The sequence below is a fragment of the Ligilactobacillus sp. WC1T17 genome (assembly GCA_900110005.1).
Taxonomy (GTDB): domain Bacteria; phylum Bacillota; class Bacilli; order Lactobacillales; family Lactobacillaceae; genus Ligilactobacillus; species Ligilactobacillus ruminis_A.
This window is the reverse complement of record FOCC01000005.1, coordinates 57,672-115,342: the sequence shown is the minus strand read 5'-3', so window position 1 is coordinate 115,342 and position 57,671 is coordinate 57,672. Positions and strand designations below refer to the sequence as shown.

At 39.9% G+C, this 57,671-nt stretch carries 51 protein-coding genes, 1 riboswitch and 1 other annotated feature (1 of these 53 only partly in view); of the genes, 42 read left to right on the top strand and 9 right to left on the bottom strand.

Going from position 1 to position 57,671, the window contains the following annotated elements:
• From BMX26_RS04555 to BMX26_RS04550, 3 genes are all read left to right on the top strand, one after another.
• Positions 1 to 1,266: the 3' portion of a putative polysaccharide biosynthesis protein gene (locus tag BMX26_RS04555; protein WP_075530278.1), read on the top strand. It extends 360 nt beyond the left edge of the window; 1,266 of the gene's 1,626 nt are visible here — the last part of the coding sequence; the start codon falls outside the window, past its left edge; it ends in the stop codon at positions 1,264 to 1,266.
• Positions 1,267 to 1,435: 169 nt separating this feature from the next.
• On the top strand, positions 1,436 to 1,585 hold the full coding sequence (locus BMX26_RS09600) for a hypothetical protein (RefSeq protein WP_180366054.1): 150 nt from the start codon (positions 1,436 to 1,438) through the stop codon (positions 1,583 to 1,585).
• A 247-nt stretch (positions 1,586 to 1,832) separates the two neighbouring features.
• Entirely contained in the window at positions 1,833 to 2,024 is a 192-nt protein-coding gene (locus tag BMX26_RS04550; protein ID WP_143454859.1) for a hypothetical protein, read from the top strand.
• A gap of 124 nt (positions 2,025 to 2,148) precedes the next feature.
• On the opposite strand, the gene BMX26_RS04545 is transcribed toward BMX26_RS04550, so the two are convergent.
• On the bottom strand, positions 2,149 to 4,518 hold the full coding sequence (locus tag BMX26_RS04545; protein WP_075530276.1) for a phosphoketolase: 2,370 nt from the start codon (positions 4,516 to 4,518) through the stop codon (positions 2,149 to 2,151).
• Positions 4,519 to 4,644: 126 nt separating this feature from the next.
• A complete protein-coding gene (locus tag BMX26_RS04540; RefSeq protein ID WP_075530275.1) occupies positions 4,645 to 5,370 on the bottom strand; it encodes a GntR family transcriptional regulator in 726 nt (241 codons plus the stop codon).
• A 222-nt stretch (positions 5,371 to 5,592) separates the two neighbouring features.
• Between BMX26_RS04540 and galE the strand changes: the two genes are divergently transcribed.
• The 5 genes from galE (at position 5,593) to BMX26_RS04515 (ending at position 10,869) form a co-directional block, all read left to right on the top strand.
• The gene (gene galE, locus BMX26_RS04535) at positions 5,593 to 6,588 is read left to right on the top strand and encodes a UDP-glucose 4-epimerase GalE (RefSeq protein WP_075530274.1); all 996 of its coding nucleotides are present in this window, start codon (positions 5,593 to 5,595) and stop codon (positions 6,586 to 6,588) included.
• Between the two features lie 152 nt (positions 6,589 to 6,740).
• Positions 6,741 to 7,778, top strand: coding sequence for an aldose epimerase family protein (locus BMX26_RS04530; protein ID WP_075530273.1), 1,038 nt, complete (start codon positions 6,741 to 6,743; stop codon positions 7,776 to 7,778).
• A gap of 83 nt (positions 7,779 to 7,861) precedes the next feature.
• On the top strand, positions 7,862 to 8,908 hold the full coding sequence (locus BMX26_RS04525) for an AI-2E family transporter (RefSeq protein ID WP_075530272.1): 1,047 nt from the start codon (positions 7,862 to 7,864) through the stop codon (positions 8,906 to 8,908).
• Position 8,909: 1 nt separating this feature from the next.
• The gene (locus BMX26_RS04520; RefSeq protein WP_075530271.1) at positions 8,910 to 10,106 is read left to right on the top strand and encodes a MalY/PatB family protein; all 1,197 of its coding nucleotides are present in this window, start codon (positions 8,910 to 8,912) and stop codon (positions 10,104 to 10,106) included.
• 76 nt (positions 10,107 to 10,182) lie between these two features.
• Complete coding sequence (locus BMX26_RS04515; RefSeq protein ID WP_075530270.1) at positions 10,183 to 10,869, top strand: 2,3-diphosphoglycerate-dependent phosphoglycerate mutase; 687 nt, start codon at positions 10,183 to 10,185, stop codon at positions 10,867 to 10,869.
• A gap of 82 nt (positions 10,870 to 10,951) precedes the next feature.
• On the opposite strand, the gene pepF is transcribed toward BMX26_RS04515, so the two are convergent.
• On the bottom strand, positions 10,952 to 12,757 hold the full coding sequence (pepF, locus tag BMX26_RS04510; RefSeq protein WP_075530269.1) for an oligoendopeptidase F: 1,806 nt from the start codon (positions 12,755 to 12,757) through the stop codon (positions 10,952 to 10,954).
• A gap of 140 nt (positions 12,758 to 12,897) precedes the next feature.
• A riboswitch (TPP riboswitch) is annotated at positions 12,898 to 12,987 on the top strand.
• 22 nt (positions 12,988 to 13,009) lie between these two features.
• Here pepF and BMX26_RS04505 point away from each other — a divergent pair.
• The 8 genes from BMX26_RS04505 (at position 13,010) to dltD (ending at position 20,094) form a co-directional block, all read left to right on the top strand.
• Positions 13,010 to 13,576: an ECF transporter S component gene (locus tag BMX26_RS04505; protein WP_075530268.1), complete on the top strand. Its 567-nt coding sequence runs from the start codon at positions 13,010 to 13,012 to the stop codon at positions 13,574 to 13,576.
• The gene (locus BMX26_RS04500) at positions 13,569 to 14,942 is read left to right on the top strand and encodes an ATP-binding cassette domain-containing protein (protein ID WP_075530267.1); all 1,374 of its coding nucleotides are present in this window, start codon (positions 13,569 to 13,571) and stop codon (positions 14,940 to 14,942) included. The genes BMX26_RS04505 and BMX26_RS04500 overlap by 8 nt, the downstream gene beginning before the upstream one ends.
• Positions 14,939 to 15,595 (top strand): hypothetical protein, encoded by a 657-nt coding sequence (locus BMX26_RS04495; RefSeq protein WP_075530266.1) that lies wholly within the window; start codon positions 14,939 to 14,941, stop codon positions 15,593 to 15,595. Before BMX26_RS04500 ends, BMX26_RS04495 begins: the two co-directional genes overlap by 4 nt.
• 135 nt (positions 15,596 to 15,730) lie before the next feature.
• Entirely contained in the window at positions 15,731 to 15,871 is a 141-nt protein-coding gene (locus BMX26_RS04490) for a teichoic acid D-Ala incorporation-associated protein DltX (protein ID WP_075530265.1), read from the top strand.
• 12 nt (positions 15,872 to 15,883) lie between these two features.
• Positions 15,884 to 17,407, top strand: a complete 1,524-nt coding sequence (gene dltA / locus BMX26_RS04485) for a D-alanine--poly(phosphoribitol) ligase subunit DltA (protein ID WP_075530264.1) — start codon at positions 15,884 to 15,886, stop codon at positions 17,405 to 17,407.
• Complete coding sequence (gene dltB / locus BMX26_RS04480) at positions 17,400 to 18,584, top strand: D-alanyl-lipoteichoic acid biosynthesis protein DltB (protein ID WP_075530263.1); 1,185 nt, start codon at positions 17,400 to 17,402, stop codon at positions 18,582 to 18,584. The genes dltA and dltB overlap by 8 nt, the downstream gene beginning before the upstream one ends.
• Positions 18,585 to 18,602: 18 nt before the next feature.
• A complete protein-coding gene (gene dltC / locus BMX26_RS04475; RefSeq protein WP_075530262.1) occupies positions 18,603 to 18,833 on the top strand; it encodes a D-alanine--poly(phosphoribitol) ligase subunit DltC in 231 nt (76 codons plus the stop codon).
• A 1-nt stretch (position 18,834) separates the two neighbouring features.
• Positions 18,835 to 20,094 carry a D-alanyl-lipoteichoic acid biosynthesis protein DltD gene (gene dltD / locus BMX26_RS04470; RefSeq protein ID WP_075530261.1) on the top strand — a complete coding sequence of 420 codons (1,260 nt, stop codon included), beginning with the start codon at positions 18,835 to 18,837 and terminating at the stop codon, positions 20,092 to 20,094.
• A gap of 83 nt (positions 20,095 to 20,177) precedes the next feature.
• On the opposite strand, the gene BMX26_RS04465 is transcribed toward dltD, so the two are convergent.
• Positions 20,178 to 21,092: an alpha/beta hydrolase gene (locus BMX26_RS04465; protein WP_075530260.1), complete on the bottom strand. Its 915-nt coding sequence runs from the start codon at positions 21,090 to 21,092 to the stop codon at positions 20,178 to 20,180.
• Positions 21,093 to 21,115: 23 nt separating this feature from the next.
• Positions 21,116 to 21,538: a cytidine deaminase gene (gene cdd / locus BMX26_RS04460; protein WP_075530259.1), complete on the bottom strand. Its 423-nt coding sequence runs from the start codon at positions 21,536 to 21,538 to the stop codon at positions 21,116 to 21,118.
• Positions 21,539 to 21,688: 150 nt separating this feature from the next.
• Here cdd and BMX26_RS04455 point away from each other — a divergent pair, with 150 nt between their 5' ends.
• The 3 genes from BMX26_RS04455 (at position 21,689) to BMX26_RS09485 (ending at position 23,909) form a co-directional block, all read left to right on the top strand.
• Positions 21,689 to 22,369 carry a glycerophosphodiester phosphodiesterase family protein gene (locus BMX26_RS04455; RefSeq protein WP_173647570.1) on the top strand — a complete coding sequence of 227 codons (681 nt, stop codon included), beginning with the start codon at positions 21,689 to 21,691 and terminating at the stop codon, positions 22,367 to 22,369.
• Entirely contained in the window at positions 22,362 to 23,126 is a 765-nt protein-coding gene (locus BMX26_RS04450) for a tyrosine-protein phosphatase (protein ID WP_075530258.1), read from the top strand. Before BMX26_RS04455 ends, BMX26_RS04450 begins: the two co-directional genes overlap by 8 nt.
• Positions 23,127 to 23,600: 474 nt before the next feature.
• Positions 23,601 to 23,909 (top strand): MFS transporter, encoded by a 309-nt coding sequence (locus BMX26_RS09485; protein ID WP_143454857.1) that lies wholly within the window; start codon positions 23,601 to 23,603, stop codon positions 23,907 to 23,909.
• Between the two features lie 27 nt (positions 23,910 to 23,936).
• On the opposite strand, the gene BMX26_RS04440 is transcribed toward BMX26_RS09485, so the two are convergent.
• Positions 23,937 to 24,347, bottom strand: a complete 411-nt coding sequence (locus BMX26_RS04440; RefSeq protein ID WP_075530256.1) for a peptide deformylase — start codon at positions 24,345 to 24,347, stop codon at positions 23,937 to 23,939.
• Between the two features lie 151 nt (positions 24,348 to 24,498).
• Here BMX26_RS04440 and BMX26_RS04435 point away from each other — a divergent pair, with 151 nt between their 5' ends.
• From BMX26_RS04435 to BMX26_RS04385, 11 genes are all read left to right on the top strand, one after another.
• Positions 24,499 to 24,963 carry a hypothetical protein gene (locus BMX26_RS04435; protein WP_075530255.1) on the top strand — a complete coding sequence of 155 codons (465 nt, stop codon included), beginning with the start codon at positions 24,499 to 24,501 and terminating at the stop codon, positions 24,961 to 24,963.
• A 118-nt stretch (positions 24,964 to 25,081) separates the two neighbouring features.
• Complete coding sequence (locus BMX26_RS04430; RefSeq protein WP_075530254.1) at positions 25,082 to 25,789, top strand: response regulator transcription factor; 708 nt, start codon at positions 25,082 to 25,084, stop codon at positions 25,787 to 25,789.
• The gene (locus BMX26_RS04425; protein WP_075530253.1) at positions 25,767 to 27,092 is read left to right on the top strand and encodes a sensor histidine kinase; all 1,326 of its coding nucleotides are present in this window, start codon (positions 25,767 to 25,769) and stop codon (positions 27,090 to 27,092) included. The genes BMX26_RS04430 and BMX26_RS04425 overlap by 23 nt, the downstream gene beginning before the upstream one ends.
• 398 nt (positions 27,093 to 27,490) lie before the next feature.
• Positions 27,491 to 28,024 (top strand): hypothetical protein, encoded by a 534-nt coding sequence (locus BMX26_RS04420; RefSeq protein WP_180366053.1) that lies wholly within the window; start codon positions 27,491 to 27,493, stop codon positions 28,022 to 28,024.
• A 174-nt stretch (positions 28,025 to 28,198) separates the two neighbouring features.
• Positions 28,199 to 29,581 carry an aldehyde dehydrogenase family protein gene (locus tag BMX26_RS04415; RefSeq protein ID WP_075530251.1) on the top strand — a complete coding sequence of 461 codons (1,383 nt, stop codon included), beginning with the start codon at positions 28,199 to 28,201 and terminating at the stop codon, positions 29,579 to 29,581.
• A 156-nt stretch (positions 29,582 to 29,737) separates the two neighbouring features.
• A complete protein-coding gene (locus BMX26_RS04410; RefSeq protein ID WP_075530250.1) occupies positions 29,738 to 30,928 on the top strand; it encodes a PLP-dependent aminotransferase family protein in 1,191 nt (396 codons plus the stop codon).
• A gap of 84 nt (positions 30,929 to 31,012) precedes the next feature.
• Complete coding sequence (locus BMX26_RS04405; RefSeq protein ID WP_075530249.1) at positions 31,013 to 31,969, top strand: ribose-phosphate diphosphokinase; 957 nt, start codon at positions 31,013 to 31,015, stop codon at positions 31,967 to 31,969.
• A 101-nt stretch (positions 31,970 to 32,070) separates the two neighbouring features.
• Positions 32,071 to 33,387, top strand: coding sequence for an aminopeptidase C (locus BMX26_RS04400; RefSeq protein ID WP_075530248.1), 1,317 nt, complete (start codon positions 32,071 to 32,073; stop codon positions 33,385 to 33,387).
• Between the two features lie 110 nt (positions 33,388 to 33,497).
• Positions 33,498 to 37,001 carry a PD-(D/E)XK nuclease family protein gene (locus tag BMX26_RS04395; protein WP_075530247.1) on the top strand — a complete coding sequence of 1,168 codons (3,504 nt, stop codon included), beginning with the start codon at positions 33,498 to 33,500 and terminating at the stop codon, positions 36,999 to 37,001.
• The gene (gene addA, locus BMX26_RS04390; protein ID WP_075530246.1) at positions 37,001 to 40,723 is read left to right on the top strand and encodes a helicase-exonuclease AddAB subunit AddA; all 3,723 of its coding nucleotides are present in this window, start codon (positions 37,001 to 37,003) and stop codon (positions 40,721 to 40,723) included. Before BMX26_RS04395 ends, addA begins: the two co-directional genes overlap by 1 nt.
• Positions 40,723 to 41,370, top strand: a complete 648-nt coding sequence (locus BMX26_RS04385; protein ID WP_075530245.1) for a class A sortase — start codon at positions 40,723 to 40,725, stop codon at positions 41,368 to 41,370. Before addA ends, BMX26_RS04385 begins: the two co-directional genes overlap by 1 nt.
• A 642-nt stretch (positions 41,371 to 42,012) precedes the next feature.
• Here BMX26_RS04385 and BMX26_RS09595 read toward each other — a convergent pair.
• Positions 42,013 to 42,153: a hypothetical protein gene (locus BMX26_RS09595; RefSeq protein WP_173647706.1), complete on the bottom strand. Its 141-nt coding sequence runs from the start codon at positions 42,151 to 42,153 to the stop codon at positions 42,013 to 42,015.
• Between the two features lie 146 nt (positions 42,154 to 42,299).
• Between BMX26_RS09595 and BMX26_RS04380 the strand changes: the two genes are divergently transcribed.
• Positions 42,300 to 43,844 (top strand): ABC-F family ATP-binding cassette domain-containing protein, encoded by a 1,545-nt coding sequence (locus tag BMX26_RS04380; RefSeq protein WP_075530244.1) that lies wholly within the window; start codon positions 42,300 to 42,302, stop codon positions 43,842 to 43,844.
• A gap of 77 nt (positions 43,845 to 43,921) precedes the next feature.
• Positions 43,922 to 44,656: a L,D-transpeptidase gene (locus BMX26_RS04375; RefSeq protein WP_075530243.1), complete on the top strand. Its 735-nt coding sequence runs from the start codon at positions 43,922 to 43,924 to the stop codon at positions 44,654 to 44,656.
• A 30-nt stretch (positions 44,657 to 44,686) separates the two neighbouring features.
• On the opposite strand, the gene BMX26_RS04370 is transcribed toward BMX26_RS04375, so the two are convergent.
• Positions 44,687 to 45,358 (bottom strand): L,D-transpeptidase, encoded by a 672-nt coding sequence (locus tag BMX26_RS04370; protein WP_075530242.1) that lies wholly within the window; start codon positions 45,356 to 45,358, stop codon positions 44,687 to 44,689.
• A 294-nt stretch (positions 45,359 to 45,652) separates the two neighbouring features.
• Between BMX26_RS04370 and BMX26_RS04365 the strand changes: the two genes are divergently transcribed.
• From BMX26_RS04365 to BMX26_RS04345, 5 genes are all read left to right on the top strand, one after another.
• On the top strand, positions 45,653 to 46,126 hold the full coding sequence (locus BMX26_RS04365) for a hypothetical protein (protein WP_075530241.1): 474 nt from the start codon (positions 45,653 to 45,655) through the stop codon (positions 46,124 to 46,126).
• Between the two features lie 6 nt (positions 46,127 to 46,132).
• Positions 46,133 to 46,933, top strand: coding sequence for a putative ABC transporter permease (locus BMX26_RS04360; RefSeq protein ID WP_075530240.1), 801 nt, complete (start codon positions 46,133 to 46,135; stop codon positions 46,931 to 46,933).
• Positions 46,934 to 47,060: 127 nt separating this feature from the next.
• Positions 47,061 to 47,292, top strand: a binding site (T-box leader).
• A 37-nt stretch (positions 47,293 to 47,329) separates the two neighbouring features.
• A complete protein-coding gene (locus tag BMX26_RS04355) occupies positions 47,330 to 48,373 on the top strand; it encodes a methionine ABC transporter ATP-binding protein (RefSeq protein WP_075530239.1) in 1,044 nt (347 codons plus the stop codon).
• Complete coding sequence (locus tag BMX26_RS04350) at positions 48,366 to 49,052, top strand: methionine ABC transporter permease (RefSeq protein WP_075530238.1); 687 nt, start codon at positions 48,366 to 48,368, stop codon at positions 49,050 to 49,052. Before BMX26_RS04355 ends, BMX26_RS04350 begins: the two co-directional genes overlap by 8 nt.
• Positions 49,053 to 49,081: 29 nt before the next feature.
• Entirely contained in the window at positions 49,082 to 49,897 is an 816-nt protein-coding gene (locus tag BMX26_RS04345) for a MetQ/NlpA family ABC transporter substrate-binding protein (RefSeq protein WP_075530237.1), read from the top strand.
• Between the two features lie 911 nt (positions 49,898 to 50,808).
• Here BMX26_RS04345 and BMX26_RS04340 read toward each other — a convergent pair.
• Positions 50,809 to 51,057 carry a hypothetical protein gene (locus BMX26_RS04340; protein ID WP_143454856.1) on the bottom strand — a complete coding sequence of 83 codons (249 nt, stop codon included), beginning with the start codon at positions 51,055 to 51,057 and terminating at the stop codon, positions 50,809 to 50,811.
• Between the two features lie 333 nt (positions 51,058 to 51,390).
• Here BMX26_RS04340 and BMX26_RS04335 point away from each other — a divergent pair, with 333 nt between their 5' ends.
• The 5 genes from BMX26_RS04335 (at position 51,391) to BMX26_RS04315 (ending at position 57,241) form a co-directional block, all read left to right on the top strand.
• The gene (locus BMX26_RS04335) at positions 51,391 to 52,737 is read left to right on the top strand and encodes a hemolysin family protein (protein ID WP_075530235.1); all 1,347 of its coding nucleotides are present in this window, start codon (positions 51,391 to 51,393) and stop codon (positions 52,735 to 52,737) included.
• Between the two features lie 47 nt (positions 52,738 to 52,784).
• A complete protein-coding gene (locus BMX26_RS04330; RefSeq protein ID WP_075530234.1) occupies positions 52,785 to 53,585 on the top strand; it encodes a tyrosine-protein phosphatase in 801 nt (266 codons plus the stop codon).
• Positions 53,586 to 53,767: 182 nt separating this feature from the next.
• A complete protein-coding gene (gene guaB / locus BMX26_RS04325) occupies positions 53,768 to 55,255 on the top strand; it encodes an IMP dehydrogenase (protein ID WP_075530233.1) in 1,488 nt (495 codons plus the stop codon).
• Between the two features lie 94 nt (positions 55,256 to 55,349).
• Entirely contained in the window at positions 55,350 to 56,528 is a 1,179-nt protein-coding gene (locus BMX26_RS04320; RefSeq protein WP_075530232.1) for an MFS transporter, read from the top strand.
• Between the two features lie 14 nt (positions 56,529 to 56,542).
• Positions 56,543 to 57,241 carry a TVP38/TMEM64 family protein gene (locus BMX26_RS04315; RefSeq protein ID WP_075530231.1) on the top strand — a complete coding sequence of 233 codons (699 nt, stop codon included), beginning with the start codon at positions 56,543 to 56,545 and terminating at the stop codon, positions 57,239 to 57,241.
• Positions 57,242 to 57,671: the final 430 nt, after the last annotated feature.

Sequence of the window (57,671 nt, the reverse complement as noted above, 5' to 3'; positions counted from 1 at the left end):
GTGTCAACTAAGGTAGCAACAACCGCTATCCGGGTGATGGTGCCGACTTTGATTATTATTCCACCGATGAGTTTGATTCGTGGTTTTTATCAAGGTAATTCTGATATGCATCCTTTTGGGGTTTCCCAGTTGTGGGAGCAGTTTGCGCGAGTGATTTTTATTTTGTTGGCAACGTTTATGATTATGAATGTCTTTCACCAAGGCTATGTGAAGGCTGTCAATTATAGTACTTTTGCCACTTTCATCGGTGCGATTGCTTGTTATTTATACTTGTTCAGTTATACGCTGAAAAAAATGCCCTATTTTAGAACACTTTATCAAGAAAGTCTGCCTGCCGACAATTTAAAGGTGGCGCCGATTTTTATTAATATCGTCAAAGAAGCTTTGCCTTTTATCTTTGTAGGGTCAGCTGTTACCATCTTCCAATTTATCGACCAATTGACTTTTAAAAGTATCATGGTTGATTTAACCGGGATGGCTGAATTGACGGCGCAAAACTTGTATACCTATTTTTCAGCCAACCCTAATAAAATTACGACGGTGGTTATTTCTTTGACCATTGCCGTGTCGGAATCATCACTGCCGCTTTTGGCCACTTTGGCTAAGAAAAATGATCAGCGGCAAATCGGCGCGACGATTGCACAAAATATCGAGTTAATGCTGGTAGCTTTGTTACCAAGTGCCGGTATATTAGCTATTTTAGCTTGGGAAGTCAATGGGATTTTCTTTCCTTTTGATCAAACAGCGGCTCATTTGATGGCTTTTGCTTTGGTTTGCAGTGTTTTTATGGCCACCTTTACGGATTTCTTTACAGTCATCCAATCTTTAGGCAACCACCACTATGTGGTACATCAATTGATTTTAGGTATCATTTTAAAATTGGCCTTGCAAGTGCCTTTGACATACTTATTCGGTGCTTATGGGACCATTTTAGCGACGACTTTGACTTTTGCCAGCATGACGGTCATTTCATACGGCTATCTCAAACGGCATTATTTAAGCCGGATTAAAATGCGTAATGTGTGGAAAATTCTAGTTATCAATGCTTTAGTTTTAGGACCGGCTTGGCTGGTTAACACGGCAATTAAGCTGGTCTTTATCCCGCAAAGCAAAATTTCAGCCTTCATCTATGCAGCGCTGTTGGGCGGAAGTTTCATGTTACTATACCTGTTTTTGCTTAATAAGAGTGGTTTATTGAAAGCTATTTTTGGTTTTAATGTGAAGATTCCCGTACAAAAGCCAGCTCATGGCAAACATTTTGAATAAGAGTTAACAAAAAAGTCCAAGCCTGGTAAGGGGGTTGGACTTTTTTTAAAGCTGTTATTTTATTTTGAATGGTCTAGCTTTTTGAGTTAGCGGCTTTCAGTAGTAAAAGCCATATTTTTCAAGCAGTAGCAAGTTATGATTATAATGATGTTGATGCTACTTTGGGGAATTGGGGAAGAAACTCAACCAAGAATTGGAAAAAGCAGGGGCTTTTGAGCATTTGGATGATACCAGCAAGAATCAGGCTGAAAACTTGCTTAACGAAATTTCTCACACTTTAGATGATGTGGTTATGAATACCAGCAATCTTAATCCCTAATACGCTGTCGCATGCAAACGCACGTCTGGCTTATTTTTCAGCGATTAAAGCAGGTAAAGAAATTGAGCAGACCTTTATTTCAAAAGACAATCAAGCAAAATTTGACCAAGTTTTTGAGCAATATAGTCAGTATCTTAATGTGGCCACAACTTTTTATCATGATGGCAGCCAAGTACTCGCTGTGGGAAAAAAGGACTATGATTTGCATTGAGCATTTTATTCACCTGATTTGCAGCAAAGAATGCAGGTGGCAAGTCAAGTTAAGCTGAAAGATAATCAGTCTGAAGCAGCGCAAGGCAGTTATCAAGCCAATCTAACTGCTTTTTTGGAAAAATGGGCTAAAGCTGCTGGCAGTGATAGTATTGAGCAGCTGTTTAAACAATTGAAGACGCTGCCAAAGGATTATTATGGGCAAACCGATGATATTTCGTTTTTGTAACAGCAAACGCACCGCAGTTTCCTGGATGAAATTGCAGACTACCGGAAAGATTTAAGCCGGTTAAAACAACAAACGGAAATTACCGCTTAAAAAAAAGCACAGCTATTAGCTGTGCTTTTTTAGCTTATTTTAAAGGCTGCCAGTGCCAGTTTTCAACTTCAGGCAGGTCACGGCCTTCGTCACGAATGAATTGCTTGTGTTTAGCAATGATGCTGTCCATTTGAGCGGCAATTTGCCCATATTTATCGTAATCTGGCAGATGCAAGACAATATCTTTGACCAGGTCAAAGCGGTCCATTTGATTTAAGACCCGCATGTCAAATGGAGTGGTAATATCACCATTTTCGCGGTAGCCATGAATCATGACGTTATGATTGTGACGGTCAAAGAAGAGGTCACGGATTAAGCCTTCATAGCCGTGGAAGGCAAATAAGATTGGCTTATCTTTGGTGAAGTAGGCATCGAATTCAGCGTCGCTTAAGCCGCGAGGATTAAGTTTTGGTGACCGAAGTTTCAAGATGTCTAAGACATTGATAAAGCGAATCTTCAAATCAGGCAATAAGTCATGCAAGATAGAGATAGCGGCTAAAGATTCAAGGTTTGGTTCAGTTCCGCAAGCCGCGATGACCACGTCAGGTTCGCTTTGATAATCGGTCGAAGCCCAATCAATAATCTTTAAGCCCTTATCGACTAATTCTTTAGCTTCACTAGCTGTGTAGAATTGGGGACGCGGATGCTTAGAAGATACAATCAAGTTGATTTTTTCACGGTCATTTAAGACTTTATCGAAGACAGCTAACAGGGAGTTGGCGTCAGCCGGCAAGTATTCGCGAATAAATTCAGGCTTTTTATCAGCTAAATGGCCTAAGATACCAGGATCTTGGTGGGTGTAGCCGTTATGGTCTTGTTGGAAGACAGTTGAAGTTGAAACAATATTCAGTGAAGGGATTTCACTGCGCCAAGGTTGTTCTTTGGCCTTTCTGAGCCACTTAAAGTGTTGGGTCAGCATTGAATCAACAACTCTTAAGAAGGCTTCATAAGAAGCAAAGAAGCCATGGCGACCTGTTAAAACATAACCTTCAAGGAAGCCTTCATCTTGGTGTTCAGATAACTGGGAATCAATGATGCGGCCTGAATGTGCCAAAAATTCATCATTTGGTTCTTTAATGGCTTGCATCCATTGACGTTTTGAGCTTTCAAAAATTGGTGCTAACCGGTTGGACATGGTTTCATCAGGTCCAAAAATGCGGAAGTTATGGTTCTTTTCATTTTGAGCCATGACGGCTTGCAAGTATTTGCCTAAAACGGTCATGTCTTGGGCTTCGACTTTGCCGTGTTCCGTGTTATCCAGGGCAAAATCTCTAAAGTCAGGCAAGATTAAATCTTTAATTAAGCTGCCGGGGTTAGTATGCGGATTAGCTGCCATACGTTTGGAGCCTTGAGGCAGGATAGCAGCAATATCAGCCTTTAATTTGCCATCTTGGTCGAATAATTCTTCAGGACGGTAGCTCTTTAACCAAGCTGTTAATTGGTCGGCATGTTCCATATGGTCTTGGTCTACGGGGATAGGAATTTGGTGGGCTCTAAATGAGCCTTCAATTGGCTTATTGTCCCACATCTTAGGACCGGTCCAGCCTTTAGGAGCCCGGAAGATAATCATTGGCCATGTTGGCAGCGAATCATCGTTATTTTGACGGGCAGTGGTTTGAATAGCTTTGATTTCTTCAATAGCTTGATCCATAGCTTGAGCCATTTGAGGATGCAGCAATTGGGGATTGTTGCCTTCAACTAGGATTGGATGCCAGCCTAAGCCTTCAAAATACTTCAGCAGTGTTTCATTTGGTTCCCTAGATAAAATGGTTGGGTTGGAAATCTTGAAGCCGTTTAAATCAAGAATTGGCAAGATAGCACCATCGTGAATCGGGTTGATGAATTTGTTTGATTGCCAAGAAGTCGCTAAAGGACCGGTTTCAGCTTCGCCATCACCAACGACGACGGCAGCGATTAAATCAGGATTATCCAAGATAGCACCTGTGGCGTGGGAAATAGAATAGCCTAATTCACCGCCTTCATGAATGGAACCCGGGGTTTCTGGTGCAGCGTGGGAAGCAACCCCGCCTGGGAAGGAGAAGCGTTTGAAGAGTTTCTTCATGCCGGCTTCATCTTGGCTGATTTCAGGGTAGATTTCCGAATAACTGCCGTCAAGATAAGAGTTGGAGACCATAACTTGACCACCGTGACCAGGTCCTTCAATGTAAAACATGTTTAAATCATACTTGTTAATGACCCGGTTTAAATGAGCGTAGATAAAGTTTTGACCGGCAATTGTGCCCCAGTGGCCGATGGGCTTAGCTTTAAGGTCGGAAGCTTTAAGGTCTCTTCTTAATAAGGGATTGTCTTTTAAATAAAGTTGACCTACCGAGATGTAATCGGCTGCCCGCCAGTAGGCATCAAGTTTTTGGAAATATTCTTTGGATGAATAATCTGTTGCCATAATAAAGCTCCTTTACGGTTGATTTGATATCTTTATTCTATCATTTTTTTATTTGGAGTCAATTAATAAAACAATTGGAACGTACCAATTCAAAAAGCTGGCCTAAAAAAACGCCTTAAAGGGCGCTTAATGATTGACTGTGACAAAAGTATTAAATTTCATATAGCGGTAATGGAACCGCATGCTGGAAAATTCAAACGGCGTGCCATTATCTAAAAAGAAGATGCCTTCCATCACCCCGACCGGTTCGGTACTAGATAAACCCAGCAACTCTTGGTCTTTTTTGGTTGAAGGTTCTGCAAAAATAGACATGAATGATTTCGTGACGGCTTGACCTTTTTGGGTTTGCATGTAGTTGAACAAAGAGCCTTCGATGATTTTTTGCGATAGTTCAGGCGCTAATTTAATTGGAATAAAGCCGGTTTCAATCATAAAGGGCTGGTCATCAAAGAGACGCAAGCGGACGATTTGGTAAACAAAATCATCGGGGCTTAAAAAGAGGTCCCTTTGTAATTCAGGGGTGGCTTTTTTGACCGTAAAATCCAAGACCCTGACTGCCGGTTTGTGGCCGTTCATGTTAAAATTATCGGTCACGCCTAAATTACTGCCGGCTTCGTAGTTGAAAACCGACTCATTTTTGAGATACAGCGGGTTAATAAAGGTGCCGGAACCGCGTTTTTTGAAGATGATGCCGTCGTGTGCCATCTTGCTTAAAGCTCTTTTAATAGATGAGCGGCTGACTTGATAACTTTGGGCCAAAGTTCGTTCATCAGGCAGTTTCATCTGCAAAAATTCACCGGCAAAGATTCTTTTTTTGAGGTCAGTGATAATTTCTTTATAAACGGGCGCCATCAAATGCCTCCTTTTTTAAAGTGTCTGTTTTCATTTAAGCACAACCGGCAAAGCAAGGCAAGCAAAGACTGATTGCTATTTGAAGCAATTTTAATTAAAATAAAAGGGAAACTGTTGTTTTAAAATAGCAAAAAATAAATATTTTTAGTAAATTTTAGTTACATTTATCCTTTTATGTAGTAAAATATAATTGAAAATATCAGATACTTTGGAGGAAAAAAGATGGCAGTATTAGTATTAGGCGGTGCCGGATACATTGGATCCCATACCGTTGATCGTTTAGTTGAACAAGGCCAAGATGTTGTTGTCGTTGACAGTTTAGTTACTGGCCACCGGCAAGCCGTTAGAAAAGAAGCTAAGTTTTATCAAGGCGATTTGTCCGATCAAGACTTTATGCGCAAAGTCTTCAAGGAAAACCCAGATGTTGATGCAGTAATTCACTTTGCAGCCTTTTCTTTGGTGGCTGAATCGATGAAGAATCCGTTGAAATATTTTGATAACAACACAGCCGGCATGGTTAAATTACTGGAAGTAATGCGCGAATTTGACGTGAAGTATATTGTCTTCTCATCAACGGCAGCTACTTATGGGATTCCTGAAACAATGCCTATCAAAGAAACTGATCCGCAAAACCCAATCAATCCTTACGGCGAAAGCAAGCTGATGATGGAAAAAATCATGCGCTGGGCTGATGAAGCCTACGGGATGAAGTTTGTAGCTTTGCGCTACTTCAACGTTGCCGGGGCTAAGCCAGACGGCTCTATCGGTGAAGATCACCATCCTGAAACCCACTTATTGCCAATCGTTTTGCAAGTGGCTCAAGGCCAACGCGAAAAATTGCAAATCTTTGGTAATGACTATAATACGCCAGATGGCACTAATGTCCGTGACTATGTTCACCCATTTGATTTAGCGGATGCACATATTTTAGCTGTTGACTACTTGCGTCAAGGCCATGAATCAAATGCCTTCAACCTTGGGTCTTCAACCGGCTTCTCCAACCTTGAAATCGTCAAGGCTGCCCGCGATGTTACAGGCAAGGAAATCCCAGCTGAAATGGCACCAAGACGTGGCGGCGATCCTGACTCTTTGATTGCCTGCTCTGATAAAGCTCGGGAAATCTTAGGCTGGAAACCACAATTTGATGATATTCATAAAATTATCGAAACAGCGTGGGCATGGCATTCATCTCATCCAAATGGATATAATGATCGTTAAGCTAAGCACACACTTAGCATAATTTAAGTCCTGCAATGTTGCAGGACTTTTTTAATTTAAAAATTTTAATTTATTTACTGCAAGCGCTTTTATTTTGCAACCGGATGCGTTAAAATAAAAGAGTAATCATAAAGGATAGTGGAGGAACAATCATGGAAATCGTAAAAAAAGTACTTGATAAATATGATGGGCATACAGTTACTAAAATTACTTTGAAAAATGACAATGGTGTTGAAATTTCCTGCTTAACGATGGGTGCTTTGTGGCAAGAATTTCTGGTGCCAGCAGGAGAAGGTAAGAAAAATCTTTTGCTGAGCTTCGATAATACTAAAGAATACTACAGTAATGCGCAAAATGTCTGCAAGTCAATCGGACGTGTGGCTGGCCGGATAGCTAATGCACATTACCAGCTGGACGGTAAACAGTTTAGTCTGCCAGCTAACGAAAATGGAAACACCTTGCATGGAGGCGACCATGGCTTTTCATCTTGGAACTGGAACTATTCAACATCGCAAAATAAAAATAGTGTCAGCGCCATTTTCCAAAAGAACATTACCCAAGAAATGGACGGCTTCCCTGGTAACATTATTGCAACCATCATTTACACTTTGACCAATAACAACAAAGTAACGATTGCTTACAGTGCTTTAGGCGATAATGAAGACAGTCTCTTTAATCCAACAATGCACGTTTATTTCAATCCAAGCGATCATAGCGATTTAAGTACTTTATCGTTGAAGATTAACAGTGAAGGCTACTTAGACTTGGATGATAAAAATATTCCAACCGGCCGCGTGTGCGACGTCACTGATACACCGTGCGATTTTCGTGATTTTACCAATCTTGCAAAGGCCGATCAGGCAAATCACGGCTTTGATACAGCTTTTGTGGTTAATGAACCGGGCCAAGGCACTAAACCGGTAGCGATTTTACGCGATGAAGAAAGCGGACGGGAAATTACAATTGATTCAGATCGTAATGGTTTGGTAATGTACACGATGCCGGGTATTGATGCGCCGATCCACTTTACTAGAGATCATGGCAAAGAAGCTCATCCTGGCGAAGGGGTTGCTTTGGAAGCGCAAATGCTGCCGGATGCTATCAACCAAGAAAACTTCGGTGATATTGTTTTACCTAAATATGGCAAGAAGACTTACCGCATTCAATATTCATACAATAAAATCAAATAAATTTTAGCTAAAAGGGGCGGTTAAAGATTTTAACCGCCCCTTTTTGGGTGTAAAATGAAAATATTAAATGTAAGGAGAAAATTATGAGTTTATGGGATAAATTTTTGCAAAATACGCGGTTAAGGCGGTTTGTGGTCTTATTAGGTATTATTGGAGTACTTTATTTGGCTAAAAGTATTATCAGTGTTATATTGCTGACTTTTATCTTTACTTTTTTGGTGACCAGGCTGATTAATTTTGTCCACAAGTATGTAAAAATTCCTTCGAAAGTCATTGTAGTGACAGTTTATTTAGCCATTATCGGGCTGTTGTATTTAGCTGTAACGATTTATCTGCCCAAGTTAGTGGTGCAGTCGGAATCAATGGTGACATCGGTTTTGAATTTCTACCAGCATCCATCCAAAGATGCCAATGAAGTGATGGAATTAATCAGTAAATATCTCGGCCAATTAGATATTGCCAAACAGGTAAAAAGCGGCTTTTCCTTAATCCTCCAGTATGTTTCCAGCATTGGCTCGATGGGGATGACCTTATTTATATCGCTGCTTTTGAGCTTTTTCTTCACTATTGAAGAAAAGCAGATGTTTGACTTTTCCAAGAGCTTTTTAAAAGGGCCTTTTGCTTGGATTTTCAGCGATATTTATTATTTTGCCAAGATTTTTGTAAATACTTTTGGGGTAGTCATGGAAGCTCAATTTATGATTGCCATTGCCAACACTTTAATTACCACCGTTTGTCTGGCCTTTTTAAAGATGCCGCAGCTCTTTAGTTTAGGCTTGATGATTTTTGTTTTAAGCTTGATTCCGGTAGCAGGGGTGATTATCTCGGCGGTTCCTTTATGCTTTATCGGCTATACTGTAGGTGGGCTCAACTATATTTTCTATATTGTGCTGATTTTGCTTGTGGTACACACTTTGGAATCATATGTTTTGAACCCTAAATTAATGTCTAGCCGGACCGAACTTCCTATTTTTTACACTTTTGTTGTATTATTTATTGCAGAAAAACTATTTGGTATATGGGGACTAATTGTCGGAATCCCAGTCTTCACCTTTATGCTGGATGTTTTAGGGGTAAAACCGGTGCATACCAAAAAAGTTGACTTTAAAAAGCTAAGAAAGCAGGATTAACATGGATAAATATACTTTTCTTCAAGAATATAACGTTGACCGTCATCACACGGATGCGATTAAATGGGATGGAATGGAAGCTGAATTTGGTCAAAGCGACCTAATTCCTCTGTGGATTGCCGATACCGAATTTGCACTTCCAAAAGCAGCTAAAAAAGCTCTTTTAAACCGCATTGAACACGGTGCTTTTGGCTATTCGCTAACACCAAAAAGCTATTATGACGCTTATTTTAAATGGCAAAAAGACCGGTATCAAATCGAACTGCATCAAGACTGGATGCGGTTTGGAACTGGTGTAGTGCAATCCATCGTGAACATGCTGCAGGTCTTAACCGAACCAGACGACAGTGTGATGATTATGCAGCCGGTTTATTATCCTTTTGCCAATGTGATTAAAAATAACCGGCGGCAGTTGGTAGTGACAGCTTTAAAAAATGACCACGAAAACTACACGATTGATTTGGATGATATGGCGCAAAAGATGGAATCAAAAGCGGTTAAGGTCTTAATTTTATGCAGTCCGCATAATCCAGTGGGCCGAGTTTGGTCTGAAAGTGAGCTGGAAGCAGTTTTTGCTTTATGCCAAGAAAAGCACGTCCGCGTGATTTGTGACGAAATCCATCATGATTTAATTGTGGGCCAAAGACCTTTTGTATCGGCTTTATCCATCAAAGACGGCTTATACCGGGATAATTTAGTTGTTTTAGATTCACCATCAAAAACCTTCAATATGTCTAGCCTATTGGTAAGTCATGTAATTATTCCTAATCCGCAAATTAGACGCAAATATGACCAATTTGTTTTACGGCAAGCTTTGCCCCAAGGAAGTTTGCTGGGCAAGGTGGCAGCTGAGGCAGCCTACCATTACGGGCAAGAATGGTTGGACGGCTTGCTTGAAGTTGTTAAAGCTAATGAACAATATGTAAGAGAGCATTTGCTTGAAGCTTATCCTGAAATTGAAATTGCGCCTTTAGAAGGAACTTATTTGCTATGGGTTAACCTAAAGAAAGTGGTCCCTGAAGCCAAATTAAAGCAGGTTGTGCAGCAAAAAGCGCATTTGGCCGTTGACTTTGGTGCTTGGTTTGGAAATGGCGGTGCGGGACATATTCGGCTTAATTTGGCGACTGAACCGCGCTATGTAAAAGAAGCTATTTCAGCGTTAATTTGTGCAATTGATGAAAATCACAGTAATTTTTAGCTAAAAGCTACCAATTTTTGGTGTTTCAGTGTAAAATATGTTTGTATCATAATTCTAAGAAAGAGGTTTGTGCTAAATGTCAAAATTAGTATTTATCCGTCACGGTCAAAGTGAATGGAACTTGAAGAACTTGTTCACTGGCTGGGTTGACGTTAACTTGAGCGAAAAAGGTGAAGAAGAAGCTAAGGAAGCTGGTCGTAAGCTTAAAGAAGCTGGTATCGAATTCGACCAAGCCTACACTTCTGTCTTGACACGTGCCATCAAGACTCTCCACTTTGCGCTTGAAGAATCAGGCCAACTTTGGATTCCTGAAACAAAGACATGGCGTCTTAACGAACGTCACTACGGTGCTTTACAAGGTCAAAACAAGGCTGAAGCAGCTGAAAAATTCGGTGATGAACAAGTTCACATCTGGCGTCGTTCATACGATGTATTGCCTCCACTTTTGAGTGCTGATGATGAAGGTTCTGCAGCAAACGATCGTCGTTACGCAAACCTTGACCCACGCATCGTTCCTGGTGGTGAAAACTTGAAAGTTACTTTGGAACGTGTTATTCCATTCTGGGAAGATCACATCGCTCCAGACTTGTTGGCTGGCAAGAACGTTATCGTGGCTGCACACGGTAACTCACTTCGCGCTTTGACTAAGTACATCGAAAACATCTCTGATGAAGACATCATGAATGTTGAAATGGCTACTGGTCAACCAGTTGTTTACGACTTGGATTCCAAGCTCAACATCGTTTCAAAAGAAAAGCTTTAAGCTTAATTTTGATGTAAAAAAAGCCGCTGTTACAGCGGCTTTTTGCCTTTTTAAAAAGGCAGGATTTAAATCCTGCCTTTCTTTATTTTTGGTTAAGTTCAGCGGTCAAAGCGCAAATCTTATCGACTGTTTCACCTAAAAAGGCAATCGTATTCTTCAATGGTTCGGCTGAGGAGACATCAACGCCGGCAACTTTAGCAGCTTCCAGTGGCGTCTTTTGATCGCCTAAGGAAATATATTCCAACCAGCGGTCAATTTCCGGCTGGCCTTCTTTTAAGAAGCGCAGGTAGGCTTGAGTGGAGATGGTTAAACCAGCTGAATAAGAATAAGAGTAAAGCCCCATGTAGTAGTGGCTTTGACGCATCCAGGTGAGACCGGCATCTTCATCGATGTCCACAGCATCGCCCCAGAATTTCTTTTGGACGGACATCTTGATTTCAGTCAATTTTTGTCCATCAAAGCCTTGACCGGCATCGATCAATTTGTAAACCTCACGCTGGAAAGCAGCTTCTAAGAGGTGGGTGATGAAGTTGTGGAAATAAGTATTGGTCATCATGGTTGTGTAAGCAAAGCGCAGTTTACGTGGATCAGAGCTTTGCTTTTCCAAATAATGAGTCATCAACAGTTCATTGAATGTCGATGGTGATTCAATCAGGTAAAGTGATGGTTCACCGGCTAAAATCGGATTGTGTTTGTTGATGGAGATGAAGTTGCCAGCGTGACCCAATTCATGCACTAAGGTGTAGATGTCAGGCAAAACACCAGTCCAAGACATTAAAATATAAGGATGCAAGCCATAAGGCGTGGTTTCAAAACCGCCTGATTCTTTGCCGGCATTAACGGGGAAGTCAATCCAGCGATCTTTGAAGGCATTTTTGATAGCTGCATAATAGTCTTCACCCAGCGGTGCCAGGGCGCCTTTAACATATTGGGGCGCATCTTTTAAGTTAATTTCCAAAGCAAAATCAGGATCTAAGTCGATTTGCAAGTCAGAATAGACCATCTTATCAAGGCCGCGTTCTTTTTGAATCAGCTTCATATACTTTTGCATAATAGGACCTAATTCATTGATAATCAGGTCAATTTGGCGGTCAAACATGTCACGGGTAACTTCTTGTGAGCTTAAAAGGTAGTCAATGACAGAATCAAAGCCGCGCATGGTAGCAATAGTTTTTTCTTTTAAGACATGATTATAGTAGTTGGCTGCAATGGTATTTTGATGTTGGCGCAAGACGTTGGAAAAAATCTTGTGAGCCGTATGTCTTACCCGCGGATCTTTATGATATTGGTAAGTATTTTCGTAAAGGACAAATGACATAGGATACTTTTTGCCGTCAATTTCAAAGTCTTCCATGGAAAAATCAGCTGCTCTGGCAGTGGTATAAAGGCCTTCTTGACCATTTAAGACCGGAGATAAAGAGGCCAAAGCCTTTTCAACTTTGGGACTTAATAGATGTTTTTTGTCTTTTTTCCAGTGACGGGTCAAGTTAGCGTAGGCTGGTGCCAAAGCTTGAACTTCATCTAAAACTTTGGTGTCATTTTGCATAACTTCATTATTGAAAAAGGTTAAGTCAGCTTCGATTTTAGCACTTGCAGCGGAAACGTCTCGCAAAAGCTGGTTGAAATGCTCATCGGTCATATCGCTGGCTTGTTGCAAGAAAGCATAATGATCTAACCAGGATAATTTTGTTAAAATTACTTCCAAGGGTTTAAAACTTTGAACAATGGTTTTGGCGTCGGTTAACTTGCCCTGGTAGTTTTTGACAAAGTCCAAAGCTAAGTTTTGGGCTGTGGTTAAATCAGCATAAAAGGCTGCATCATCAGGATAGATGGCGGTCACATCCCAGGTTAAATTTTGGTCAACGTCTTTTCTTTTTGGTAATGACACAAAAAGGCCTCCTTTAGGTTTAATTTAGACTAGTATACCATGAGAAAATAATTATAGAAAGTTTAATGACCACGTAGAAAAATATTTAAAAAAAGGTCGTATTTTTTTTACAAAAATAGCAAAAGTTGTTATAATGAAGGCGTAAACTACTGGGGTGCCACATGGCTGAGAAAGACCCATTGACCTGATCTAGGTAATGCTAGCGCAGGGAGTTTAGTCATAGTCCCCCGAGTAGATAGAGGGGGTTATTTTATGCAGATTGATCAAAAAAAGCGGTCGCTTTGGTCGCTGAAAGATGTCATTTTTATTGCTTTAATCGGGATTTTCTTTGGCATTATTTATCAATTGTGGAGTTTTGTCTATTACGCGTTAGCGGCAACCCCGCTCAAAGTTTTTGCAAATGATGCTACTTTAGGGGTTTGGCTGATGGCCGGACCACTGGCTAGTATGTTGCTGCATAAAAAAGGCGCTTCAGTGGTAGGTGAATTATTAGCTGCCACGGTTGAAATGGTGCTTTTTTCCAGCTGGGGTGCGGCCAATTTGTTGTCAGGCCTTATTCAAGGTGTAGGCTCTGAATTGGGCTTTGCTTCAACAGGTTACCGCGATTATGGGATTAGAAGTTTGGCCAGCATGGTCATATTTGAAAGTATCATCACTTTTTTGTGGGATTTATTCCAATCCGGCTACATCGAATATAGTTTGAGTACTTTGATGGTATTATTTGCAATTCGGGTGGTATCAATTACGCTTTTTGCTGGGGTGTTAGTCTATTTTATCGACAAACTTGTGGAAAGAGCAGGTATTTTAACCCGTGATTAATTTAACGTTGAATCAGGTGACCTTTGCTTATCGGCAAGGGTCATTTCTTTTAGAGAATTTTTCATACCAAGTCCAGGCTGGAGTGACGCTGATTACTGGAAAGAGTGGTTCAGGCAAAACGACCCTGCTGAAAATTATGTGTGGCCTTCTGCCAACCTATGGCGGGACGCTTACAGGTGAAGTTTTATTGGAACATCAAGCGCTTGATAGAGTGCCTAAAAATGAATTGGCGGCCCAAATAGGCTATTTGATGCAAAATCCTAGCCGCAGTTTTGCCATGAAGACAGTCGAAGACCAGCTGCTGTTTGGCTTAGAAAATCTGCAGCTGGCACCAGACGTCATTTGGAGTCGCTTAGAAGAAGCGCTGGTGAAGTTTAATTTACAAAAAAAAAGACACCAGCCCGTCCAGACCTTATCTGGAGGAGAGCAGCAAAAAGTTGCGTTAGCGCAAATTTATTGTCAAAGAAGTTCGTTAATTTTATTGGATGAACCCTTCGCAAATATTGATGCCAAAAGTCGGGCAGAACTATTGGAATTGATTAAGGATTTAAAGAAGCAAAAAATAAGCTTTGTGATTTGCGATCATGATCAAAATGGCTACCAGGGCCTGGCGGACTTTGTTTATGAATTTACTTCCACGGGATTAAAGACAACTCATTTAAAAAGTTATCCACCTGTGGAAAACTTTACACTGCCTCAAAAAGCTGTGTCTAAATTTAAAGCAGAATGCCTCAGTGTAAAAAATCCCAGCCAAGTGCTGCTTTTAGAGGCTTCTTTTAGCCTGGCTAAAGGCCAAATTGGTTTATTATCAGGACCAAATGGCAGCGGGAAGTCCACTCTACTAGCGGCTTTGAGCCAACTTAACGCTTACCAGGGAAACATTTATTATGACGGACGGGTTGCCCGTAAAAGGAAGCTGAAAAAATGGGCACAAATCGTGGGATTAGGTTTTCAACAGGCTGAAGAGCAATTTACCGAAATCTTGGTGCAAGATGAAATTGCGCTGGCCCAGAAAAACAGCCAACATCCTGACTATTGGACCAAAGCTCAAGTGGACCAGTTAACCCGGAAACTAAATTTAACGGGTGTGTTAAAGCAATCAGTTTACCAACTGTCAGGTGGCCAGCAAAAAAAGCTGCAGCTGCTACTGCTGCTGGTACTGGCTCCGCCTGTTTTGCTGTTGGATGAGCCGTTAGCTGGGCTTGATTATCGATCTTATGCGGTGGTACTGGAAAATTTAGCGCAAACAGTTAAGGATTTAAATTTAGAATGCTTAATGGTGTCACACCAGCGTTATCTATTAAATGGATATATTGCTTATGAATTACGCTTGCAAAATAAGCAGCTAGTTGAGGTGAGACGATGAATCCAGCGGTAATTTTTGTGATAATGTGTACTTTTGGCTTAGATTTAGCGTTTGAAAAAAGTGTTTGGGTTAACTTAAGTATTATTTTGGGCTGTATCGTTTTTTTAAGCCTAAAAAAAGCGGCGCTTAAGAAAATTATGCTTGCACTGCTATGGTCAGCTCCGCTTGTTTTGGGAACCGGCTGGTCGCAGTATTTGTATGCCCGTCAGGATAACTGGCATGCAGCTTTGATTTATGCTAGTCGGGCGGAAGCGTATCTTTTTTTGGCTTTGATTTTACTGCTGCCGTATACGCTGGAAAAAATTTTAGCTAATTTAAGGGATCATTTGCATTTACCGGAACATTTTATGTACGGCTTGCTGGCAGCGTTAAATATGGCTGGTCATATTCGAGCGGAATGGCGCCGAATCCGCTATGCTTTTTTGCTGAAGCATAAATCGGCCAGTGTCTTAAATCCTAAACTCTATGTCAAAATTATTGTTTATGCGCTAAGTCTGGCTGATGACTTGGCCCAAGCTACGACAGCTCAGGGATTTGATGCTTTAAATGTGCGGACGCATGTTCAATACGATTATCTGCCTAAAAGGCAGTGGCTCTTGGCTGGACTTATTTTTCTTTTACTAATAGGAAGTAATTTTTTGAATTTATGGTAAAAACCTGCTGATAAAGCAGGCTTTTTTATTTTATCTTGAGAGCTTAACTCTTTTTTAGTGATTTTAGCGGAAGATTTCAGATTCTATTAAGAATTGTCCCCTAAAATGATGGATGTAGTGTTGATTAGGAGGAAAATGATGAAACATTTAAAGGATAATATTTATCTCAGTTTTATTTTAAAAACCATTTTTTATTTTGGAATTTTATTTGCCTTGCTGTACTTATACAGCTATAGCGGGATTAATCAGCCTCATTTCATCTACAACGAATTCTAAGGAGAAGAGAAAATGCAAAATATTATTGAACAAATTGATCAGGTGGCAAAAACCTATCCAGACCGCATTTGCTACGACTATCTTGGAAGCACCCATACTTATCAGGAATTAAAAACTAAATCTGATGCGTTAAGCAATTATTTAAAGCAGACCTTACCTAAAGAAGGTCCGGTGATTGTTTATGGAGGACAAAAATTTGATGTGCTGGTGACTTTTTTAGCAGTTGTCAAAGCCGGCCACGCTTATATTCCGGTTGATGTCAACTCATCTTTGGACCGGCTGAAGGTTATTGCTGAAATTGCCAAGCCGGCCGCTTGTTTAGCTTTAGAAACGCTGCCTGAAATAGACCTTGATCTTTTGGTTATGGAACAAGCAGCTTTAAAGGCACAAATGAATAATACTAAAGCGGTGGCAGATGTCAGTACTTATGTCAGCAATCAAGATATTTTTTATATCATCTTTACTTCCGGAACCACCGGCCAGCCTAAAGGGGTCCAAATCAGCCATGATAACTTATTAAGTTTTATCACGTGGATGAATCAGACTTTCCCCAAGGCTTTCAGTCAAACTAGCCTGTCACAGGCGCCTTATTCCTTTGACCTTTCAGTAATGGATCTTTATCCAACCTTGGTTAACGGTGGTAAATTAGCGGTTTTACCTAAAGATGTGACGGCTAATTTTAAAGACCTCTTCAGCTGGCTGCCGCAGTTAAAACTTAATACGTGGGTTTCGACACCGTCATTTGCCGATATTTGCCTCATAAATCCAGATTTTAATGCGCAAAAGCTGCCTGATTTAAACTATTTTCTGTTTTGCGGCGAAGAATTAACGCATGCGACGGCGCAAAAATTAAAAACCCGCTTTCCCAGCGCTAAAATCTACAATACCTACGGCCCTACGGAAGCAACCGTAGCCGTAACTCAAGTTGAAATTACCCAAGATATTTTAGACGCCTATCCCCGCTTGCCAATCGGCATTTGCAAAGATGATGCGCAGATAGTCTTGTTAGATGATGATGGAAAGGACGTTGCTTTAGGGCAGACAGGTGAAATTGTGATTGTCGGCGGCGGTGTTTCCAAGGGATATTTAAATAATCCGCTTAAAACCAGACAGACCTTTTTAACCTACCAAGGACGCCCAGCTTATAAAACCGGTGATTTAGGCCGCTTTGATGCTAAAGGACAACTGCTATATGCCGGACGCAAAGATTTTCAGATCAAACTGCATGGTTACCGCATTGAATTAGAAGATGTTGATCAATGCTTAAGCCGGGTTAGTTTTGTGAATAAAGCCGCTGCTGTACCAAAATATGATCAAAATCATAAGGTCAGCCAATTAATTGCTTATGTCAAAGCTGAAAACCATCATTTTACCAGTAATTTTCAATTAACCCAAGCTATTAAGCAGGAGTTGAAAGCTGTGATGATGCCTTACATGATGCCTAACCGTTTTGTGTATGTTGATGAATTGCCTTTGACGCCAAATGGCAAGGTTAACCGTAAACTCCTCTTAAAGGAGGTCAACGGGGATGCCTAATCTGCAGCCTTATCAAAATCCAACTTATTTTGTGTGGCTGATAGGCGGACTAATTCCGCTGATGATTGGCCTTTTAAGAGGTAAGCGCTGGCGTTTATATGAAACGGGCTTATCTTTGGCTTTCTTACTGCTTACTTTTGGTGCTGAAAAATACCATCAGGGTTTGGCTTTAGTCGCCTATGTTATTTTTGAAGTCGCTTTGTTATACCTTTATCTGCATTACCGGCAAAAGCATAATTCGGGCTGGATATTTACGGCTGCGGTCGCTTTGGCCATAGCACCGCTGGTCATGGTTAAATTGACACCTTTTATCTTTGGCAAGGCTTCATTATTAGGCTTTTTGGGGATCAGTTATTTAACATTTAAGGTTGTCGGGATTGTAATGGAAATTCGGGATGGTGCGATTAAGGAGCTTAAATTCTTTGAATTGGTGCACTTCATTTTATTTTTCCCCACGATTTCGTCAGGACCAATTGATCGTTACCGGCGGTTTTTAAGCGATTATCAAACCGTGGTTTCAAAAGATGAGTATTTGGAAATGCTGGAAAAAGGCGTACACAACATCTTTTTAGGTTTTTTATATAAATTTATTTTGGCTTATCTTTTCGGCACGGTTTGGCTGCCGCAAGTTGGGCATTTAGCCTTAGCTCATGGTGGATTTTCCTGGTGGCTGGTGCTATATATGTATGTTTATGCTATGGATTTGTTCTTTGATTTTGCCGGTTATAGTTTATTTGCGGTCGGTATCAGCTATTTTATGGGAGTTAAGACGCCGATTAACTTCAATAAGCCTTTTTTAGCGCCTAATATCAAAGAATTTTGGAATCGTTGGCACATGTCTTTATCATTTTGGTTTAGAGATTATATTTATATGCGCTTTGTTTTTTTTGTCATGAAAAATAAGCTGCTCCAAGACCGGATCTTAATTTCACAAGTGGGATATTTGGTTCTCTTTTTAATCATGGGTTTTTGGCATGGTTTGACTTGGTATTATATTGTGTATGGTTTGTATCATGCTTTAGCGATTATCATTTGCGATATGTGGCTTAGGTTTAAGAAAAAGCACCGCCTGCCGCATAATAAGGCGACCAAAGCCTTGGGTGTGGTCATAACTTTTAATACTGTGTGCCTGTCATTTTTAATTTTTTCAGGCTTTTTAGATAAATTATTTTTTTAAATTAGGAGATAAAAAATTATGCAAACAACAATTTTAGATATTTTAGAAGATTTAACGGCAAGTGATGAAGTCAGAAATAATCTCGACCTCAACTTATTTGAAACCGGACTTTTAGATTCAATGGCAACGGTACAGTTGCTATTAGAATTGCAAAGCCAATGTGGGATTGAAGTGCCTGTTTCAGAATTTGACCGCAGTGCTTGGGATACACCTAACAAGATTATTAAGCAAGTTGAGCGTTTAAGTTAAGATGAAAAAGAAATTATGGTTAATTTTTGGGCCGGCTTTGTGTGCAGGCATGCTGCTGCTGCTTTTTTTGGGCTCACCTTTCTTGACTAAAATTAAATATTCAAAAAAGACGTTACAGCAGGCAGCCTCTTCGCAGGCAGCAAATGTTTTTAAAGGCGGAGCGCTTAAGCAGCAGGCTTTTAGCGGCCAATATGTCCCTTTTTTCGGTTCCTCTGAATTATCACGCTTTGATCCGCTGCATCCGTCTATTTTAGCAGCCAAATATCACCGGCCTTACCAGCCTTTTTTGCTGGGAACAGCTGGGACCCAGTCGTTGTCGCATTATTTTTCGATGCAACCGGCTAACGCAAGTCTGCAGGGCAAAAAGGCTGTCTTTATTATTTCGCCACAGTGGTTTGTGAAACAAGGATGTGATAAAAATGCTTTTGGCTACTATTATTCCAACTTGCAAGTCGTCGATTTCATTTTGCAAACTAAAGATGCGCCGGCTACCCGTTATGCAGCTAAACGGGTGCTTTCACTGACAGATATTTCTGATCAGTGGCTGAAAAAAGCGCTTGAGGCCAAGGCTAAAGGGCAAAAACTGGATTGGGCGACTAAAAATTATCTGATTTATAAAAAGCACGAATTAACACATGAAGATGTGATGTTTTCCAATTTGAAGATTAAAAACCGAACTAAATTAATCCAAAAAAAGACAGCTTTACTACCGGATAAGTATAATTTAGCTTCATTAGATCAAACGGCTAAGACCTTAGGCCAAAAACATACTTCGGGCAATCCTTTTGAAGTGTCGCACACTTTTTGGAATAAGAAGCTCAAGGATAACTATCAAAGACTAAAGGGAAAACAAGCGGCTTTTGATTATACGCAATCCGTTGAATTTGCCGATTTTGAGTTGGTTTTGCAGCAATTCAAGCAAAACAAGATGCAGGTGTTATTTGTTATTCCGCCGGTGAATGCTAAATGGATGGCCTATACGGGGTTGTCGGCTGCAATGCTCCAGCGGTTTAACCAAAAGATTACTTACCAATTAAAAACACAAGGGTTTAATAATATTTGCGATTTGTCGACGAATTATCAAAAATATTATATGCAAGATACCATTCATTTAGGCTGGCGCGGCTGGCTGGCTTTGGATCAACAGGTCAAACCCTTTATGGCGCAAACTTATCAAGTACCTAAGTACCATTTGCACGCTTACTTCTATAGTCAAAAATGGCAAAATTTGTCAGGTAAGCAAATTGAACAATTAAAATAAATAAAGCCCCTTGGTTAACCAAGGGGCTTTTTGCAAATATCCTAAAACTTCTAAGAGTGAAGTGCTTAACTTTGCATAAGTGGTTATGACCGTAAACAATGTTTGATGAATTGATCGTAAACATCAATCATTTGTTTGGACCAAAAAGCGTTATGGCCATGCGTGGCGCCACGCAGTAGGTATAATGCTGCATCTTTGTTGGCTTGCTTCAAAGCCTGGTACAAGTCGACGCTTTCTTGGCAGGATACCGTAAAATCTTTGGTGCCGTGGGCAATTAAGATGGGGCTAAAAGCATATTCTGCATAGTATTTAGGACAAGCTTTTTGTGTTTCTTCCAAGTTGTCATTGATATCAAATCCCATAAAGCGCCCTTCAGGACTGGTTTTAGTTTGGTGGTCAAAAGTGGTAGGAAAGCCATCAGCTAAAGTTAAATCAACCGCACCGTAAAGGTCGATAATCCCTTTGACTTTGATGGATGTTTGGTATACAGGATGGTCAAATAAAGTTGTGTTAATGGTCATCCCCGTCATGCAGGCCACTTGCCCGCCAGAAGAGTCGCCCATTACAATAAAGTTATTAGCATCAAGGCTGAATTCATTGGCGTGCAATGTTAGATAACGCAGGGCATTTTTGGCATCAATGATCGGGGCTGGAAAATGAAATCCGTGTTCATAATCGCGATACTGCATTAGGAAAATGACATAGCCTTTTTGGGCTAAGCGGCCTAATTTAGCCACGTTGTGGTAAATATCTTGGGTAGCCCAGTGGCTGCCTTGGATAAATAAAATACCCGGAAACAGTTGCTTAGGACGGTTGAAAATCGTTGGTTTAATAACTTGAAGCTTTAGAGCGGTCTTATTTTCCGTCATAAAAGTGACATCAGGCTGGTATTCAAGCCCAACTTCTTCACCGGTAGCGGTTATTTCAACCGCACCGGCTACTTGGTCACTAAAATCGGGGAAGTTATCATAGTTATAAGCTTTAATTTCATAGTGCATTGAGCAGGCTTCTTTCTGAAAAATTATTTATTGGTTCCGGCAGCTAAATCGTCTTCGGTGAAATGATAAGGAATCAGACGGTCAACGGTTGATCTGATAAAATCACCTTTAACATTGGTTAAGATGACAGGGGTGTCAGGAGCCATGAATTCAGTCATGACTTGGCGGCAAATACCGCAAGGCGAGATAGGCCGGTCGGTGTTGCCGGTGATTAAAAGGCATTTGATAGGATCGTTTGTTAAGCCTTGGTTAACCCAGGAAAAAAGGGCGGTTCTTTCGGCGCAATTGGTAGCCCCGTAAGAAGAATTTTCAATGTTGACACCGAGGATAATTTTGCCGGATGCGGTCATCAAAGCAGCTCCTACATGAAATTTAGAATAGGGAGCATAAGCATCTTTTAAATGTGCGACGGCTAAGTCAAAAAGTTTTTGTTCAAGATCATTCATAAATGTTTCCTCCTTTGCGATACCTTATTTTTGTTATAACATGCAGCTTTGCACGGTGTAAATATGAATTTGCGGTCTTTTTGCTTGTTAAAGCCTGGCAGTTCTTGGTAGAATGAATTTATTATAATGATGGAAGGCTTTAGTGTGGATATTAAAACAAAGATTTTTGGTCATCGGGGCTATCCTAAAAAATTTGCGGAAAATTCGTTAGAGGGTTTTGCTTATTGCGTTAAAAATGGTGCCGAAGGAATTGAATTTGACGTACATTTGACTAAAGACCAGGTGCCGGTAGTGATTCACGATGAGAAGGTCGACCGGACAACTGATCAAAAAGGTTTAATTAAGGACATGACTTTAGCGCAGGTGAAAGCTTGTCATCTGCAAAATGGCGAAAGTATTCCTACTTTGACCGAAGTTTTAGCGATTTTAAAGACTTATCCAGGGTTGATTAATTTAGAATTCAAGACGGACAAACAGGCTTATCCGGGTTTAGTGGAAAAAGTGCTTTATTTGGCGCAGGATTTCCCTCAAATTATTTATTCGTCGTTTAATTTGGAGACTTTACGCCAGGCATTAGCTTTCGATGCGACTTTAGACTGTAATTATTTGGTTGATTTTGAGGTTGAAAATCCGCAAAAATTGCTTCAAGAAAACCGCCTCAAGGGCCTTCATCCCCATTTGTGGCATGATTTTTCGGGGGTGCAAAGAATTTGGACCATTGATGATGAGCTTTTGGCGCAAAAATTAATGCAAAAAGGGGTCAGTGGTCTTTTTACTAATGATTTTGAAAAAATGAACCGGCTAAAAGAGAGGATGAAAGCAGATGCTTAAAAACTGTGATAACTTCCGCGATATGGGCGGAATTGTGATGGCTGATGGACGTATTTTGAAGCAGAAAAAAGTTATCCGCAGCGGTAAATTAAGCCGTTTGACTGAACCGGAATTAACTTTTTTAAAGGCGTACGGTTTGCATGATGATGTTGATTTTCGGTCGAAAGCAGAACAAAGGCATGAACCGGACCGGATTCCAGCTGGAGTTAATTACCATTTTGTTTCGGTTTTTCCAATTGATGAAACCAACAGTACAAATGAAAAATGGGAATCGAGGCGTAATTATTATACCGATGACCGGGCAGCTTTAAATGATATGTTGGAAGCTTACAAGGATATCGTCTTGGAAGACAGCTCCAAAAAAGCATATCGGACTTTTTTTGATGTTTTATTGGCGAATACCAAAGACGATGAATCGGTTCTGTTCCATTGTTCCGCCGGCAAAGACCGCACGGGAATGGGGGCGGTGTATCTTTTGACCGCTTTGGGAGCTGATAAAAAGACCATTAGACAAGATTATTTGGCTTCAAATCAATATTTGAAAGCTCAGCAAATCAAAGATCATCAAGAAGCCCAGCCTAAAGGAGCAATTTTTACGCAAAATATTGATTATTTAGGCATGGTTTCGGAACAATATTTAGATCATGCTTTGGCTGTAATGCAAAAAGAATATGGCACGGTGGCGCAGTATTTAGCGAGTGAATTGCAGTTAACAAAAGCCCAGCAAAAAGATTTGCGGCAATTATATTTGAAATAAAAAAATGCCCTTTAATGGGCATTTTTTTTAGCATTTTTAACATGGTTAAACCTTCGGCAAAATGGTTAGCGTCATTTTGCAATTGGGCTTTTTCAGCATAAATTTCCCAAAATATATCAAAACGGCAGAGTTTTTGAGCTAGAGATAAGGATTTTTCCAAATAGCAGCATTTTTTGACTAAGATTTAGCTTTTTTTAAGAAATTAAAGCAGGCATCAAGTATACCTGGAACCATAAAATCATTTGGCAGACTATCCTGCTAGCTTCAGGTGTCACCTTCTTTTTAGCGGCTTATAATTTGTTTTTGCCTTATTTAAATCACCTTTATCAAGGACAAATCAGTAATGCTTACGGGAAAGCATTGATTGGTGAATCTAGCGGTTCCATTTTATTTTCTTTTTTGGATAATAAAATTAAGTTTAAGCAAGGCCGCCTAAAAATAATTATCTCTTTGTATGGACTGGGTGTAGGCCTTGTGTTATTACCTGTTTTGGGTGAAATTATGCCACTGAATCTAGCTTGGAGCATATATCTGCCATTTATTTTAGTAGGTGGTTTTTTAGCTCTGTTTAACATCTCATTTTATACTTATATTCAATATATTTGCGATAACAAATATTTGGGCCGGGTATTTAGTGTGATTTTTACGGTAGCTATTTTGTTTATGCCTTTAGGCAGCTTTATTTTTGGCCAAGTGATGAGTATTAATAATTTAAGCTGTTTTGTAGTAGCTGGCGTGGGTATTTTTATTTTGAATACAGGTTATGCCTGGCTGCATAAATAAAAAAGGTGCTCAATTTGAGCACCTTTTTTAGATTAAAATCCCATGCAAGTGGTCAATTTCGTGCTGAATCGTTTGGGCAAAAAAGCCGGAGAAGGTTTGACTTTGACGGGTAAAATTCTTATCCAAATAAGTTACAGTAATTTTTTCATAGCGTTTTACTTCACGCTGGCCTGCTAAACTTAAGCAGCCTTCGGTGGTAGTATAAGGGTTTTCTTTGTGGGTAATTTGGGGATTGAGCATGACAGTCATAAAGGGTCCAAAATAGCAAGCAATAATCTGTTTATTGACACCAATCATGTTGGCTGCCATTCCAACACAGTGGTCTTGGTAGTGGGCTAAAGTATCACATAAGTCGGTGATTGTTTGCGTATCTTTTTTACTGGCAGGTGTGGCTTTTTTCTTTAAGAAAATAATATCATGGTTAATTTCTTTGATCATTTGGCTGATTTTCTCCCTTCTTTTTGTCACTTTTGATAAAAATGTCAAAAGGTGATTTGTCACCTGGATAATTGTCACATTTATAGCATTATTATATAATAAAAATGTTAATTTTATGTTAGTTAGGTTTAGTTTCTGGGGGAATAAAGGAATGTTGAATGGAGTTATTAAGAAGGCTGTATTAATTTTTTGTGCGCTCTTTTTGTCTATTGTGCTGGTTAATGTTAGGGTACAAGCTAATAGTCAAGGGCAGGTCGTTGAATATGCTGCTTTGCAAAAGGCGGTTTCAGCGCAGGCGGTGGAGCATTATCAAAAATTAAAGGCCTATCAAAAAGCTACTGATGACGGCAAGCAGGAATTGAATCAAGCGTTAATAGATGGACGGGAAGTGCTCAGCAGGAGGGCTTCACAAAAAGATGTTGATGCAGCTTTAAATCGAATTAACATTTGCTTGAATAACTTAGGCGGTCAGCCTGAATCGCTGCCGCATACAAGTAATGCAATAACACCAAAAAGGATTTATATGTCGCTGCTGTGGTGCGTGATTACTATTGGGGCAGCATGCACAGCAGTTTTAGGGATTGTTGTTCAAGTACGGAATAATAAAAGAGTATGAGATAGGACGTGTGCAAACACGCCTTTTTTATTTAATTTTAAAAAACGTTCAGAATTTGTTAAGAAGTAGGCGTCATAATATAGGCAATTAATGTTAAAGAAGATAAATGAGGTAAAACATGTTTCAAGGAAAAATTTTAATTGTGGAAGATGATGAAGATATCCGAATGGGGGTCAAAATCCTCTTAGAAGCCGAAAAGTATCAAGTTTTAGAAGCCCAAGACGGCCAAGAAGGCTTGGAGATTTTGGATAATAGTTTTGACCTAGTAATTTTAGATATTATGATGCCAAGGTTAAATGGGCTTTTGACCTGCCAAAAGATTCGGGAAAAATCAAATGTGCCGGTCCTTTTTTTAACAGCTAAATCGCAGGAAGCTGATAAGTTAGCAGGATTAATGGCAGGTGGAGATGATTATTTAGCTAAGCCGTTTTCATATGCAGAACTTTTAGGCCGAGTCAAAGCCTTGCTGAGACGCTATCAAGTATATCAGGGTAAAGAAAATCCTAAAGAGCCGGTGTTAGAACTGGCTGGCATTAAGCTTAATCGTGAATTTAATGAAATCGAGGCTCATGGGCAAAAGGTGGATGTTTCTGATTTAGAATATAAGATGTTAAGACTCATGATGGAACATCCGCAAAAGATTTTTTCAGCGCAAAATATCTACGAAAGTGTGTGGCGGGAACCGTATTTTTATACCTGTGCCAATACGGTGATGGTGCATATCCGCAAATTGCGGCTGGAAATTGAGCCTGATCCGCAAAATCCGCGCTACATCAAGACCGTGTGGGGAAGGGGATACCGGTTTGAAAATCCTGAAGAACTTTAAAAGCTGGCTTAAAAAAAGCCGCCCAAAATCCAAAAGCATCTATGTTGAACTGCTTTTGCTATTGCTGCTGGCTTTTGGTTTAGCGATTGGCTTTTTTTTAGCGGCTTATAATTTATCATCGAATTATCTTGATAAATACTATAGTCAAATTCATTATGAAACTAAAGAAAGTAAGCATTATGCCGCGCGCCTGCAAAAATACATCACCCAAAATAACCTGCAAACGACCGATAAAAAAGACTTAGATAAATGGGTTTTGAAACAGGGCATTTTGATGGTGGTGATTTATAAAAATGATAAGGTAGTTTATAACCGCAGCGGCGTGGCTGCCTCCTCCTTAGAAGAAGAGGATTTGACCAGCAAAGATTTTCAAATGACTTTTGCTGACGGCAAAGCGGCAGTTTATATTGAAGGAATCTATCCTTACCGCCTATATGATCTGGCTTTTTTTACAGTGATAATTTTGAGTTTTATCCTCTTCTTTAGCGTGGTGATGCTGGGAATCAGGTATCAGATAAAAAAAATTCAAAAATTAAGCCAAGATATTATGGTGCTGGAAGCAGGCGATCTGGACTATGAAATTAAGACTAAAGGGTATGATGAAATTGCTACTTTAGCAACGGGATTAAATGAAATGCGGTTGTCGTTAAAAGAGCAATTCAAGCAAAAAGATGAACTGATGGATGCTAACGCGAAGATGGTTACGTCTTTGTCGCATGATATCAGAACGCCTTTGACGTCGATTATGCTGTATACTGAAATTTTAAAAGCCGATCCCAAAGACGAAGAAAAAAGACAGGCCTATTTGGCTAAAATCGCCCAAAAAACCCAGCAGCTCAAAACTATGTCTGATCGATTATTTGAATATTCACTGGTTAATATTGAACAAGACGTCGAATTGGAAAAAAAGGGCAGTTTCAAAGAAGTTTTTTACGATCGCTTATCAGATATGTCCGGTTATTTATTCCAGCAGGGCTTTACCGTTGAGCCACAGTTTACAGCCACTAAGGGGCAGGTAGCTGTGCATGAAACATATATTACCCGGATTATGGATAATTTAACCTCTAATATTGTTAAATATGCAGACCAAAATAAGCCGGTTAAGATTTTAACCGGGGAAAATCAGCAATATATTTGGCTTTTATTTGAAAATAAAAGCCAAAATAAGCCTTCTAAAATTGATAGCAACCAGATAGGCTTAGAAAATGTTAAAAAAATGATGCGGAAAATGGGTGGTGGATGTGATATTCAGGCACAGACGGATTTATTTACCGTTATTTTAAAATTTAAGCGCATAAAATAAACAAAAAAGCTGGAAAATTATTATTTTCCAGCTTTTTTATGCCTATTTTGTTATAAAGACAGTAAAAAGATAGTAAAAATGAATTTTAGTATTAAAAAGCTAGTCTTTTGCTATTTGAGAATTAAGCTAAAATGACTGAAAAAGGCAAATTTAGAAACTTATCTTTTTTGAAAACGAAATCTTTCTTATTTGATCAATAATAAAACACTAAATGCAAAAAAAGATTCAAATATATATAAATTTAGGAGAAATTATGCTATTATATAAATTAATTAAGATATAATGATTAAATATTCAAAATTAAAAGGCTTAGGCGCGGGAGCCAGCAGTAAAAAATCGGGGTCTTGCAGATGAATTCGGACGTAAAAAAAATCTATCGCAATTTTTTAGGTGCTATAATGATACTTTTATTGGGGTTTCAAGTCCTTTTTTTCTTATTTATGCAGGCCAGTTTAACGAATAATGAGTGGAATAAATTAAATGAAGCGGCTAGTTTGATTAAATTGAAGCATTTAGAATATACGCAAACCAAAAAACACCAGGTTAGTTTAAAGGTGAAGACAAGTAAAGAAATTAGTCCTAAAGAAAATTTCGGCTTTTGGAATTTACAAAAAAGCTACTATCAAAAGCAAATCTTTGCCGCTTTGACTAAAAAAGATTTAGCTCAGTTAAAACAAGGCCGATATATACGCAAGTTGAAATGGGTTGACGGCAAAAGTATCTTAAAGATTTATCAACCTCAATATGATATTTCGGGCCGAATCATCGGAGTCTTAGCTGTCGAAGACCCGTCAAATGAATACGGCAGCCTGCTACTTACGCTAGTGGTCAATTTCTTGAAGGCCGATTGTGTACTGCTGCTTCTTTGTGGGAGTATTTTAGTCATTAAATTTAAAAAGCAAGTTAAGATATGTCAATTGAATATTAATTAAAAGCTGCCCTTAAGGCAGCTTTTTTAATTCCAGAAAAGCTCACTTTTTCACAAAAAAAGCGGTTACAGGGCGATTTTTTTAATTTAAATATTTAATCCTGGCATAAAAAGGACTATACTAAATCTGTAATTGAAGATTAACTAAAGACTTATATAGAAAGAGATGGATATAAAGATGGCTGAAGAAACAGAAGCCGAAGTAATGGTTGAAAATTTAGTTAAGCGTTCGCAACATGCCCAGAGTATTTTGTCGACTTTTTCACAAGAACAAGTTGACCACATTTGTGAAGCAATTGCCAAAGCCGGACAGGAACATGCCCAAGAATTGGCCCAAGCGGCCGTTAAAGAAACCCGCCGTGGGGTGGTAGCCGACAAAGTTACCAAAAATATTTTTGCCAGCCAATGCATTTGGGAAAGCTTAAAAGATGTCAAAACAGTCGGTGTTGTTAAGCGTGACCAGGCTAAAGGATTGGTTTCAATCGCTGAACCGATGGGGGTTATTGCGGGGGTTACACCAGTGACGAATCCAACCTCAACTGTTATTTTTAAAACTATGATTGCATTAAAGACAAGAAATACCATTGTCTTTGGCTTTCATCCGCAAGCCCAAAAGAGCTGTGTTTTAGCCGGCCAAATTGTCGCTAAAGCTGCTATGGAAGCGGGCGCACCAAAGGATTGTGTTTTATGGATTGAAGAGCCTAGTTTAGCTGCTACGACAGCTTTGATGCATGATAAAGGCGTCAGCTTGATTTTGGCTACGGGCGGTCCAAGTATGGTCGGGGCAGCATACTCTTCCGGCAAACCGGCTTTAGGGGTTGGTCCCGGCAATGGTCCAGCCTATATTTCAAAGAGTGCCAATGTGACTAAGGCCGTCGATGATATCGCGATGTCAAAGACCTTTGACAACGGGATGATTTGTGCTTCCGAAAATTCTATTGTTGTCGATGCTTCTATCTATGATGATGTTAAAAAGGAATTGGAAAAGCATGGGGCTTATTTCTTGAGCCAAGAACAAATTCCTGATTTCAGCGCTTCCTTCATTGATGAAAAGCGCAAAACAGTCCGGGGCATTTTAGCCGGTAAGAGCGCTAAAGAGATTGCCCTTTTATGCAGCCTTGATGTGCCTGAAAATACGCGGATTATTGTAGCTGAATTAAATGGGGTCGGTCCTGATTATCCTTTGTCAGCTGAAAAATTATCGCCGGTTTTGACTATGTATAAGGCTAAAGATGAACGGGAAGCCTTCTTTATCTGCCAACAATTGCTTGATTATGGCGGCCGTGGCCATACAGCTGCTATCCACAGCGAAGATGAAAGTTTAATTGTTAAATTTGCCCAAGAAATGACAGCCTGCCGTATTTTGGTCAATACACCATCTGCTTTAGGCGGGGTTGGCGGTTTGTATAACAACTTGACACCATCATTGACTTTGGGAACCGGGACTTATGGCGGTAATGCGGTTTCGCATAATATTACCGCTACTGACTTGCTTAATATGAAGACTGTTGCTTACCGAAGCGAAACCGGTTTTTTGAAGAACTTAGCTAAATCTAAATAAGACAAAAGCCCAAGCTTGCTTGGGCTTTTTTTGATGGGGTTGATGAATTATTTTCATTTAAAAATGAAAAACTTGAGTTTTACTTAATTCTGAAAAAAGGATATGCTATTAATGGTTATTACAAGAACACTATTATATAAGTATTAGGAGAAAATTATGCTACCACAAATTTCACAACGCTTTTCACGTGATATGACAGGCTTAAAAAATTTATTTGCTTTATCAGAAAGAAAAGATGCAATTTCTTTTGCTGGCGGCTATCCGGCCAAAGAGCTCTTTTCTAAAGCTGCTTTAGATCAAGCCTTTAAAGCACGGACAAGCCAAAGTTTAGCTGATTTTTACCAATATTCATCAGCCTTAGGCTACCTGCCTTTACGACAAAAATTAGCTCAAAGAGCTAAAAAAGCCGGAATTAATTGTCAAGCTGATAACATCATGTTAACGCAAGGAGCGCAACAGGCCATAAGTTTATTAGCTGATTTATATCTAGATGAAGGCGACTGTATGGCTGTAGAAGCTCCGACGTATATCGGCGCTTTAGAAGCCTTTCAAAGTCGCAAACCGCATTTTCTTGAAGTAGAAATGCAAGCTGACGGACTTGATTTGGATCAATTAGAAGCTATTTGCCAAAGCTATCCTTTAAAATTAGTCTACACCATTCCTGACTTTCAAAATCCTACCGGCATTTGTATGTCGCTTAAAAAAAGGCAACGGTTAGCGCAAATGGCTGCTGAATATGGCTTTTTAGTGATAGAAGATGATCCTTACCGCGACTTAAGATACCAAGGTGAGAGTCTGCCTAGCATTAAAAGTTTTGATCAAAAGGGCAATGTGGTCTTTTTAGGAAGCTTTTCCAAAATTTTAGCTCCAGCCCTACGGACAGGCTGGATGATAGCTGACCCCCAAATAATCGGTTTAGCGCGCGATTTACGGCTGGCTTATGATTGCAATCCTTCTAATATTATTGGACAAGCCATTGATGAATATTTAACACACAATGATTTAGAAGCTCATATTGCTAAGATTAATCATTTTTACCAGCAAAGATTGCAGCTGATGCTGACCTGTTTAAAACAGGAATTTCCAGCCGAATGTCATTTTACCAAACCAAAAGGAGGCTTTTTTATCTGGGTTACTTTGCCTAAAGAGTATCGGGCACAAGACTTGCTTACTTCAGCTTCAGAAGTAACTTTTGTTGAAGGATCGGAACTTTTTGTTGTAAGCCATCAAGCTAATGGATTCCGGCTTAATTTTACCGGTGTCAACGAAGCTCAGATTAAAAAGGGTTGCCGGCTATTGGGGCAGGCTTTAAAAAAAATGTTGCGCCAGCAGGTTGTTAACATTTAACTTTTTTGAGATAGCAATTCTTCGCTTTTTCGATTATAATTACTTTGTAGATGAAATGGACAAGATAGAGGAGCCGATAAAAAAATGCAAGAAAATGCAGGAATTAAGCTGTTTTCACTCAACTCCAACCCGCAATTAGCCAGCAAAGTAGCTGATACTATGGGAGTTGAATTGTGTGATGCGTCAGTTAAGCACTTTAGTGATGGAGAAATTCAAATTAACATTAACGAAAGTGTTCGTGGCGATGATGTTTTCATTTTGCAATCAATTTCTGACCCTGTAAATGAAAATTTCATGGAATTAATGGTAATGATGGATGCATTAAGAAGAGCCAGCGCTGGTTCAATCAATGCGGTTATTCCATATTACGGTTATGCTAGAGCCGACCGGAAGGCACGCAGCCGGGAACCAATCACAGCTAAATTAATTGCCAACTTTATTTCTTTAGCTGGAGCTGACCGGGTAGTAACGTTAGATCTGCATGCGGGGCAATTGCAAGGCTTTTTCAATATTCCTGTAGATCATTTAAAGGCAATTTATGCGCAAGCCGACTACTTTAAGCAAAATGGGGTGGCCGATGATGTTGTCGTTGTGGCTCCGGACCATAATGGTGTTAAAGCAGCGCGCAACCTGGCTGAATTGTTGAAGGCTCCGATTGCGATTGTCGATAAGCGCGACAAAGCCCGGGTAGAACAAGCTGAAATTATTGGCGAAGTAGCGGGTCACAAGTGCATTGTCTTTGATGACATGATTGATACCGGGGGCAAGATGGTTGATGCTGCAGCTGCTTTACATGCTGCTGGAGCCACAGACGTTTACGCTTGTGCAACCCACCCTATCTTCTCCGGTAATGCGGTGCAAGAATTGCAGGCTTCACAATACAAGGAAGTTGTTGTGACAGATACAATTGCGATTCCTGAAGCTAAACAATTTGATAAACTGAGCGTTATTTCCGTGGCACCAATCTTTGCGAAGGCTATTTCACGGATTTATCACAACCAATCAGTTGATATTTTATTTGATAAAAATGATAGTATTTAAAAAAAGGCTGCGGCAGCAGCCTTTTTTATTTTTTGATTTTCTTAATAAAAAATGATAAAATGGTGTTAATTTAATTTAATTTGATTTGGAGGAAGATAATAATGTCAGAAGATTTGACCTTAAAAGATTTAGCTTCATTTGAAGAAGCCTACCAACAAACACCGCTAGCCAATGTATTGGCACGCACTGTGCAAGAAAATGGCGTGGTTAAAGCCAGCAAAAATTATGCTGCTAAGAAAAACCACGACCGGACTTTCTCTATTGAAGTAAAGACCGGCAAGATTACCAACCAAAAGAAGAGTGGTCGCTGCTGGTTATTTGCGACATTAAATGTTTTGCGTCAGCAAGTCGCTGATAAGCTCAAAGTAAAAGACTTTGAATTTTCGCAAAACTATGATTCCTTCTATGATCGTTTGGAAAAAACGAATTTCTATTATGAAAAAATGATTGAATTGGCTGATCGCCCTAATGATGATCGTGAATACCTCTTTTACCTTGACTGGGGCAACAGTGATGGCGGCCAATTTGCCAATGGGGCTGCTTTAATTGAAAAATATGGGTTAGTGCCTAAGAGTGTGATGCCTGAAACTTATACCAGTGAACATACCGCTGAATTAAATGATGTTTTGAATTTGAAGCTCAAAAAAGATACCGTAACTTTGCGGCAAATGCATCAAGACGGTGCTTCAGATGAAGAATTGCGGACATTCAAGAAAGAACAAATGAAAGATGTTTACCGGATGCTGGTTTACGCTTTTGGTCAGCCACCGGTTGAATTTGATTTTGAATATCGGGATGATGACAATAACTACCACATTGACCGGCATTTAACACCTAAAGACTTCTTGGAAAAATACGTAGACTTCAAAGCTGAAGATTATACTTCTTTAGTTGATGCGCCTGACCATGAGCTGGGCGGACACTTTAATATGCCTAGTCAAGAATATATTTTCAATGGACCTAAGGTTGACTTTTTAACCGTTGCCACTAAAGAATTAAAAGATGCTGTGATTGCACAACTAAAAGACGGCAAGGCTGTTTGGTTTGGCTGTGATGTTTTGAAAGATATGGACCGTAAAGAAGGTATTTTGGACACAGAATACTTTAAGCAAGATGAACTTTTTGGTTTAGACCTTGCTTTGGATAAAAAGAAGCGCCTCGAATCCAGAGAAGCTGCTTGCTCACATGCCATGGCCTTTACCGGAGTTGATTTGGTCGAAGGAAAGCCAACAAAATGGAAAGTTGAAAATTCCTGGGGTGATGAAAACGGCGATAAAGGCTACTTCATCATGACTGATGCTTGGTTTGATGCTTATGTCTACGAAATCATTGTGGATAAGAAGTACCTGACAAAGGCTCAACAAGAAATTGCTGCTAAAGCTGTTAAGCCGTTGGCCCCATGGGATTCATTAGCATAAGAAATGATTTAAGCCGGAATTTTTCCGGCTTTTTTTGTGGTGTTGGTAAAGCGGCAAAGTTTGTCGCTTTACCATGTTATAATTAAGCTAAATTAAAAGGGGGCTAGCTGATGAGCTTAGGTTTTATTTTAGGAACAGCTGCTAAAGACCATCAAACAGCTGCATTTGAACAATTAAGACAATGGATGGCTTCGCATCCGGACGGTAAAATTTATTACTTAGTGCCTAACCATATTAAATTTGAACAAGAAGTTAAAGCTTTGACCTATTTGCAGAAGCGCTTAACACCAGATGAAGCACTTTTTAGTCAAAGTAATTTTCAAGTTTTGTCCTTTACCCGTTTAGCCTGGTATTTTATGCAAGATACCAAGGCTTACCAACAGCCACGGTTAACGGCAGCCGGCAGCAGTATGATTTTATATCATATCTTGCATGAAAATAAGGAGCAGCTGACGGTCTATCGCGGTCAGGAAAGTCAAATGGGCTTCATCGAAAAATTAACCCGGCAGCTGCAGGAATTGGCGCAAAATGCGCTTTTACCTGATGATTTAGTACAAATGGCGGCTAATTTGGACACTGCTAACAGTTCACAAGCGCTGCTCAAAGAAAAACTGCATGATTTAGCTTTGGTTTACCGCGAATATAGCCAATACATCCAGGGAAAATATTTGGATCAAAATGATATTTTGACTAGTTTAGCAGCTTTTTTAAACACAAAAGATTTAACTAACAGCTTCTTTTTAGTGAGCGGTTTTAGAACCTTTACACGCAAAGAAATGGATGTTATCACCAGTCTATGCCAAAAGGCGGCTGAAGTTAAAGTTGACTTGATTTTAGACCGGCCAGCTTTTGAGGCGCCGCAAATGGATGATTTGTTCTATCAGCCAGCCAATGTTTATTACAATCTGTGCCAGATGGCTAAGCAAAAGCAGGTTAAAATCTTAGTTGATAGTTATGCCAAAGCTGACCGGACTAATGAAGACCTCAAACATTTGGAAAGCTTTTGGATTGAATCAGAGCGAAGTTTAGCGGACTTGGCGCCGGAAAAATTGGTTGCTGACGGAATCGAATTATATCAGTTGCATACCAGACAAGAAGAATTGACGTTGATTGCCAGCAAGATTAGGCAAATGGTTAAGGAAAAAGGTTATCGTTATAATGACTTTTTGTTACTTACCAGACACTTAGGTGCTTATCGCAATATGCTTAAGCCCATCTTTAAAAAGGCGCAGATTCCTATTTTTATTGACCTTGAAAAAAAGGTTTCAGACCATCCTTTGGTGGAATTTTTAGATGCTTTATTTGAAATTGACCGGCGTAATTTCCGCTATCAAGATTTGATGCGCCTGCTTAAAACCGAGCTTTTCTTGCCCCGTGATCAAGAAAATAACTTTATTTCGGCTGCCCGTTTCCGCTCGTTATTAGATAAAACGGAGAATATTATTTTGCGCAACGGTTATGAAGGTAAAAAGGCCTGGACTAAAGAAGACTGGGTTTACTACCGATTTGGTGATTTTGATTTAGGAACGCAAACCTCAAAAGAACAGCAATTAACCCAAGAAATTAACGTGATTCGCCGGTTAATCAGTGATAGTCTGCCGCCCTTTTTTGAAAAAATGAAAAAAGCGGCTAATGGGCGGCAAGCCAGCCAAATTTTAGTTGAATTTTTAGTTAAAATCGGCCTATGTGAGCAGTTGGAAAAGTGGCAAAGACAGGCACTAGAAGAAGGTGATCTGCAGGCCTCCCAAAGACCGGCAGAAGTGTGGAATCTTTTTTGCCAGATGCTGGATGAGTTTGTGGAAAATCTGGGTGAAGAAACCTTTAAAGCGCAAGAATTTATCAAATTATTGGATGCTGGTTTTGCTAAGGCAACTTACCGCCGTGTGCCGACCGCAATCGATGGCGTGGCTGTTTCAGAAACGGGTATGGTGCAGTCGCGCGATAAAAAAGTCGTCTTTATGCTGGGAGCTACAGATATGGTAATGCCCGACCGCATCCAAAATACGACTTTGTTGACGGATAGAGACCGCGAATTAATGGATGGCAAAGGCGAATTATTATTGTCTCAGGCCAATACAGGCCACATTTTAGCCTTTGAGCCTTATTTAAATTATTTGGCTTTCTTAGCTCCAACCGCAAAATTAATCTTCACTTATCCACAGAGTTCAGACGATGGGACTTTGCAGCTATCACCTTATGTGGAGCGGATTAAGCAGCATTTTAATTTAGTTGAACAAAAATTGACGCCTAAAGACTTGCAAGTCACCGTTGACTTAGCCTTGCCAGCTTTGGTAGCAGCCCAAAGGAAAAGTCTCGATGATTCCAATGCTTTGCCGGAAGTATGGCGAAATGGTTATCAAATTTTGGCAGCTATAGCACCAACCAAGACTAAACGGGCTTTAGCAGGGTTAAAATATCAAAATATTCCGGTACAATTAACCAAAGAAAATGCCAAGGCTTTATATGGTGAAGAATTAAATACATCGATTTCAAAATTGGAGACATTTTATCAAAATCCTTATGAATACTTTTTGCGGTATGGCCTGCGCTTAAAAGAAAGAGATGTTTTTGCTATCAATCCCGCCGACAAGGGCAGTTATTTCCACGATATCGCCGATCAGGTCTTTAAGCAGTTAATCGCTCAAAAAATCAGCTTAAAAGATATTTCCAAGGAAAATTTTGATGATTTGATTGCTGATGTTGCGCTTGGCGTAGCTGAGAAACCGCAATATGCGATTTTAAAGAGCTCAAATAAGATGAAATTTATCGCTAGTCGGCTTAACCGGCGGGTTAAAAATACCCTGCAGGTGATTAAAGACCAGCGCAGCTATAGCCAGTTAAAGACCATTAGAACAGAAACCTTCTTTGGCCAAATCGGCCAGACGCAAGGGCTAAAAGGGTTAGATTGGGTGACAGAATTAGGTAATCGGGTACGGGTACGTGGAAGAATTGACCGCATCGATCAAATCGACACATCCCAGGGCTCATATCTAGGCATTGTCGATTATAAGTCTAGTCCCAAAGATTTCAATTATGTCCAAGCATACTACGGGTTGGCCCTACAGCTGATGGCTTATCTGGCCTGCTTAAAGCAAGACAAAGAGCAGTTGCTGGATAAAAAGGCTAAAATTGCCGGTGCCTGCTACCTGGAATTTACGGATAAACCGCTTAAAGCAGAAAATGTGCGAAAAGACGGCTTAGAAAAAGCGCGGTTTAAAGATAATAAATACAAAGGTTTATTGGTCAATGATGAGGCGTTGTTATCACAGTTGGATGCAGATTTAGATAACGGTTATTCGAATATGTATCCGATATACCTCAAAAAAGACGGCAGTTATACTAATAAAGAACATAAATTGCTGACGGCTGAAGAAATTGACTTGCTGCTGGAACACAGCCGCTTATTGATTGAAAAAGCCTGCGATATGATCTATGCCGGGCGCATTGACTTATTCCCTTATAAAGATTCGCAAAATAATGGCTTGACTTATTCACCATATCCAGCCATTATGCAATTTGATGCGATGCTGCCTGAAAATAACTATTTCATCATTCCAACCTTGGGTGCCAAAGACATCCTGGAAAAAATAAAAGCTGAACAGGAGGGTAAATAATGGATTTTACGCTATCGCAACAAAGAGCCATCAAGGCTGAAGGGCACAACATTTTAGTTTCAGCTTCAGCCGGCTCAGGCAAGACCAGCGTGTTGACGGAGCGGGTTTTGCAAAAGCTTAGAGGTCAAACGGATAGCCATCGTTTAAGTGAAATTGATCGTTTATTAATTTTGACCTTCACAGAAGCCGCCGCCAAGGAAATGAAGGAGCGGATTCAGCAAAAAATCCGCGCAGCGATTAAAACAGAAAATGTTGCTGCCATCAAAAAGCATCTTTTGACCCAGCAGCTTAAGTTAGGCACAGCCGATATTTCAACTATTGACTCTTTTTGCCTAAAATTTGTGCAGACCTATTACTACAAGGCTAAAATTGATCCTGGGTTTTCAATTTTAGCTGATTCAACCCAAGCTGAAATGCTGCGCGAACAGGTGTGGGATAGTTTAAGCGAAGAATTATACGGTTCTGATGCCGGTTTTTTGGACTTAGCTGCTAATTTCTTTGGCAAAACAGATGAGCAAAAGCTTTATGAATTAGTCATGAAAACTTATGATTTTGCCAACGTTAACCCTAATCCCCAGGCCTGGCTGCAAAATTTAGCGTCTAATTACCACCTTGAAGACGATGACTTCAGCCAAAGCAGCTTTTTTAAGGAAAAATACCGCCCGCTGCTGCTGCAAAAATTGAGGCAGGTTTTGGTCAAATTAGACCAGGCCTTTAACCTGATGTTAGACCCTGAAAACGAGACTATGATGTTCTTTGCTGATTTTTTAGCAGAAGAAAGAGCACAGGTCAAGCTGATCGAACAGACGCTGTCAACCGGCAAATATGAAGAAATTAGGCAGGCACTTGCTGGTTTTACAGCAGAAAAGTGGCCAAATAAAAGCAAAGGATTATCCGAAGCACAAAAAGCTTTGAAAAAGCAAGCCAAAGACCTGCGCGATCAAGCTAAAAAGCAGCTTGAAGATTGTCAGCAGTGCGTGCAAACCGACGAAGCGACATTAACAACCATGTTTTTTGCTTCGGAAAAGTTGGTCAACAAGTTAGGCGAGGTGGTTCAGAAATTCTCTGAGCGATATCAAGCTGAGAAGTTACGGCGACAACTGCTTGAATTTAACGATTTAGAGCACTATACGTATGATATTTTGGCGCAAAATAAGGATATCAGAGCTGATTTAAGGGCGCGCTATGACGAAATTATGGTGGACGAATATCAGGATACTAATAAATTGCAGGAAAGCATCTTGCAGCTCTTTGCCAAGGAAGAACCCGGCAATATGTTTATGGTTGGGGATGTTAAACAATCGATTTATCAATTTCGCTTGGCTGATCCAACCTTGTTTCTAGAAAAATATGCGCGCTATGCTGACGACACGCAAAGCGGTGAGCGCATTATCCTCAAGGAAAATTTCCGGTCAGTTGCTAATGTTGCCCAAGTCACCAATTTAATTTTCAGCCAAATTATGGACCAAGAAATTGGCGAGATTGCCTACGATGACAATGCCCAACTAGTTTACGGTTCCAGCGACTATCCAACTGATGATAAGAGCAAAGCAGCGTTCAAAGCACAAGTTATGCTGTATTACCAAGATAGCTCTACAAAGGCAACGCAGCCTTTAAAGATGCGCTGGGAAAACCAAGAACCGATGCAAGCTGATTTCACAATTGATAGCAAAGCCCAAGGCGAAATGATGATGGTAGCACAAAAAATTAAGCAGATGCAAGCAGAAGGCTACCAAATTTATGACCGTAAATTGCAAACGATGCGGCCTGTTAAATATAGCGATTTTGCCATTTTGTCGCAAACAAGAAACAGCCACTTGATTTTAGCCGGCGAATTGGAAAAGCGTGGGATTCCTTATCATGTACAAAAGGCGGAAAATTACTTTAAGACCACCGAAATCAGCCTTATGCTTTCGCTGCTTGAAGTCATTGATAATCCGCGCCAGGATATTCCTTTGGTGGCAGTTTTGCGGTCACCGTTAGTCGGATTAAATGAAAATGAGTTGGCCTTGTTGCGGATTAATGACCGCAGCGGTGATTTTTATCAGGCCTTGCAGACCTTTATTGGCAAAAAAGCAAATCAAAGCTCAAATCCGGCTGTTTATGAAAAAGTAACCCATTTTTTAGACCAGTTAACCCGCTTTAGAACCAAAGCGCGGCAAAACGACTTAGCAGATTTAATCTGGGATATTTATGAAGAAACGGGCTTTTTGGAATATGTCACTGGTATGCCGGGAGGACGGCAACGGGCTTTGAACCTGCATGCCTTGTATGACCGGGCCGCAAGTTATGAAAAGTCGAGCTTTAAAGGGTTGTTCCAGTTTATTTATTTCATCAAAAAGATGCAGGAAAAAGATGATGACCTAGCAAGTGTCGTCGATCAAAGCGGAGAAGATCAGGTGCAAATCATGACGATCCATGCCAGCAAGGGTCTGCAGTTCCCAATTGTCTTTTTGATTGATATGAATCATGGTTTCAATAAGCAAGATCAAAAAAATGCTTACCTGTTAAGTGAGACCGATGGCATTGGAATTGATTGGGTTGATGAAGAGCATAATATCAAATATGAAACACCAGTTAAATTAGTGGTTAAAAAAGCCAGCGACCGCCAATTAGCGGCAGAAAAGATGCGGCTTTTATATGTGGCTATCACGCGGGCTGAACAGGTATTGGTGTTGACAGCCAGCTATGATGACCAAGCCAAAGCCCAAAAAGTATGGGAGAAAGCGCAAGCAAGTACAGACTTGTTATTAAATGATGATGTGCGTGAGCAAAATGACAATTTTATGGCATGGGTTTTGCCGGCTTTAGCTAGAACGAAGGCTTTTACGAAAACCGCTTGGACCTTGCCGGAATTGGATGAAAAATTTAAGGCTGATATTACGCTTACTGAAGTTAATCAAGCTGATTTAAAAGACCAGGAAACTCCTGATACGGGTGCAATTGAGGCTTGGCTTGACCAACAGTTGGCGCAACCGGCAGATGTTAAAGATGCTGAGGCGGTAAAAGAGATGTTGCTATATAAATATCCGCATGAAGCCTTAACGAAAACGGCTGCTTACCAGTCAGTGTCTGAAATCAAAACGTTATTTGCTGATCCAGACCAGCTCGAAATGTCGGCGTTGGATTTGCAAGACGTTTTAGAGGATAAAAAAGCGCACCGCTTCAGCCAAAAGTTGGGTTTGCCCAACTTCATGACAGCTGAACAAAAAGTCACTGGAGCGCAAATCGGGACGGCGACGCACTTGATTTTTAAATTGCTTGATTTGTCACAAAAACCTACTTCAAAAAGGATTGAGGCTCAGATTGAAGCATGTGTCGCTAACCAGCTGATTACGCCGCAAGTAGCTGCTAAAATGAGTGTGGATAAAATTTTGCACTTTTATGACAGCGCCTTGGGGCAGGATGTGTTGCAGCATCAAGCAACACTTAAGCGTGAACAGCCATTTTCAATGCTTTTGCCGGCTAATATGATTTTTAATGAGATTCAAGAAGATGATCCTATCTTAATTCACGGGATTGTGGATGGCTATTTTGAAACTGATAATGGTTTTGTGTTATTTGATTATAAAACTGATCAAAATCCGCTGGAAGATATCAAGAAAAAGTATGCAGGACAGCTGCGCCTTTATGAAAAGGCCTTGCAGTATATCTTAAAGATTCCGGCTCAAGGAAAATATCTTTATTCTCTAAGCCACGGTGAAATAATTGAGGTTGACTAATGAAATGGGTTAAAAAGATAGGTTTTGTATTTGTATTGCTAATAGGGTTGAGTTTAGTTTTTAATCAGCAGCTAAAAAACAGTTTGATTCATTTTGATGCCCAGCGGGCTAATCAAACTAAATTAGGACAGCCTAAGATTAAAGCTGATTATAATTTCGCTAATGTTGAGGCGCTAGATACGCTAGCTGTGTTAAAAGCTTCATTAACCAAGCAAAATGCGCAGGCTAAATTGGCGATACCGGCCGTACACTTAAAATTGCCGGTTTTTAACGGGCTTAATAATGAATATTTAGCTGCCGGTGCGGGCATGATGAAGCCAAAGCAAAAACTAGGCCGGAAAAATTATGCTTTAGCTGGCCATCATCTCCAAAATGAACGGTTATTATTTGGACCTTTGGCTAAATTAGAAACCACCGCTAACGTTTATCTGACTGATGGCCAAAAATTGTATTGTTATCAAGTAATTAAAAAGGTTGTGGTTGACAGAAGTCAAAGCCAGTATTTAAACGATGTTAAAGGTCAAAAACTTTTAACGCTGGTAACTTGTGCTTCAGGTCGGGTTAATGAAAAACGGCGGCTGATCATTCAAGCTAAATTCATCAAAGAAACAACACTCACCCAAAAAGGTGCTAAAATGTTTCAATAAAGTTAAAGGCAGCGATTAAAGGTCGTTTCCTTTTTTATGAAACAAACAATATTTTCATATGAAAATGATAATAATTTTCAAAAATATTGATATAATTTATGGCAAGTTATTGGTACTAATTATCGTAAAATAAGCATCTTACGTGTAAAATGAGTCTTTAAAAGGCATATTAAGCGTTTTAAAACGAACGAAAGCTTGTGAAAATGTTATAAAAGTATGAAATTTTCATGTAAACCGTTTTCTTTTAGTCTGTATCTGTTATAATAGTATTTGCAAATTGTTATTTGGTATACGAAAGTGAGGAATAAGGAATGGATGGACTCAAGAAGTTAGCCTGGGGGGGCGCCTTGGTCTTGCCATTTTGGGCAATTATAGGCTTATGTGTGCTTATACTGAACTTGTTTTAAAGCACTCGGCGTCAAGTTTTGACGCAAGATAGTCGAACATATATTGGAAAGATTACAACTCGTTGCTTAGGCAATGAGTTCTTTTTTTACAAAAAAGAGCAAAATAAATCCACATGCGCCCAAGCGGCCCATGTGGAGCTATTAAGAATTCAATTATAATTGAACTGTCTGCCGGCGGCTCTCGAGTCAGCCTTTGTCAGCAGACGAGCTCCACGCGGTATGCGCTTTGCTCAACTTATTTGCTAGCCTTGTCAGCATCATCGCGTTCCTTCAAGAAAGCCAAGACAGCTTGGTGTTGTGCACGACGCTTCTTGATGTTCTTTTGGTTAACTGGACGACGATCGTTAGCAGCACCAACGTGTACGTTTTGAGACATTAGATTCACCCCTCTCACTATTCATGCAATTATCCATTTTAGCTGAATTTAGCTAAAATTGCAAGTCCTTTAAGCTGATTAGCTGGATTTACGTTTTGTGAAAGGCAAGCCGGTGTTATAATTAAGAGAATGAAAGAGAGGAAAAAATGAGTATTTTAGAAGTATCAGACTTGGCGATGACTTTTGATGACAAACAGCTTTACCAGGATGCATCTTTTCGCTTGAATAAAGAAGATCATATGGGAGTCATTGGGCAAAATGGTGCCGGCAAGTCAACCTTGATTAAAATTATTACCAAACAACTTTTGCCGGATGAAGGTCAAATTAAATGGCAAAGGGGTGTCAAAATCGGCTACCTGGATCAATACGCCCAATCAGCCCATGATTTGACGATTGGCGCTTTTTTAGAGAGCGCTTTTCAAGATTTATTCGACATTCAAGCCAAACAAGCACAATGCTACACGGATTATGCCCTCAATTTAGATGAAAGTTTGCTTGAACAGGCAGGGCGCTATCAAGAAATTTTAGAATCCCAGGCTTTTTATGATATCCAAACCAAAATTGCACAAGTGATGACAGGATTGGGGATTGATGCTTTAGGCCCGAATCGGCAGGTCAGTGCTTGTTCCGGTGGGCAAAGGTCGAAGATTATTTTAGCTAAACTGCTGCTAGAACAGCCCGATGTTTTGCTATTGGACGAACCGACCAATTATTTGGACACCGAACATATTGAATGGCTGATTAATTATTTAAATAACTTTACCGGTGCTTTTATGGTCATTTCACATGACTATGACTTTTTAGAACGTATCACCAATACCATTATTGATGTAGCCTTTGGTAAAATTACCAAATACACCGGAAGCTTTAAAGCTGCTTTAAAGCAAAAAAATATCAAGCGTGAAGTGCAGCAAAAAGCCTATGAAAAACAGCGCCGGCAAATCGAAAAAGATGAAGCTTATATCCGTAAAAATAAAGCCGGCACGCGGGCGACAATGGCGAAATCACGGCAAAAGCGCTTAGATAAGCTGGAACGAATTGATCCGCCTTCTGATAATGTACAGGCGCATTTTAAATTTCCTTATATTGAACTTTTGTCGGCAGCAACCTTAACAGTTAAAAATTTGGAAGTAGGCTACCAAACGCCTCTACTGTCTCCGGTCACTTTTTCGATGCGGCATGGAGAAAAGGTTGTTTTAAAAGGGTTCAACGGGGTCGGCAAGTCCACGCTGATTAAATCGATTTTGGGCTTAATTCCGACTTTTAAGGGGTCGGCCAAGTTTGTTAATGCCTGCGTTATCAACTATTTTAACCAAGATTTAATATGGGATGATGCTTCTAAAACCCCCTTGCAAATTGTTCAAGATATCTATCCGCGCTTAGAGCCCAAAACCATTCGCCAACGCTTGGCACGTGCGGGACTCAGTGCGTCCAACAGCTTAAAAGCGATGAACTTATTAAGCGGGGGCGAACAGACTAAGGTCAAACTATGTATTATGGAACTAAAGCCAAGTAATTTTTTGATTTTGGATGAACCGACAAATCACTTGGATGATGAGACCAAAAAGGCTTTAAGGGAAGCTTTAATAGCTTATCCAGGCAATGTTTTGCTGGTAACGCACGAACCGCATTTTTACCAAGACTGGGTGGATAAGATTTTTGACGTGGAACAAATCCGCTTGCACAAGTAAGCTAAGATTTATTTGACATTATTAGGCGTGACACGTATATTTAAAGTGTATGTATATGTAAAGGAGTTTATCCTGAGATGAAAAAAAGCAATCTTCTGCAATGGCTGGTGGCAGCTATTTTGGTTTGTGTAACTGCATATAGTATGGTTACGATGCACCACATCCGCCAGGTGAATAGCGTCAAGCTGCACGAACAGTCTTTAAAAGACGCTAGACAGGCAGCGAAACAAAAACAGCTGTTGGCTGATCAAAAGAAAAGAATTCGTCCAGCCGCTTGGAATCAAGCGACTTTAAGCGGGGGTTATCCTGATATCAGCAAATATGTGCACGCCAAGACTTTGGAAAATAAAGTTTGGATTGAAGTTAACATTAGAAAGCAGCGCGTTTATATCAGACGAGGACCGTATACCATTTATACGATGTACGCTTCAGTAGCTAAAAATTACAAGAAGACAAAGCGTTACAATCAAACACCCGTTGGCAAATACCACTTGTCAAAGAACCGCGGCACATCTTATTATGATGCTACCAGAGGATATGGGGCTAAGTATTGGACTGCTTTGAAAGGATATGGATCCTTGTATCGCTTTGAATCAGTACCATTTGATGCTAATGGCCATGTTTTAAAAAAGCAGGCTGCACGCTTAGGTGGTAAAGTTACTAAGAAAAATAATATCAAGGCCTATGGGACGATTCGGCTTTCCGTGCCTGATGCACAATGGATTGAAGAAAATCTGCCTGCTAAAACACCGGTGATGATTATGGGACATAAAGATAAGCGTGATCCATGGCGGGTTTTAAGTCTTGAATAAAAAAAGAACGCTCATGGAGCGTTCTTTTTTTTAATTTTGAATAACGACGCGGGTATTGACCGGCAGATTTTCGTATAAGTATTTGGCGTCAGGAATCGATAATCTGATGCAGCCGTGTGAAGCAGGTTCTTTACCCAACTTAGCGGCCTCGTCTTTTTTATAGTTGCCTTGGCTGTCGATCGGTACTGTATGAAAAAGGTATTCACCGTGATTCAAAAAAGAAACCCAATAGTTTGCACCTTCATTTAATGAGGCATTATAAAAGGTTTTGCCACGTTCATTTTGGACATAATAGGTGCCTATAGGGGTATAGCTGACGGTTTGCCCATTTTTTTGCCGGTATTTGCCACCGGAAGAATACATGGTATAGATTGTTTTGGAGCCTGATTTGAGGTAGGTCCGGTTGGCTCTAAGCTTCACTAAAATCCACAGGTCAGAAGTTGATTTAAGATCCGGGTAGGCTGTTGTTTGCGAAGACTTTTGCCAATCAATGGGAGTACGCATCACAGACTTATTAGTACTTTTAGCCGTCGTAGATGCGATTTTTTTAGATAAATTAGCGATACTTTTGTTACTTTGGCTAATTGTTTGATTATAGCTGTTAAATTTTCGAGTTATTAAGCCAGCAGCAATCAAGATTAAACCCAAGCCAAACAAAAGTTTAGCCAGGGTGTGCCTTTTTTTTGTTCTATTTCTTAGCATAAAATCCTCCATTTACGCTACATTATAGCATCATATCATTAAAAATGAGGTTAAATGTTTTTAAAAGATTCTTTGCTCAAATAAAGAAAATAGCGTACACTGAAAGAAGAAAAAAAGCCAGTAAACTACCCGTTAAAAGCGCTGGTATCAAAACTAAGCTTTTTTGGGGGGAAAGTTTGATCATAAAAATATGATCTTAGAACAAATCGGTAAATTTATTACGGAAGGCTTGACGCTTTTTAAATTGACCTTTAACATGGATATTAACTTGTAAGATATTAGGATGTGAAGAAAATGCAGATTAAAGTCCAAGACTTTATTGCAAAAATTGAACAAGAAGATTATCAGCAAGACCGGCTTTTGGCTAAATCAAGCGCAGACGTCATCAAAGATGTTTCTGCTTTTTTGGCACCGCTACTCACCAAAGTTGAAGCAGCAGTATCAAAAAATAAGTTGGCAGCAGCGCGTCTTTTGATCGGTGATGGTGCAGGGCAGATAACTTTGAGTTTAGAGACTGGGATTATTAACCTGCCTTTTGCCAATATCAAAAAGGTCGATAATTTTTTTGATGATATCACACAAACAGTGCCGGTTATTATCTATTTTATAGCTCAAGGTCAGGGGTTAAACGCCTCTAACTTCAAGATTATGCGGATTGCGCCGGCAGCTTCTTTAACCCAACCTGGGGTTAAAGAAGCGGTGATGACCGCAGCTTTAGATGCTTTAACGCAAATTGAATTTAATCGGACGCAAGAAGAAAAGGATTGAGTTTAGATGTATTCGCTAGATGATATTATCTTGATGTTTTTTTGCTATGCGGTGATTGGCTGGGCCTGGGAAACGATTTATTGCTCGCTTAAAGCCAAACATTTTGTATATCGGGGGTTCTTATTTGGCCCCTACTGTCCTGTATATGGTTTTGCCGTGACCACGGTGGTCGTGTGCACGGCTAAGGTAACGGATAATCTCGTGCTCCTCTTTTTAGGCGGTATGGTGGTTTCGACGGTGTTTGAATATTTGGCGGCCGTTTTTTTGGAGAATATTTTCCACCTGAAATTATGGGATTATTCAATGTTAAAGGGTAACATCAAAGGACGGATTGCCCCTGAAATTTCACTTTTTTGGGGTTTTGCTGTCGTAGTGATAACCCGGTTTGTGCAGGTGTATGTGCTGCTTTTTGTTAAAGCTTTGGAGCAAAGATTTGGTCACGGAGCGGCCACACTGGTGGTGCTTATTCTTGCCACTGATACGACGTTTACGGTCCTCAATATGCAAAAGTTCCGGGCCCATGCCCTGCTTTTAGAAAGCCGGATTACGGACGAAAGAGCACGGCTGAAGCAAGAATTTGAAACGGCTTGGTCTAAGCGGCCATACCTTAAGTTAGGTCCGGAAAGCCAGTTGAAGCAATTAGAATTGTACCTTGATAGCTGGCATGAAACCATTTTGCGTAAATTAAATGAATCCGAAAAGAAATTTACGTGGAATGAACGGCGTATGCTGAAGAGTTTCCCTAAACTACGCTTTATTGAAGCACCTGATTTCGAAGAAATTAAAGAAAGATTGCTTAAAAAATAGCCTGTGTAAAGCAGAGAATCGCAAGGTTCTCTGCTTTTTTGTGAATAAACGGTGAGAATTTGTGGATTAAAATTAAAAAGTGTTGACAAAATTAACAAATGACGTTAATATCAAGTCATTAACAAGATAAAAGACGTTGAAGAGAAGAGATGGCTGCTTAGTATGTTACCAGAGAACCCGGATGCTGGAAAAGGGAGACAGAAACGCACCTGAAGATGGCCTTGGAGTCTGATCGCAAAATAAAGCTTGCGGTCCGCTGAAATGCGTTAACATTTATGACTAATACTTGTTATTAGTTTGAGGTCTAAATTGTGAGGTTTAGGCAAAATAAGGTGGTACCGCGAGCTTTCGTCCTTTGTGAGGACGGAAGCTTTTTTTATTAAAGGATGTGAGAACATGATTGAATTTAAGGATATTTCAAAGACTTTCCAAACAGCTGATGGTCCTGTCAAAGCTGTGCAGGGTGTTAATTTAAAGATTGCTGATGGTGATGTCTTTGGAATTGTTGGTTTTTCCGGAGCAGGTAAAAGTACTTTAGTTCGAATGCTAAACGGCTTGGAAACACCAACGGAAGGTTCAGTCTTTATCAATGATATTGAAATCAGCAAGTTAAAAGGTAAAGATTTGCGGGAACAACGCAAAAAAATTGGAATGATTTTTCAGCACTTTAACCTTCTATGGTCACGGACAGTACTGGAAAATATTGAATTTCCGCTGGAATTAATTGGCATGGATAAGACTGAAAGAATCAAAAAGGCCCAGCAGTTAGCTGAATTGGTTGGTTTAGGCGACCGGACCCATGCTTACCCGTCCCAACTTTCAGGCGGACAAAAGCAGCGGGTTGGCATTGCCAGAGCTTTGGCGAATAATCCCGATATTTTAATTTCAGATGAAGCCACTAGTGCTTTGGATCCGCAAACGACTGATGAGGTTTTGGATTTATTAGATGATATCAACCAAAAGCTTAATTTGACGATTGTCATTATTACCCATGAAATGCACGTTATTCGCCGGTTAGCGAATAAAGTTGCGGTCATGGAAAATGGCAAAATCATTGAAGAAGGCCTTGTATCAGATGTCTTCACCAATCCGAAGCAAGCATTGACGAAGCGGTTTGTCAATGCCGAGGTTGATACCAACCAAACACCGGATATTAAGAGTGTTGCTAAAGACCTGTTGCAAAGATATCCTAATGGTCAGCTGATCCAACTGCGCTTTCATGGTAATCAAGTGGAAAATCCCGTGGTCGAACAGGTTATCAAAAGCTTCCCCGGTTTGGAATTGAGCATTTTGGAAGGGTCAATCCACCAGTTGGCAGATAAAAATGCCACGATTGGCACCTTGTTTATCCAGCTTTTAGGCACTAAAGAGGATATTGAGGCAGCCGTTAAGCTGTTCAATGAATTAAGGGTAGAAACGAAGGTGATTACAGATGAGTAGTTCGAATTTAACTTCATATTTCCGCTTTCAAGATGTTAATTGGCCTAATGTTTGGTCAGCAGCCTGGGAAACTGTTTGGATGACAGTTGCTTCGGTGGTGATTGTAGCTATCTTAGGCATTCTCTTAGGTCTTTTGTTGTATGAAACATCGGGTTCCAAGAGTAAAGCCGTCAAGGGCTTGAACCTTATAGTGGCTTTGTTTGTGAATATTTTTCGTTCCATTCCTTTCATTATTTTGATAGTGCTTTTACTACCGCTAACCCAAGTTTTAGTAGGGGCAATCACAGGTGCTAAGGCAGCCATTCCGTCTTTGGTCTTTTCCGCCGCTCCCTTTTATGCCAGACTGGTTGAGTTAGCTTTTCATGAAGTTGATAGCGGGGTCTTGGAAGCCGCTGAAGCGATGGGGGCAACCAAATGGCAGGTAATCTTTAAAGTTCTCCTGCCGGAAAGCATGCCCGCTTTGGTGTCAGGATTGACGGTGACCGCGATTTCTTTGATTGGCTATACCGCCATGGCAGGGGCCATTGGTGCTGGTGGCTTAGGTCAATTGGCTTATACGGATGGATTCCAATCGTATAATAATACCATTACCTTAGCCGCTACCGTTGTTATTGTAATTATTGTATTTGCTTTCCAAGCTTTAGGCGATTTTGCCGTTAAAAAAATTGATAAACGTTAAAAAAGGACAAATTTATTGAGGTGATTTACATGAAAAAAATTACAGGTATTTTAACTGCTGCAGTAGCAGCTTTAGCATTATTTGCCGGCGTTAATACAAAGGTTCAAGCTGATACAACGTTGACGGTGGGGGCTTCTGCTACACCGCACGCTGAAATTTTGCGGCACGTGGTACCTAAGCTCAAGAAGCAGGGGATTACGTTAAAAGTTAAAGTTTTCAACGATTATGTAATGCCCAACAAGGCCTTGGCTAACGGAGAACTTGATGCTAATTATTTCCAACACACCCCTTTTTTAAAGAACTGGAATAAGAAAAATCATGGGACTTTGGTTTCCGCTGGCTCAATTCACCTTGAACCAATCGGGGTTTACTCTAAGAAATATAAGAGCTTAAAGAAATTGCCAAAGAATGCAACGGTTTATGTTTCTAGCAATGTTTCTGATTATGGCCGGGTACTTAAAATTTTTAAAGATGCCGGCTTGATTACTTTGAAAAAAGGCACCAAAATTGAAACAGCTACTTTTGATGATATCAAGACCAACAAGAAAAATATCAAATTCAAGCATACTTTTGAAGCAAAATTGATGCCAAAACTTTATGAAGCAAATGAAGCTGATGCTACTGTTATCAATGCTAACTATGCTGTTCAAGCTAAGCTCAATCCTAAAAAAGATGCGATTGCCTTGGAAAAGCAATCTTCACCATATGCTAACGTAATTGCCGTTCAAAAGAAAGACAAGAAGAACAAGGCCATCAAGAAATTGGTTAAAGCTTTGAAGTCTAAGTCTACACAAAAATGGATTACCAAGAAGTACAGAGGCGCTGTTTTGCCAGTTAGCAAGTAATTAATTAAAAGGCTAGGACATGACATAATGTAAAATTTTATGATTTGAAACTCATTTTGGTTTCAGCATCCCAACTTTAGAAAGCCTTTGTGTGGGGCTTTAAATTCAACAAAAATAAAAACTATCAAACTGATCATTAAGAATGAAAAGTTTGATAGTTTTTTTGTCATAGAGGCTATTTTGTCCCAGTCTTCTTATTATCAATTGACTACAAAATCAGCTGCAAATCAGCTATTTTGCATTATGTTAATGGTAATAGAATTTCTAGAGGTAGTAATTTAGTGAGGATAGCTAATGCGCTTAGAGTCACAGTTGACGATTTGACAAATGATGATAGAGAGTATTGAAGAACTGAAAAAAAGCTTTATTACAAGGACATGAGGTAGAGTTTTTTTATAATGATGAGACGTATTCGATATAATTGGAATTTTCAGACAAGGGAAGTTTAATTGAAATATGGATATGTTCAGAAAAACCGTTCCTCTTAGCTAAGGTGAATGTAAGGAATAATACTGAATTGGATAAGGTTTTTAAGATAAAATGCTTTGGAAATAAGTCGTTTTATGAAATTGAAGAAGACGTTACTATTAAGGTAGTCTTTTAATTAAGCAAGTCTTCCGAGGCATTTTTAATTGCGGTTTTACTTTTGCAGAGGTCAGTCATAATTTCCTCCTGAAAAAAAGATGTACAAGGGCTGTTTTCTAGCCGATTGTACATCTTTTTTGCGTTTAGTTCAATTTAGAAAAGGCTGCATTAATGTTGTTGCCAAATTCGATGGCGAAGTGTTCCTTATGTCCGATGACTGCTTTGTCAGGTGTAGCGGATGGGAAGTAAAGGATCAATGCTATTTTCCACCGGTTTCCGTCTTGTAGAGTTGGTGCATGGCATACATTGGCAGTCTGAAACCGTCATCAAAGATGAATTGTACCTTGAGCTGTTAAAGGAGATTTTTTAGGACCATCATCTGGTGCGGACATTTGCAGGGTAAATAAGTTCAAGTCTTTGTAAGCGCCGATAGTTTCCGTAATCGTCTGTATATTTCCATTAAGGACAAACATGTAGTATTCCGGATACAGTCTGTAAGCCACACCGATGTTTAAGACGCTGGGGTCGTCGGTAGAAATCTTGGCAGCCAGCATCTGCGGGGATACTCCGGCCACTTCAACGGTATCGTGTGCTTCCTGAAAAGTTGTGAGATTTGCCTTCTCAAGTTCTAGATTTTATCCTAGGGTGGTTGACGATTGTTGAGTTGATGGAAAAATGTGGATTCCGTTAAGAAAAGAAAACTCCGCCTTCCGACCTTATAGTTTACATCCTTACAAACGTATTCCAAGACAGAAAGATGTACATGCAACATAAGACAGGCCGTTTTACAGGTAACTTCTCAAAAAAATGCATCCTGCCGCTTTATGCAGAACTCTTTTTAGGTTAATTTTTGCCATAATTATGGTAAAATACGGGTGTAATAACTTTTAGAAATGGGGAATGTATGTATGTCCAGTGGTCAGGCGTTAACTAATCTGATCATCATCATCGTTGTTTTTTATTTTGCAGCCTTTTTCGTGGCTTCTGAATTTGCGATTGTCACTATCAGAAAGAGTGCCATTGAAAGTGCTTTAGAAGCTGGTACGGGCAATAAGCGCAAATTGCAGCTGGCTTTGCAAATGGTGACAAATATCAATGAATATTTGTCGACTACGCAGGTAGGGGTTTCAACGACGGGGATTATTTTAGGCTGGATTGGGGCCGATACTCTGTCGAAAATTTTACGTGATTTATTAGGTTTTATGCCGATTAATCATGCCACGGTAGTCGCTATTTCAGCGGTTTTAGGGGTTACTATTTTGACTTACTTAGAGGTCGTGATTACCGAAATTGTCCCTAAAAATATCAGTATTGATATGCCTATGAAGGTCATGATGTTTATCGTTACACCGTTGCATTATTTCCACGTGGCCTTTTATCCTTTTGTCTGGCTGTTAAATGTGTCAGCTTCAGGTATTGTCCGTTTAATTGGCTTAAAGCCGGCGGGCGAAGAAGAAGACGTGATGTCGCAAAATGAAATTTTGAATATTTCTAAAAATGCGGTGCACGGCGGAGCCATTGATAAAGACGACTTTTTATACATGCAAAGAGCCTTTGACTTCAATGATAAGGTTGCCAAAGATATTATGATTGACCGGACTAGTCTGGAAGTTGTTGATGTCACTGATACGGTTCGGGGTGTCATCAATAAATACTTGCAAAAGAAATTCACCCGCTTTCCGGTGGTTGCTAATAATGATAAGGATAAAATCTTGGGTTACGTCTACATCTATGATATGATTCGCCAAGCACAAGTTGATGATAGTGTTCGGGTAAGCAAAGTAATGCGGACGATTATTACCGTCCCTGAAGTAACGCCAATTCAAAATCTTTTGCAAAATATGGTGCAAAAGCAAACACCAATTGTGGTAGTTTTAGATGAATATGGTGGTACCAGTGGGATTGTCACCGACCGTGATATTTATGAAGAATTATTTGGTACCGTTAAAGATGAAGCTGATGATGTTTCTTTAGAAGATATTATTGATAATCATGATGGAACTTACCGTGTTTCCGGCAAGACGACCTTATATGACTTTGAACGCTATTTCAAGTTTAGAGACAAAGATTTCCAAGAATCCGAAAGTGTTACAATTGCCGGTTATTTGCTGGAAAATTATAAGGTTAAATTAGGGACAATCATCACTATTGGTGATTTTGATATCAAGATTACCGAATTTAACCGCAACTACATCGAGTGGCTGGAAGTCTCCCGCCATAAAATCGTTGAAGTAGCCAAAACAAGTGAAGACTAAACCAAAGCAAGGCAGGCAAGCCTTGCTTTTTTTGAAAGGATGATTTGATGAAACGCTTTTTAGAGTTGGAAAAAGGGGTCAATTTTCGAGAATTAGGCGGTTATGAGACTGCTAAGCATCAAAGAACTAAGGCCAAAAAAATATTGCGCTGCGGTAGTATGGCTTATTTGACTGAATCAGACCTTGTTTTTTTAGAGGATTATGGAGTCAGGTATGTAGTTGATTTGCGGTCAGACAGCGAACAGGAATATGCCAAAGACCGGGTACCTAAACAAGCGCAGTATCTATCTGATTCAGTCTATCCGATGGAATGTCCACTTATTAAAGCTTTAGGGGTTGTCAATTACCTTAAAATTGTCAAAGACGGCTTGGATTTTGCGTGTGAATCTTATTTAAAAATGTTGGTTGATCCGCATGCCAACCGAGCTTATCGAAAGCTTTTTTGGACTTTGCTGGAAAATGATCATGATAAGCAAAGTGTGGTTTTTCATTGTGTTGCCGGTAAAGATCGGACCGGAATAGGCGCTATTTTGCTGCTGAAACTGTTAGGCGTTAGAGATCAGGATATTTTGCAAGACTTTATGCTGACAAATTTATTTTTTGCAGATAATACATCTGTTGAGGAACAAAATAAATTAATTGAAGCGTCTAATGGCGACGCTTTGGCGCAAAAGCTCAATGCTTATCTAGGAGTTAGAAAAGAACATTTTGCTTTTATCATGCAGGTTTTGGATCTTTTAGGCGGAATCGATGCTTATGCTGCCAAATATTTGCAATTAACGCCAGACCAGATCCAAAAGTTAAAAGAGCTTTATTTAGAAGATGTCGCGATAGCTGATGCCGAATAATAAGAGGGTTTTAGGCGAAATATCAGGGAATATTTGGACTAAAAAGCGAACTTTTTTTAGTAATTTTAATGTCATTTTGCTAATAATACTAAGAATTTGCTAAGAAGGCTTGCAATTCAACCGTTTTTTTTGTACACTAGCAAACAAATAAAAAATCAAATTCTTAAAGGAGCGTACTAAAAATGTCCAATTGGGATACTAAATTTGTCAAAAAAGGCTTAACTTTTGATGATGTCCTATTAATTCCTGCTGAAAGCCATGTTTTACCAAATGATGTTGATTTGAGTGTTCAGCTTGCTAAAAATATCAAGCTCAATATTCCAATCATCAGTGCTGGTATGGACACAGTGACTGAATCAGCGATGGCAATTGCAATGGCACGTCAAGGCGGTCTTGGTGTCATTCATAAGAATATGACGATTGAACAGCAAGCAGACGAAGTTCGCAAAGTTAAGCGCTCTGAAAGCGGCGTTATCATCGATCCTTTCTATCTGACTCCAGCCAACACGGTTAGCGAAGCTGAAGGTTTGATGAAAAAGTACCGTATCAGTGGTGTTCCAGTGGTTGAAACGTTCGATAATCGTAAGTTCTGTGGGATTATTACCAACCGTGATATCCGCTTTGTTGAAAATCATGACATTGAAATCGGCAAGGTTATGACTAAAGAAGGTTTGATTACAGCACCTGAAGGCACTTCTTTGGACAAGGCTGAACAAATTTTGCAAGAACACAAGATTGAAAAGCTGCCTTTGGTGAACCCAAAGGGTCAATTAGTGGGCTTGATCACTATTAAAGACATTGAAAAAGTCGTTGAATTCCCTAATGCGGCTAAAGATGAACATGGACGCTTATTAGCCGCTGCAGCTGTTGGGGTTACCAGCGACACCTTTGAAAGAGCCGCTGCTTTGCTGAATGCAGGAGCTGATGCCTTGGTTATTGATACTGCTCATGGCCACTCAGCTGGTGTTTTACGTAAAATCAAAGAAATTAGAGAACATTTCCCTGAAGCAACACTGATTGCTGGCAATGTAGCAACAGCTCAAGCAACTAAGGCTTTGTACGATGCCGGAGTTGATGTTGTCAAAGTCGGGATTGGACCTGGTTCTATCTGTACAACGCGGATTATTGCTGGGGTTGGTGTTCCACAATTAACAGCTGTATATGATGCTGCTGGTGTAGCCCGTGAATATGGTAAGACCATTATTGCTGATGGCGGGATTAAATACTCGGGGGATATCGTGAAAGCTTTAGCTGCTGGGGGCAATGCCGTAATGCTGGGTTCCATGTTAGCCGGAACCGATGAAGCACCAGGCGAAACAATTATCTATCAGGGACGTCGTTTTAAAACTTACCGTGGGATGGGCAGTTTGGCTGCGATGGATTCAACCCATGGTTCAGCTGACCGTTATTTCCAAAGCGGTATTAATGAAGCTAATAAGCTCGTTCCTGAAGGGATTGAAGGTCAAGTTGCTTACAAAGGCAAGGTTGGCGATGTCGTTTACCAAATGACCGGCGGCTTGCGTTCAGGGATGGGATATGTCGGTGCTGGTGATTTGGCTAGCTTGCGTGAAAATGCTCAATTTGTTCAAATTACCGGAGCTGGTTTGCGTGAATCTCATCCACATGATGTGCAAATTACTAAAGAAGCACCAAACTATTCCAAAAATTAAAGTTAAATGACTGAAAAAGATAGTTGCATAAGTAGCTATCTTTTTTTTTATGCTTCAACTAAAATAGAGATATATTTAAAGAAGGATGTGGATTATGAATATTAGTGCAAAAAGGTTAACCCTGCAGTACGCCTTTATCCAAGGGGTATATTGGATGATTTACTGTGGCCTTTATTCTTTTGCGACGGTTTACCTGCTCAGCAAGGGGCTGGAAAGCTCGCAGATAGGGATTGTGGTTGCCTTAGGTAATGTGGTGGGCTTTATTTTACAGCCCTATATCAGCAGTTTGGCTGATAAATATCAAAATATTACCTTACATCGGTTGATTGAGGTTTTATTGGCAGTAATGGTGTTGGGAATTGTTTTATTATTAGTGGCACCTAAATACTTCTTAGCGATTTTGCTGCTTTATGTTGTCGCTGACGCTATTTTGCAGACGCTGCAGCCTTTATTAAACTCATTGAGCATTTATTATCAAGAAGCTGGAATTGCCGTTGATTTTGGGATTGCTCGCGGCTTTGGTTCCTTGTTTTTTGCTGGGATGTCCTCTTTTTTAGGTGTTTTATGCGATAAATATGGGGCTGACATGGCAATGATTTCAACGATTATTTTAATTGCGGCCTTATTTTTACTGGTCTGGTCTTTGCCGTTGCTAAAAAAAGTCAAAGTAGATGTCGATACAAAGGCTGAAGTTAAAACAAATGAAGGTTTAGGCCACTTTATTAAGCAATATAGGGCTTTTACCATGGTTTTGCTGGCTTCAACGCTGCTTTTTACTTTCCATAATATGCTCAATAGCTATTTGATTCAGGTTGTTAATAATGTAGGCGGGAATACAACGCAAATGGGGACAGCCTTAACTGTGGCTGCAATTTGCGAATTGCCGGCAATGTTTGGCTTTTCTTTTTTGGCAACCAAAATCAGCAGTTCTAAATTAATGATCTTTGCGTCGCTGGCTTTTTCCGTTAAAGCTGTGGTCACTTATTTAGCGCCTAATATGGGAATGTTGTACATTGCGATGGTTTTACAGATGTTTGCCTTTGCTGTCTTTACACCAGCTTCGGTGTATTATGTCAATGAGGTTATCCCCAAGCGCTACCAGTACATGAGTCAAGCTTTAATGGTTGGGACCACTACAGTCAGCGGGGTTATTGCCAGTCTTTTAGGCGGCTTTTTATTGCAAGTGGCAAGTGTCAAGATGATGCTATTAATAGGAGTTATTATTTCAATTAGCGGAACCATTTTGATGGTGATTTTTGCTAAGCATAAATAATTGGAGTGGTGGTTATGTTTAAACGCCAAAAATTGCAACATAAAAAAATAATTTATCTGCTGTGTGCCTTGGATGTTATTTTGCTCATCGGTGCGCTTTGGTTAGCAGGACAGGATTATTTTAAGCAAATTTTAGCCTTGCTTGATCCAGATGTCGATCGGCAGCTTTTAAAACAAATTTTTCGTGAGCATGGGCTAAAAGATGCTTTTTTTCTTCTATTAATTACAACAACAACCTCAGCCGTGCCGATGCTATCTAGTTCGGTATTTTGTATCGCAAATGGCGCTTTATTTGGTCCTTGGCTGGGCTTTTGCTTGAGCCTTGCCGGCACATCTTTAGGCAATTTATGTATGCTGCTCTTTTTTAGCAAGTATGATTTGCCTAAGCGTCCAGAAAAATTGCTGACTTTTTTAGCTGAAATTAAGCAATATAAAGTAAAAACGCTGGGGTTGTTAATCGGTTATATGATGCCGATGTTTCCTTCGTTTGTAGTTAATTATGTTGTGGTGCAATTAAAGATTCCTTTGGTAAATGCTTTAGGGATGGTTATTTTAGGTATGGTGCCGACTTCTTTTTTGTATTCTTTTGGGGGAAATGCCGTCTTTGAAGGGAAAATCTGGCGGGCTTTAGGCGCTCTTTTAGCCTTAGCTGCCTTATTTTTGGCTGTGTGGTTTATTAAAAAGCGGCATCAAAAGCTGGCACAAAAGGATTGAAAGCGAACAAAGGTTCGGATGTTTTTTACAAGTTTACAGTAATGTTACGAATTTTAGCTTTTTAAGGCTTTTTAGCCGTAAAGAAAGCTAAAATTCTTTTTTTTACAATTAAAATTTAGCAAATGAGCTTTTTTTAACAGATATTTACTAAGAAAAGGGCTGAACTATATTGAATTTTGTAAATAAAAGCTTAAACCGCTAAAAATAAGGCTTTAAACCGGCTTAGATTTAAAAAATAAGGCAAAATTTACCGGCAAAATATTACTCTATGTAACAAAAATTGCAAAAAGCACCTTTTTCGTAATACAGTTGGCATTTGCCTGTTATATTTGCCCCCTATAATAACTAGTGTTGATTCGCAAGGAAGCGAATATCGTACAGCTAGAAGCTGAAAAGAAACTCGAATCGCATTTACAAGGAGAGGTTTTAC

What these genes read in the sequence shown, in the direction of transcription:
- dltD (WP_075530261.1), top strand. Translation starts at nt 18,835, where the DNA reads ATGAAAAAGAAATTATGGTTAATTTTTGGGCCGGCTTTGTGTGCAGGC.
- BMX26_RS04335 (WP_075530235.1), top strand. Translation starts at nt 51,391, where the DNA reads ATGTCCAGTGGTCAGGCGTTAACTAATCTGATCATCATCATCGTTGTT.
- BMX26_RS04440 (WP_075530256.1), bottom strand. Translation starts at nt 24,347, where the DNA reads ATGATCAAAGAAATTAACCATGATATTATTTTCTTAAAGAAAAAAGCC.
- galE (WP_075530274.1), top strand. Translation starts at nt 5,593, where the DNA reads ATGGCAGTATTAGTATTAGGCGGTGCCGGATACATTGGATCCCATACC.
- BMX26_RS04530 (WP_075530273.1), top strand. Translation starts at nt 6,741, where the DNA reads ATGGAAATCGTAAAAAAAGTACTTGATAAATATGATGGGCATACAGTT.
- BMX26_RS04395 (WP_075530247.1), top strand. Translation starts at nt 33,498, where the DNA reads ATGAGCTTAGGTTTTATTTTAGGAACAGCTGCTAAAGACCATCAAACA.
- BMX26_RS04400 (WP_075530248.1), top strand. Translation starts at nt 32,071, where the DNA reads ATGTCAGAAGATTTGACCTTAAAAGATTTAGCTTCATTTGAAGAAGCC.
- guaB (WP_075530233.1), top strand. Translation starts at nt 53,768, where the DNA reads ATGTCCAATTGGGATACTAAATTTGTCAAAAAAGGCTTAACTTTTGAT.
- BMX26_RS04505 (WP_075530268.1), top strand. Translation starts at nt 13,010, where the DNA reads ATGCAGATTGATCAAAAAAAGCGGTCGCTTTGGTCGCTGAAAGATGTC.
- BMX26_RS04360 (WP_075530240.1), top strand. Translation starts at nt 46,133, where the DNA reads ATGTATTCGCTAGATGATATTATCTTGATGTTTTTTTGCTATGCGGTG.
- dltC (WP_075530262.1), top strand. Translation starts at nt 18,603, where the DNA reads ATGCAAACAACAATTTTAGATATTTTAGAAGATTTAACGGCAAGTGAT.
- BMX26_RS04490 (WP_075530265.1), top strand. Translation starts at nt 15,731, where the DNA reads ATGATGAAACATTTAAAGGATAATATTTATCTCAGTTTTATTTTAAAA.
- BMX26_RS04495 (WP_075530266.1), top strand. Translation starts at nt 14,939, where the DNA reads ATGAATCCAGCGGTAATTTTTGTGATAATGTGTACTTTTGGCTTAGAT.
- BMX26_RS04420 (WP_180366053.1), top strand. Translation starts at nt 27,491, where the DNA reads ATGATACTTTTATTGGGGTTTCAAGTCCTTTTTTTCTTATTTATGCAG.
- dltA (WP_075530264.1), top strand. Translation starts at nt 15,884, where the DNA reads ATGCAAAATATTATTGAACAAATTGATCAGGTGGCAAAAACCTATCCA.
- BMX26_RS04430 (WP_075530254.1), top strand. Translation starts at nt 25,082, where the DNA reads ATGTTTCAAGGAAAAATTTTAATTGTGGAAGATGATGAAGATATCCGA.
- BMX26_RS04450 (WP_075530258.1), top strand. Translation starts at nt 22,362, where the DNA reads ATGCTTAAAAACTGTGATAACTTCCGCGATATGGGCGGAATTGTGATG.
- BMX26_RS04515 (WP_075530270.1), top strand. Translation starts at nt 10,183, where the DNA reads ATGTCAAAATTAGTATTTATCCGTCACGGTCAAAGTGAATGGAACTTG.
- BMX26_RS04355 (WP_075530239.1), top strand. Translation starts at nt 47,330, where the DNA reads ATGATTGAATTTAAGGATATTTCAAAGACTTTCCAAACAGCTGATGGT.
- BMX26_RS04375 (WP_075530243.1), top strand. Translation starts at nt 43,922, where the DNA reads ATGAAAAAAAGCAATCTTCTGCAATGGCTGGTGGCAGCTATTTTGGTT.
- BMX26_RS04435 (WP_075530255.1), top strand. Translation starts at nt 24,499, where the DNA reads ATGTTGAATGGAGTTATTAAGAAGGCTGTATTAATTTTTTGTGCGCTC.
- BMX26_RS04525 (WP_075530272.1), top strand. Translation starts at nt 7,862, where the DNA reads ATGAGTTTATGGGATAAATTTTTGCAAAATACGCGGTTAAGGCGGTTT.
- BMX26_RS04330 (WP_075530234.1), top strand. Translation starts at nt 52,785, where the DNA reads ATGAAACGCTTTTTAGAGTTGGAAAAAGGGGTCAATTTTCGAGAATTA.
- BMX26_RS04350 (WP_075530238.1), top strand. Translation starts at nt 48,366, where the DNA reads ATGAGTAGTTCGAATTTAACTTCATATTTCCGCTTTCAAGATGTTAAT.
- BMX26_RS04465 (WP_075530260.1), bottom strand. Translation starts at nt 21,092, where the DNA reads ATGCACTATGAAATTAAAGCTTATAACTATGATAACTTCCCCGATTTT.
- BMX26_RS04385 (WP_075530245.1), top strand. Translation starts at nt 40,723, where the DNA reads ATGAAATGGGTTAAAAAGATAGGTTTTGTATTTGTATTGCTAATAGGG.
- BMX26_RS04545 (WP_075530276.1), bottom strand. Translation starts at nt 4,518, where the DNA reads ATGGCAACAGATTATTCATCCAAAGAATATTTCCAAAAACTTGATGCC.
- BMX26_RS04540 (WP_075530275.1), bottom strand. Translation starts at nt 5,370, where the DNA reads ATGGCGCCCGTTTATAAAGAAATTATCACTGACCTCAAAAAAAGAATC.
- BMX26_RS04370 (WP_075530242.1), bottom strand. Translation starts at nt 45,358, where the DNA reads ATGCTAAGAAATAGAACAAAAAAAAGGCACACCCTGGCTAAACTTTTG.
- BMX26_RS04345 (WP_075530237.1), top strand. Translation starts at nt 49,082, where the DNA reads ATGAAAAAAATTACAGGTATTTTAACTGCTGCAGTAGCAGCTTTAGCA.
- BMX26_RS04410 (WP_075530250.1), top strand. Translation starts at nt 29,738, where the DNA reads ATGCTACCACAAATTTCACAACGCTTTTCACGTGATATGACAGGCTTA.
- BMX26_RS09595 (WP_173647706.1), bottom strand. Translation starts at nt 42,153, where the DNA reads ATGTCTCAAAACGTACACGTTGGTGCTGCTAACGATCGTCGTCCAGTT.
- BMX26_RS04405 (WP_075530249.1), top strand. Translation starts at nt 31,013, where the DNA reads ATGCAAGAAAATGCAGGAATTAAGCTGTTTTCACTCAACTCCAACCCG.
- cdd (WP_075530259.1), bottom strand. Translation starts at nt 21,538, where the DNA reads ATGAATGATCTTGAACAAAAACTTTTTGACTTAGCCGTCGCACATTTA.
- BMX26_RS04415 (WP_075530251.1), top strand. Translation starts at nt 28,199, where the DNA reads ATGGCTGAAGAAACAGAAGCCGAAGTAATGGTTGAAAATTTAGTTAAG.
- addA (WP_075530246.1), top strand. Translation starts at nt 37,001, where the DNA reads ATGGATTTTACGCTATCGCAACAAAGAGCCATCAAGGCTGAAGGGCAC.
- BMX26_RS04320 (WP_075530232.1), top strand. Translation starts at nt 55,350, where the DNA reads ATGAATATTAGTGCAAAAAGGTTAACCCTGCAGTACGCCTTTATCCAA.
- BMX26_RS04520 (WP_075530271.1), top strand. Translation starts at nt 8,910, where the DNA reads ATGGATAAATATACTTTTCTTCAAGAATATAACGTTGACCGTCATCAC.
- BMX26_RS04380 (WP_075530244.1), top strand. Translation starts at nt 42,300, where the DNA reads ATGAGTATTTTAGAAGTATCAGACTTGGCGATGACTTTTGATGACAAA.
- dltB (WP_075530263.1), top strand. Translation starts at nt 17,400, where the DNA reads ATGCCTAATCTGCAGCCTTATCAAAATCCAACTTATTTTGTGTGGCTG.
- BMX26_RS04315 (WP_075530231.1), top strand. Translation starts at nt 56,543, where the DNA reads ATGTTTAAACGCCAAAAATTGCAACATAAAAAAATAATTTATCTGCTG.
- BMX26_RS04365 (WP_075530241.1), top strand. Translation starts at nt 45,653, where the DNA reads ATGCAGATTAAAGTCCAAGACTTTATTGCAAAAATTGAACAAGAAGAT.